53 protein-coding genes, 1 tRNA gene and 1 riboswitch (2 of these 55 only partly in view) are annotated in these 55,599 nt (G+C 72.2%); of the genes, 26 read left to right on the top strand and 28 right to left on the bottom strand.

Features of this window, described 5'->3' with window-relative positions; all coding sequences use genetic code 11:
* On the top strand, positions 1-126 hold the 3' end of the coding sequence (gene murQ / locus ACFZDL_RS17875) for an N-acetylmuramic acid 6-phosphate etherase (RefSeq protein WP_353588645.1). The gene continues 810 nt to the left of window position 1, outside the view; 126 of the gene's 936 nt are visible here — the last part of the coding sequence; its start codon lies off the left edge, out of view; the stop codon is at positions 124-126.
* A gap of 112 nt (positions 127-238) precedes the next feature.
* Here murQ and groL read toward each other — a convergent pair whose 3' ends face one another.
* From groL to thrC, 4 genes are all read right to left on the bottom strand, one after another.
* Complete coding sequence (gene groL, locus ACFZDL_RS17870) at positions 239-1,864, bottom strand: chaperonin GroEL (RefSeq protein ID WP_353588647.1); 1,626 nt, start codon at positions 1,862-1,864, stop codon at positions 239-241.
* Between the two features lie 338 nt (positions 1,865-2,202).
* Positions 2,203-2,409, bottom strand: coding sequence for a cold-shock protein (locus ACFZDL_RS17865; RefSeq protein WP_009716982.1), 207 nt, complete (start codon positions 2,407-2,409; stop codon positions 2,203-2,205).
* 444 nt (positions 2,410-2,853) lie between these two features.
* Positions 2,854-3,132, bottom strand: a complete 279-nt coding sequence (locus ACFZDL_RS17860; protein ID WP_319689322.1) for a MoaD/ThiS family protein — start codon at positions 3,130-3,132, stop codon at positions 2,854-2,856.
* A gap of 89 nt (positions 3,133-3,221) precedes the next feature.
* Complete coding sequence (gene thrC, locus ACFZDL_RS17855) at positions 3,222-4,508, bottom strand: threonine synthase (RefSeq protein WP_353588649.1); 1,287 nt, start codon at positions 4,506-4,508, stop codon at positions 3,222-3,224.
* A 17-nt stretch (positions 4,509-4,525) separates the two neighbouring features.
* A riboswitch (SAM riboswitch) is annotated at positions 4,526-4,671 on the bottom strand.
* A gap of 170 nt (positions 4,672-4,841) precedes the next feature.
* On the opposite strand from thrC, the gene ACFZDL_RS17850 reads away from it, so the two are divergent.
* Entirely contained in the window at positions 4,842-5,816 is a 975-nt protein-coding gene (locus ACFZDL_RS17850; RefSeq protein WP_353588962.1) for a glucosyl-3-phosphoglycerate synthase, read from the top strand.
* Positions 5,817-5,899: 83 nt separating this feature from the next.
* Complete coding sequence (locus tag ACFZDL_RS17845; protein WP_353588651.1) at positions 5,900-7,360, top strand: trehalose-6-phosphate synthase; 1,461 nt, start codon at positions 5,900-5,902, stop codon at positions 7,358-7,360.
* Between the two features lie 34 nt (positions 7,361-7,394).
* Here ACFZDL_RS17845 and otsB read toward each other — a convergent pair whose 3' ends face one another.
* The 3 genes from otsB to ACFZDL_RS17830 form a co-directional block, all read right to left on the bottom strand.
* Positions 7,395-8,237: a trehalose-phosphatase gene (gene otsB, locus ACFZDL_RS17840; RefSeq protein WP_353588653.1), complete on the bottom strand. Its 843-nt coding sequence runs from the start codon at positions 8,235-8,237 to the stop codon at positions 7,395-7,397.
* A 54-nt stretch (positions 8,238-8,291) separates the two neighbouring features.
* Positions 8,292-8,510, bottom strand: coding sequence for a DUF3263 domain-containing protein (locus ACFZDL_RS17835; protein ID WP_353588964.1), 219 nt, complete (start codon positions 8,508-8,510; stop codon positions 8,292-8,294).
* A gap of 131 nt (positions 8,511-8,641) precedes the next feature.
* Positions 8,642-9,922, bottom strand: a complete 1,281-nt coding sequence (locus ACFZDL_RS17830; protein ID WP_353588654.1) for an extracellular solute-binding protein — start codon at positions 9,920-9,922, stop codon at positions 8,642-8,644.
* 211 nt (positions 9,923-10,133) lie between these two features.
* Here ACFZDL_RS17830 and ACFZDL_RS17825 point away from each other — a divergent pair, with 211 nt between their 5' ends.
* The 3 genes from ACFZDL_RS17825 to ACFZDL_RS17815 all read left to right on the top strand — a co-directional run bounded on the left by ACFZDL_RS17825 (position 10,134) and on the right by ACFZDL_RS17815 (position 13,339).
* On the top strand, positions 10,134-11,066 hold the full coding sequence (locus tag ACFZDL_RS17825) for an ROK family protein (RefSeq protein WP_353588655.1): 933 nt from the start codon (positions 10,134-10,136) through the stop codon (positions 11,064-11,066).
* Positions 11,066-12,289, top strand: a complete 1,224-nt coding sequence (nagA, locus tag ACFZDL_RS17820; RefSeq protein WP_353588657.1) for an N-acetylglucosamine-6-phosphate deacetylase — start codon at positions 11,066-11,068, stop codon at positions 12,287-12,289. Before ACFZDL_RS17825 ends, nagA begins: the two co-directional genes overlap by 1 nt.
* Positions 12,290-12,409: 120 nt before the next feature.
* Entirely contained in the window at positions 12,410-13,339 is a 930-nt protein-coding gene (locus ACFZDL_RS17815) for a 1-phosphofructokinase family hexose kinase (RefSeq protein ID WP_353588658.1), read from the top strand.
* A 35-nt stretch (positions 13,340-13,374) separates the two neighbouring features.
* On the opposite strand, the gene ACFZDL_RS17810 is transcribed toward ACFZDL_RS17815, so the two are convergent.
* Together ACFZDL_RS17810 and cdgB are read right to left on the bottom strand one after the other, a co-directional pair.
* Positions 13,375-14,382, bottom strand: coding sequence for a CBM35 domain-containing protein (locus ACFZDL_RS17810; protein ID WP_353588660.1), 1,008 nt, complete (start codon positions 14,380-14,382; stop codon positions 13,375-13,377).
* Positions 14,383-14,580: 198 nt separating this feature from the next.
* Positions 14,581-16,257: a diguanylate cyclase CdgB gene (gene cdgB / locus ACFZDL_RS17805; RefSeq protein WP_353588662.1), complete on the bottom strand. Its 1,677-nt coding sequence runs from the start codon at positions 16,255-16,257 to the stop codon at positions 14,581-14,583.
* 418 nt (positions 16,258-16,675) lie between these two features.
* Here cdgB and ACFZDL_RS17800 point away from each other — a divergent pair, with 418 nt between their 5' ends.
* A complete protein-coding gene (locus tag ACFZDL_RS17800; RefSeq protein ID WP_353588664.1) occupies positions 16,676-17,176 on the top strand; it encodes a flavin reductase family protein in 501 nt (166 codons plus the stop codon).
* 75 nt (positions 17,177-17,251) lie between these two features.
* Positions 17,252-17,608 (top strand): arsenate reductase family protein, encoded by a 357-nt coding sequence (locus ACFZDL_RS17795; RefSeq protein ID WP_353588666.1) that lies wholly within the window; start codon positions 17,252-17,254, stop codon positions 17,606-17,608.
* A gap of 69 nt (positions 17,609-17,677) precedes the next feature.
* On the opposite strand, the gene arfB is transcribed toward ACFZDL_RS17795, so the two are convergent.
* Positions 17,678-18,106: an alternative ribosome rescue aminoacyl-tRNA hydrolase ArfB gene (gene arfB, locus ACFZDL_RS17790; protein WP_353588667.1), complete on the bottom strand. Its 429-nt coding sequence runs from the start codon at positions 18,104-18,106 to the stop codon at positions 17,678-17,680.
* 202 nt (positions 18,107-18,308) lie between these two features.
* On the opposite strand from arfB, the gene ACFZDL_RS17785 reads away from it, so the two are divergent.
* Positions 18,309-18,884 (top strand): TerD family protein, encoded by a 576-nt coding sequence (locus ACFZDL_RS17785; RefSeq protein WP_353588669.1) that lies wholly within the window; start codon positions 18,309-18,311, stop codon positions 18,882-18,884.
* 65 nt (positions 18,885-18,949) lie between these two features.
* Here ACFZDL_RS17785 and ACFZDL_RS17780 read toward each other — a convergent pair whose 3' ends face one another.
* The gene (locus ACFZDL_RS17780; protein ID WP_353588671.1) at positions 18,950-19,597 is read right to left on the bottom strand and encodes a response regulator transcription factor; all 648 of its coding nucleotides are present in this window, start codon (positions 19,595-19,597) and stop codon (positions 18,950-18,952) included.
* The gene (locus tag ACFZDL_RS17775) at positions 19,582-20,805 is read right to left on the bottom strand and encodes a sensor domain-containing protein (RefSeq protein ID WP_353588673.1); all 1,224 of its coding nucleotides are present in this window, start codon (positions 20,803-20,805) and stop codon (positions 19,582-19,584) included. The genes ACFZDL_RS17780 and ACFZDL_RS17775 overlap by 16 nt, the downstream gene beginning before the upstream one ends.
* Positions 20,806-20,914: 109 nt before the next feature.
* Between ACFZDL_RS17775 and ACFZDL_RS17770 the strand changes: the two genes are divergently transcribed.
* Positions 20,915-21,682: an ABC transporter ATP-binding protein gene (locus tag ACFZDL_RS17770; protein ID WP_353588675.1), complete on the top strand. Its 768-nt coding sequence runs from the start codon at positions 20,915-20,917 to the stop codon at positions 21,680-21,682.
* A complete protein-coding gene (locus tag ACFZDL_RS17765) occupies positions 21,682-24,063 on the top strand; it encodes an ABC transporter permease (protein ID WP_353588677.1) in 2,382 nt (793 codons plus the stop codon). The genes ACFZDL_RS17770 and ACFZDL_RS17765 overlap by 1 nt, the downstream gene beginning before the upstream one ends.
* A gap of 88 nt (positions 24,064-24,151) precedes the next feature.
* On the opposite strand, the gene ACFZDL_RS17760 is transcribed toward ACFZDL_RS17765, so the two are convergent.
* Entirely contained in the window at positions 24,152-24,874 is a 723-nt protein-coding gene (locus ACFZDL_RS17760) for an SDR family oxidoreductase (protein ID WP_353588679.1), read from the bottom strand.
* An 84-nt stretch (positions 24,875-24,958) separates the two neighbouring features.
* Between ACFZDL_RS17760 and ACFZDL_RS17755 the strand changes: the two genes are divergently transcribed.
* A complete protein-coding gene (locus ACFZDL_RS17755) occupies positions 24,959-25,588 on the top strand; it encodes a TetR/AcrR family transcriptional regulator (protein WP_353588681.1) in 630 nt (209 codons plus the stop codon).
* Between the two features lie 18 nt (positions 25,589-25,606).
* Here the strand turns inward: ACFZDL_RS17755 and ACFZDL_RS17750 are convergent, their stop codons facing one another.
* Positions 25,607-26,311, bottom strand: a complete 705-nt coding sequence (locus tag ACFZDL_RS17750) for an SDR family oxidoreductase (protein WP_353588966.1) — start codon at positions 26,309-26,311, stop codon at positions 25,607-25,609.
* A 323-nt stretch (positions 26,312-26,634) separates the two neighbouring features.
* On the opposite strand from ACFZDL_RS17750, the gene ACFZDL_RS17745 reads away from it, so the two are divergent.
* The 5 genes from ACFZDL_RS17745 to ACFZDL_RS17725 all read left to right on the top strand — a co-directional run bounded on the left by ACFZDL_RS17745 (position 26,635) and on the right by ACFZDL_RS17725 (position 31,943).
* Positions 26,635-27,549: a helix-turn-helix transcriptional regulator gene (locus ACFZDL_RS17745; protein ID WP_353588683.1), complete on the top strand. Its 915-nt coding sequence runs from the start codon at positions 26,635-26,637 to the stop codon at positions 27,547-27,549.
* 292 nt (positions 27,550-27,841) lie between these two features.
* Positions 27,842-29,455 carry a M4 family metallopeptidase gene (locus ACFZDL_RS17740; RefSeq protein WP_353588685.1) on the top strand — a complete coding sequence of 538 codons (1,614 nt, stop codon included), beginning with the start codon at positions 27,842-27,844 and terminating at the stop codon, positions 29,453-29,455.
* Between the two features lie 119 nt (positions 29,456-29,574).
* Positions 29,575-30,660 carry an S-(hydroxymethyl)mycothiol dehydrogenase gene (locus tag ACFZDL_RS17735; RefSeq protein ID WP_353588687.1) on the top strand — a complete coding sequence of 362 codons (1,086 nt, stop codon included), beginning with the start codon at positions 29,575-29,577 and terminating at the stop codon, positions 30,658-30,660.
* A complete protein-coding gene (locus ACFZDL_RS17730; RefSeq protein WP_353588689.1) occupies positions 30,660-31,298 on the top strand; it encodes an MBL fold metallo-hydrolase in 639 nt (212 codons plus the stop codon). The genes ACFZDL_RS17735 and ACFZDL_RS17730 overlap by 1 nt, the downstream gene beginning before the upstream one ends.
* Positions 31,299-31,445: 147 nt before the next feature.
* Complete coding sequence (locus ACFZDL_RS17725; protein ID WP_353588691.1) at positions 31,446-31,943, top strand: hypothetical protein; 498 nt, start codon at positions 31,446-31,448, stop codon at positions 31,941-31,943.
* On the opposite strand, the gene ACFZDL_RS17720 is transcribed toward ACFZDL_RS17725, so the two are convergent.
* Positions 31,928-32,665, bottom strand: a complete 738-nt coding sequence (locus ACFZDL_RS17720; protein WP_353588693.1) for a pentapeptide repeat-containing protein — start codon at positions 32,663-32,665, stop codon at positions 31,928-31,930. The two genes, ACFZDL_RS17725 and ACFZDL_RS17720, sit on opposite strands and share 16 nt — an antisense overlap.
* Positions 32,666-32,817: 152 nt before the next feature.
* On the opposite strand from ACFZDL_RS17720, the gene ACFZDL_RS17715 reads away from it, so the two are divergent.
* Both ACFZDL_RS17715 and ACFZDL_RS17710 read left to right on the top strand, forming a co-directional pair.
* Entirely contained in the window at positions 32,818-33,993 is a 1,176-nt protein-coding gene (locus tag ACFZDL_RS17715) for an NAD(P)-binding protein (protein ID WP_353588695.1), read from the top strand.
* Positions 33,994-34,094: 101 nt separating this feature from the next.
* On the top strand, positions 34,095-35,105 hold the full coding sequence (locus ACFZDL_RS17710; protein ID WP_353588697.1) for a zinc-binding dehydrogenase: 1,011 nt from the start codon (positions 34,095-34,097) through the stop codon (positions 35,103-35,105).
* Positions 35,106-35,218: 113 nt separating this feature from the next.
* Here the strand turns inward: ACFZDL_RS17710 and ACFZDL_RS17705 are convergent, their stop codons facing one another.
* From ACFZDL_RS17705 to ACFZDL_RS17685, 5 genes are all read right to left on the bottom strand, one after another.
* Positions 35,219-36,355 carry an aminopeptidase P family protein gene (locus ACFZDL_RS17705; protein ID WP_353588699.1) on the bottom strand — a complete coding sequence of 379 codons (1,137 nt, stop codon included), beginning with the start codon at positions 36,353-36,355 and terminating at the stop codon, positions 35,219-35,221.
* Positions 36,356-36,446: 91 nt separating this feature from the next.
* On the bottom strand, positions 36,447-37,202 hold the full coding sequence (locus ACFZDL_RS17700; RefSeq protein ID WP_353588968.1) for an IclR family transcriptional regulator C-terminal domain-containing protein: 756 nt from the start codon (positions 37,200-37,202) through the stop codon (positions 36,447-36,449).
* A 275-nt stretch (positions 37,203-37,477) separates the two neighbouring features.
* Positions 37,478-38,431 (bottom strand): LuxR family transcriptional regulator, encoded by a 954-nt coding sequence (locus ACFZDL_RS17695; RefSeq protein ID WP_353588701.1) that lies wholly within the window; start codon positions 38,429-38,431, stop codon positions 37,478-37,480.
* Position 38,432: 1 nt separating this feature from the next.
* Positions 38,433-39,173 (bottom strand): hypothetical protein, encoded by a 741-nt coding sequence (locus ACFZDL_RS17690; protein WP_353588703.1) that lies wholly within the window; start codon positions 39,171-39,173, stop codon positions 38,433-38,435.
* A 614-nt stretch (positions 39,174-39,787) separates the two neighbouring features.
* Positions 39,788-39,860 (bottom strand) — tRNA-Thr (locus ACFZDL_RS17685).
* 198 nt (positions 39,861-40,058) lie between these two features.
* On the opposite strand from ACFZDL_RS17685, the gene ACFZDL_RS17680 reads away from it, so the two are divergent.
* The 3 genes from ACFZDL_RS17680 (at position 40,059) to ACFZDL_RS17670 (ending at position 42,757) form a co-directional block, all read left to right on the top strand.
* On the top strand, positions 40,059-41,195 hold the full coding sequence (locus ACFZDL_RS17680) for a sn-glycerol-3-phosphate ABC transporter ATP-binding protein UgpC (RefSeq protein WP_353588705.1): 1,137 nt from the start codon (positions 40,059-40,061) through the stop codon (positions 41,193-41,195).
* Positions 41,196-41,498: 303 nt separating this feature from the next.
* A complete protein-coding gene (locus ACFZDL_RS17675; RefSeq protein WP_353588707.1) occupies positions 41,499-41,918 on the top strand; it encodes a hypothetical protein in 420 nt (139 codons plus the stop codon).
* Between the two features lie 44 nt (positions 41,919-41,962).
* Positions 41,963-42,757, top strand: coding sequence for a nucleotidyltransferase family protein (locus ACFZDL_RS17670; RefSeq protein ID WP_353588709.1), 795 nt, complete (start codon positions 41,963-41,965; stop codon positions 42,755-42,757).
* A 188-nt stretch (positions 42,758-42,945) separates the two neighbouring features.
* On the opposite strand, the gene ACFZDL_RS17665 is transcribed toward ACFZDL_RS17670, so the two are convergent.
* From ACFZDL_RS17665 to ACFZDL_RS17640, 6 genes are all read right to left on the bottom strand, one after another.
* Complete coding sequence (locus tag ACFZDL_RS17665) at positions 42,946-44,478, bottom strand: DoxX family membrane protein (protein WP_353588970.1); 1,533 nt, start codon at positions 44,476-44,478, stop codon at positions 42,946-42,948.
* Positions 44,479-44,720: 242 nt separating this feature from the next.
* Positions 44,721-45,674 carry a 23S rRNA (guanosine(2251)-2'-O)-methyltransferase RlmB gene (gene rlmB, locus ACFZDL_RS17660; RefSeq protein ID WP_353588711.1) on the bottom strand — a complete coding sequence of 318 codons (954 nt, stop codon included), beginning with the start codon at positions 45,672-45,674 and terminating at the stop codon, positions 44,721-44,723.
* A gap of 170 nt (positions 45,675-45,844) precedes the next feature.
* Positions 45,845-47,245: a cysteine--tRNA ligase gene (gene cysS / locus ACFZDL_RS17655; protein WP_353588714.1), complete on the bottom strand. Its 1,401-nt coding sequence runs from the start codon at positions 47,243-47,245 to the stop codon at positions 45,845-45,847.
* Positions 47,246-47,438: 193 nt separating this feature from the next.
* Positions 47,439-47,921: a 2-C-methyl-D-erythritol 2,4-cyclodiphosphate synthase gene (gene ispF / locus ACFZDL_RS17650; RefSeq protein ID WP_353588972.1), complete on the bottom strand. Its 483-nt coding sequence runs from the start codon at positions 47,919-47,921 to the stop codon at positions 47,439-47,441.
* 55 nt (positions 47,922-47,976) lie between these two features.
* Positions 47,977-48,768, bottom strand: a complete 792-nt coding sequence (gene ispD / locus ACFZDL_RS17645; RefSeq protein WP_353588716.1) for a 2-C-methyl-D-erythritol 4-phosphate cytidylyltransferase — start codon at positions 48,766-48,768, stop codon at positions 47,977-47,979.
* Between the two features lie 249 nt (positions 48,769-49,017).
* A complete protein-coding gene (locus ACFZDL_RS17640) occupies positions 49,018-49,500 on the bottom strand; it encodes a CarD family transcriptional regulator (RefSeq protein ID WP_009716930.1) in 483 nt (160 codons plus the stop codon).
* A gap of 625 nt (positions 49,501-50,125) precedes the next feature.
* Between ACFZDL_RS17640 and ACFZDL_RS17635 the strand changes: the two genes are divergently transcribed.
* A complete protein-coding gene (locus ACFZDL_RS17635; RefSeq protein WP_353588719.1) occupies positions 50,126-50,827 on the top strand; it encodes a DUF461 domain-containing protein in 702 nt (233 codons plus the stop codon).
* A gap of 110 nt (positions 50,828-50,937) precedes the next feature.
* Here the strand turns inward: ACFZDL_RS17635 and ACFZDL_RS17630 are convergent, their stop codons facing one another.
* Together ACFZDL_RS17630 and ACFZDL_RS17625 are read right to left on the bottom strand one after the other, a co-directional pair.
* Positions 50,938-51,618 carry a response regulator transcription factor gene (locus ACFZDL_RS17630; protein ID WP_037960596.1) on the bottom strand — a complete coding sequence of 227 codons (681 nt, stop codon included), beginning with the start codon at positions 51,616-51,618 and terminating at the stop codon, positions 50,938-50,940.
* A complete protein-coding gene (locus tag ACFZDL_RS17625; protein WP_353588721.1) occupies positions 51,615-52,904 on the bottom strand; it encodes an ATP-binding protein in 1,290 nt (429 codons plus the stop codon). The genes ACFZDL_RS17630 and ACFZDL_RS17625 overlap by 4 nt, the downstream gene beginning before the upstream one ends.
* 211 nt (positions 52,905-53,115) lie before the next feature.
* Here ACFZDL_RS17625 and phoU point away from each other — a divergent pair, with 211 nt between their 5' ends.
* The 3 genes from phoU to ACFZDL_RS17610 form a co-directional block, all read left to right on the top strand.
* The gene (phoU, locus tag ACFZDL_RS17620; protein WP_353588724.1) at positions 53,116-53,793 is read left to right on the top strand and encodes a phosphate signaling complex protein PhoU; all 678 of its coding nucleotides are present in this window, start codon (positions 53,116-53,118) and stop codon (positions 53,791-53,793) included.
* A gap of 169 nt (positions 53,794-53,962) precedes the next feature.
* On the top strand, positions 53,963-54,121 hold the full coding sequence (locus tag ACFZDL_RS17615) for a hypothetical protein (RefSeq protein ID WP_353588726.1): 159 nt from the start codon (positions 53,963-53,965) through the stop codon (positions 54,119-54,121).
* 141 nt (positions 54,122-54,262) lie between these two features.
* Positions 54,263-55,599 carry the 5' portion of a histidine kinase gene (locus ACFZDL_RS17610; RefSeq protein WP_353588728.1) on the top strand. The gene runs 739 nt beyond the window's last position, so 1,337 of the gene's 2,076 nt are visible here — the first part of the coding sequence; it begins with the start codon at positions 54,263-54,265; the stop codon falls past the right edge of the window.

The raw sequence follows: 55,599 nt of genomic DNA, 5'->3' as shown, positions 1-55,599 counted from the left end.
GGCGACGGTGAGACGAAGCACGCCATCCTGGCCATCCTCGGCGGGGTGGACGCGCCCACCGCCGCCCGGCTGCTGAGCGAGTCGAACGGCCATCTGCGGGCCGCCCTGGAGGCCGCGCGGGCGTAAGAACCAGGCGCACAGGTGCGGTGAAACGCCGTCGGGGCGGCACCCTGGGAGAGGGTGCCGCCCCGACGTACCCGATGTTCCGGGCGGACAGCCGATCGACTCAAGGAGTCGATCAGAAGTCCATGTCACCGCCCGGCATGCCGCCCGGAGCGCCCGCCGCGGCGGCCTTCTCCGGCTTGTCGGCGATGACGGCCTCGGTGGTCAGGAACAGCGCGGCGATCGACGCGGCGTTCTGCAGCGCGGAGCGCGTGACCTTGGCCGGGTCGATGATGCCCTCGGCGATCAGGTCGACGTACTCGCCGGTCGCGGCGTTCAGGCCGTGGCCCGGGGTGAGGTTGCGGACCTTCTCCACCACGACGCCGCCCTCGAGGCCGGCGTTGACCGCGATCTGCTTGAGCGGGGCCTCGAGCGCCAGGCGCACGGCCTGGGCGCCGGTGGCCTCGTCGCCGTCCAGCTCCAGCTTCTCGAAGACCGAGACGGTCTGCAGCAGGGCCACGCCACCACCGGCGACGATGCCCTCCTCCACGGCGGCCTTGGCGTTGCGCACCGCGTCCTCGATGCGGTGCTTGCGCTCCTTGAGCTCGACCTCGGTGGCGGCACCGGCCTTGATGACGGCCACGCCGCCGGCCAGCTTGGCCAGGCGCTCCTGCAGCTTCTCGCGGTCGTAGTCCGAGTCCGAGGACTCGATCTCGGCGCGGATCTGGTTGACGCGGCCCTGCACCTGGTCGGTGTCGCCGGCGCCGTCCACGATGGTGGTCTCGTCCTTGGTGACGGTCACCTTGCGGGCACGGCCGAGCAGGTCGACGCCCGCGTTCTCCAGCTTGAGGCCGACCTCCTCGGAGATGACGGTGCCACCGGTGAGGATGGCGATGTCGCCGAGCATGGCCTTGCGGCGGTCACCGAAGCCCGGGGCCTTGACGGCGACGGACTTGAAGGTGCCACGGATCTTGTTGACGACCAGGGTCGCCAGGGCCTCGCCCTCGATGTCCTCGGCGATGATCAGCAGCGGCTTGCCCGACTGCATGACCTTCTCCAGCAGCGGGAGAAGGTCCTTCACGCTGCTGATCTTCGAGTTGACGATCAGGATGTACGGGTCGTCGAGCGACGCCTCCATACGCTCCATGTCGGTGGCGAAGTACGGGGAGATGTAGCCCTTGTCGAAGCGCATGCCCTCGGTGAGCTCGAGCTCGAGCCCGAAGGTCTGCGACTCCTCGACGGTGATGACACCTTCCTTGCCGACCTTGTCCATCGCCTCGGCGATGAGCTCGCCGATCTGGGTGTCGGCGGCGGAGATGGAGGCGGTGGAGGCGATCTGCTCCTTGGTCTCCACGTCCTTGGCCTGCTCGAGCAGCTGGGCGGAGACGGCCTCGACGGCCTTCTCGATGCCGCGCTTGAGGGCCATCGGGTTGGCGCCCGCGGCAACGTTCCGCAGGCCCTCCTTGACCAGCGCCTGGGCGAGGACGGTCGCGGTCGTCGTGCCGTCACCGGCGACGTCGTCCGTCTTCTTCGCGACCTCCTTGACCAGCTCGGCGCCGATCTTCTCGTACGCGTCCTCGAGCTCGATCTCCTTGGCGATGGACACACCATCGTTGGTGATCGTGGGGGCGCCCCACTTCTTCTCGAGGACGACGTTGCGACCCTTGGGGCCGAGGGTGACCTTGACGGCGTCGGCGAGCTGGTTCATCCCGCGCTCGAGGCCGCGCCGCGCCTCCTCGTCGAACGCGATGATCTTGGCCATGTGAAGTGGTCCTCCCAAGACGGGGTGGATTGCTCCGGACCGCGCCTGGCGCCCGCGACGGACGGTCTGCCTGCCCTGCGGTTCCTTGCCCCGCACGGCCGGACGGACCTCACCGACCCGATCCTTCTGTCACTCTCACTCTCAGAGTGCTAACGCCAATGATTAGCACTCGACCCCTGAGAGTGCAAGCGCCCGAAGGGCTACGAGAGAAGACTCGCTGGTCATGGAGGTGGAACGAGCTGCGGCGGTGATCGTCTGCGGCCACGTCAAAGGGCCCGCTCCCCCTGGGGGTACGGGCCCTCTGAACAGTCCAGTCAGCTGCTTCGCGTCGGCGCGCTTCAGCCAACAGCCACGCGGACCATGTCCGCCTGCGGCCCCTTCTGACCCTGCGAGATCTCGAACTCGACCCGCTGGCCTTCCTCGAGGGTGCGGTAACCGTCCATCTGGATCGCGCTGTAGTGGACGAACACGTCCGCACCACCGTCGACCGCGATGAAGCCGTACCCCTTCTCCGCGTTGAACCACTTGACGGTGCCCTGAGCCATTCCTAACTCCCCTATTGCTGGCCCTTGCGCAGGACCGCACTCCGCGGACCCGGGTCAGACCTCACCCCCCGAGTCGAGGGGGGTGTGCGCCGGAACGCGTCGACCGCCGCTGAATGTATCTGTCCCACTGCCCTGTGCAACAGGTCAATCGGACGAGAATTCTGGCGACGGTCGAACGGTAATAAGCGGCGAATTCCAGCGAATCCGGGGCAAGCCGGGCCGGACATAGGGGATCAACCCGGCAATTCGCGCGCACACCTTGCGCACAAGTTGACGAGTTCTCATATGTGGTCGGCGCGGGGCCGACAGGAGGAGAACGGTTTAACTGTATCGCGGTTCCACACACGGAATCGCCCCGTCCGTTTCTATCAGGACGGGGCGATTCCGTTTAACCCGGGGTCGCGGATTCCGTTTAACCCGGGGTCAGCGCGGGTGATGACCGGCTCAGCAGCCGCCCGCGACCGCCGGAATGATCGAGACACCGGCGCCGTCCGGGGTCGCCGTCTCCAGGCCCTCCGCGAAGCGCACGTCGTCGTCGTTGACGTAGACGTTCACGAAACGGCGCAGCTTGCCGGTGTCGTCCAGGACGCGGGCCGCGATGCCCTGGTGGTTGCGGTCGAGGTCGGCCAGGACCTCGGCAAGGGTCGCCCCTTCGGCGCTGACCTCGGCCTGCCCGCCGGTGTAGGTGCGCAGGATGGTGGGGATCCGGACATTGACGCTCATGAGGGTTTCACCTTCTGTCGGAAGTGCTGCGGGAAGCGAGGGCGAATTCGAGGGGCGAATTCAAGCCAGCTGGTGTGAGCCGGGCCGGTTCAGGCCAGACCAGCCTCGCGGAACGCGTCGAGACTCGGGCGGATCACCGCCGTGGGCCCACTCGTCGGGGCGACCGCGTCGAGTGTCTTGAGGCCGTCTCCGGTGTTGAGCACGACGGTGGTGAGGGCGGGGTCCAGCACCCCGTTCTCGAGGAGCTTCTTCGTCACGCCCAGGGTCACCCCGCCCGCGGTCTCCGCGAAGATCCCCTCCGTACGGGCCAGCAGCTTGATCGCGTCGACGACCTGCTCGTCGTTCACGTCCTCCACCGCCCCGCCCGTACGGCGCGCGATGTCCAGCACATACGGCCCGTCCGCCGGGTTGCCGATCGCCAGCGACTTGGCGATGGTGTTCGGCTTCTGCGGCCGCACCACGTCATGGCCGGCCTTGAAGGCGGTGGAGACCGGGGAGCAGCCCTCGGCCTGGGCGCCGAAGATCTTGTACGGCTTGTCCTCGACCAGGCCGAGCGCGATGAGCTCCTTCAGCCCCTTGTCGATCTTGGTGAGCTGCGAACCGGACGCGATCGGGATGACGAGCTGGTCCGGCAGCCGCCAGCCGAGCTGTTCACAGATCTCGTACGCGAGGGTCTTGGACCCCTCCGCGTAGTACGGGCGCAGGTTGACGTTGACAAAGCCCCAGCCCTCGCCCGCCGGGTCGCCGATCAGCTCGCTGCAGAAGCGGTTGACGTCGTCGTACGTGCCCTCGATGGCGACCAGCTCACCGCCGTAGACCGCGGCCATGACGACCTTGCCCTGCTCCAGGTCGTGCGGGATGAAGGTGCACGAGCGCAGCCCGGCGCGGGCGGCCGCGGCGCCGACCGCGCCCGCGAGGTTGCCGGTGGAGGAGCAGGAGAGAGTGGTGAAGCCGAAGGCGCGGGCGGCCTCGACGGCCTGGGCGACCACGCGGTCCTTGAAGGAGTGCGTCGGGTTCCCGGAGTCGTCCTTGATGTGCAGCTCGCCGGTCACACCCAGCTCGCGGGCCAGGTTGTCGGCCTTCACCAGCTTGGTGAAGCCGGGGTTCAGATTGGGCTTGTCGGCCACGTCCGCCGGGACGGGCAGCAGCGGGGCGTAGCGCCAGATGTTGTTCGGCCCGGCCTCGATCCGCTTGCGCAGCCCCTCGGGGTCGCCGGTCGGCAGGTCGTACGCGACTTCGAGCGGTCCGAAACACTCCGCACAGGCGAAGATGGGGCCGAGGGGGAAGCGCTCACCGCACTCGCGACAGGACAGGGCGACGGCGGGGCCGAGCGAGACGGAAGAGGTGGTCGAGCTTTCAACAGCTTGCACAGCCATGGAGGCGAGGCCCTTTCTCCTCATCTTCCTCACGGCGCGTCTCGCCGCGAGCCGGAATTGGCACCTTCCCAAGCCGGGGCCCCGCTTCGGTGAAGAATCAGGACCGGCTGGAGGGTTGCCGGGGCTTCAACGGGCCGGATCCCTCTGCCCCTCTGGATGAGCGGTATGACGTCGGGCTGCCCCGGCGTGTTTGTCGCACCGGGACCCCCGATACAGGGCGGTCACGTGCGCTGTTCAAGACTGTAACCGAAGACCCGGATGGTTAAGACAGTCGTCCGAAGCGCGAGATGGATCACAGCTGACGTGTGCGGAGCACAACAGGGAGGCATGGCCGTGCTGGAAGAGGTGGAACGCTGGCTGGAGGAGCGGTCCTGGTCCGCCGACGACCGTCCGCTCGACCGGCTGCTGGCCGCCAAGCGCGCCACGGGCCGGACCGTGAGCGTCGTGCTGCCCGCCCTCAACGAGGAGGCGACGGTCGGCGAGATCGCCGCGACCATACGCCGTGAGCTGATGGGCCAGGCCGCGCCGCTGGTCGACGAGCTGGTGGTGGTGGACTCCGGGTCCACCGACCGCACCTCCGAGGTCGCCGCGGCGGCCGGGGCGAGGGTCGTGCACCGCGACTCCCTGCTGCCCGAGCTGCCGGCGCTGCCCGGCAAGGGCGAGGTGCTGTGGCGCTCGCTGCTGGCGACCAGCGGCGACATCATCTGCTTCATAGACGCCGACCTGCGGGAATTCGACGCCCGCTTCGTCTCCGGGGTCGTCGGCCCGCTGCTGACCGACCCGGACGTGCACCTGGTGAAGGGGATGTACGACCGGCCGCTCGGCCCCGGGCTCGGCGCACCCGCCTCCGGCGGGGCGGCCGGCCAGGGCGGGCGGGTCACCGAGCTGGTCGCCCGGCCGCTGCTCAATCTGCACTGGCCGCGGCTGGCCGGTTTCGTCCAGCCGCTCGGCGGCGAGTACGCGGCGCGCCGCTCGCTGCTCGAGCGGCTGCCCTTCCCCGTCGGATACGGGGTGGAGCTCGCCATTCTGATCGATTCGCTGCACACGGTCGGGCTCGACGGGCTCGCCCAGGTGGACCTCGGGGTGCGCAAACACCGCCACCAGGACCCGCAGGCGCTCGGCCGGATGGCAGCCACGATCTACCGCACGGCCCAGCTTCGGCTGGCCCGCGGGCATCTGGTGCGGCCGCGGCTGACCCAGTTCGACCGGGGCGAGGCCGGTTTCGTGGCGCGGACGAGCGATGTGGACACGGAGGAGCGGCCGCCGATGATCGAGATCCCGGAGTACGCGGAGCGGTGGGCGGCGTGACGCCCGGCCGCCCCGGTGCCGCTGTCCGGGGCAAGAGACCGTACACACGTTTGCGCGACTCGTGAGGTGGCTAGGTACGCGACATGGCCTCTGAGCACAGCGCTGCACAGGTCCTGGTCGCGTCCAACCGCGGCCCGGTCTCGTACACCCTGCGGGAGGACGGTTCGCTCGACGCCAGGCGCGGCGGCGGCGGGCTGGTCTCCGGTCTCAGTGCGATAGGGCCGGACGCCGGGGCCGTATGGGTCTGCGCGGCGCTCGGCGACGGCGACCGCGAGGCGGCCCGGCGCGCCGGGACCGGGCATCTGGACGCCGGCGACACCGGCGGGCAGCTGGTGCGGATGCTCGACATCGCGCCGGAGGTCTTCGACGCCGCGTACAACGGCATCGCGAACTCGGTGCTGTGGTTCGTCCACCACCTGCTCTACCAGACGCCGCTGGAGCCGGTCTTCGGCGCGGAGTTCCGCGCCCAGTGGGACGCCTACCAGGCGTACAACGCGGCCTTCGCGGACGCCCTCGCCCAGGAGGCCGCCGACGGCGCCGCCGTGCTGGTCCAGGACTACCACCTGGCGCTGGTGCCGGGGCTGCTCCGCGAGCGCCGGCCCGACCTGCGGATCGGCCACTTCTCGCACACCCCCTGGGCGCCCCCGGACTACTACCGGCTGCTGCCGGACGATGTGGCGGCGGGCGTGCTGCGCGGCATCCTCGGCGGTGACCGCGCCGCGTTCCTCACCGAGCGCTGGGCCCTGGCCTTCGCCGACTGCGCCGCGGCCGTGCTCGGCGCGGAGGTGGTGCGGGACGGCGCGCGGCTGTCCGTGCGCCTGGACGGGCGCGAGACCCGGCTGGGCGTGCACGGCCTGGGAGCGGACGCGGACTTCCTGCGGAAGCGGTCGCGGGCCGCGGACGTCGACGAGCGGCTGGCCGCCCTGCGCGAGCAGATCGGCCCCGGGCGCAGGACCGTCGTGCGGGTGGACCGCACCGAGCTGTCCAAGAACATCGTCCGCGGGCTGCTGGCCTACCGGCGGCTGCTGGAGACCCGCCCCGAGTGGCGGGGGCGCGTGGTGCACGTGGCCTTCGCCTACCCCTCCCGCCAGGACCTGGCCGTCTACCGCGACTACACGGAGCAGGTGCGGCGGGTCGCCGACGGGATCAACGCCGAGTACGGCACGGAGGGCTGGCAGCCGGTCGCCCTCCATGTGAAGGACGACTTCGCGCGCTCGCTCGCCGCCTACCGGCTGGCGGACGTGGCCCTGGTCAACCCGATCCGGGACGGGATGAACCTGGTCGCCAAGGAGGTGCCGGTGGTCTCCGAGCGGGGCTGCGCGCTGGTGCTGTCGCGGGAGGCCGGGGCGTACGCGGAGCTGGGCGACGACGCGCTGGTGGTCAACCCGTACGACATCGAGGCGACGGCGCGGGCGCTGCACGAGGCGCTGTCGATGGGGGACGGCGAGCGGGCGGAGCGTACGAAGCGGCTGGCGACCGCCGCGACCGCGCTGCCGCCCGCGCAGTGGTTCCTGGCGCAGCTGCGGGCGCTGACGGAGGGCTGACGCCCGCGCCCGAAGCCCACGGCTCGCGGCGGTCTCAGTCCCCGACCGCCTCGGCCAGGGCCGTCAGCAGGTCCACGATCCCCGCCGGGCCGTCGACCACCAGGTCGGCCCGCCGGGCCAGCTCGGTGACCTCGGTGGAGCCGCTGCACACCAGCAGCCCGGGCACCCCCCGCGCCCTGAGCTGTTCCACCGCCGCGAACGCGGCCAGGTCGCCCAGGTCGTCGCCCCCGTAGAGCACCGCCGAGGCCCCGGTCTCCCGTACGTACTCGGTGAGGGCGACGCCCTTGTCCATGCCCGGCGGGCGCAGTTCGAGCACCAGACGGCCGGGCTCGACGATCAGCCCGTGCCGCTCGGCGAGGAGGCGCAGCGGCTCGCGCAGCGCCTCGAAGGCGCCCTGCGGATCGGCGGCGCGGCGGGTGTGGACGGCGACGGCGCGCCCCTTCTCCTCCACGGTGGCGCCGCGCGCTTCGCCGACCGCGGCGGTCACGTCCGGGAGTTCGGCCCGGGCCGCCGCGACGCCCGGGTGCGGGGGCGGGGCGATGACCTCACCGCCGGCGGCGTCCCAGCGCTCGGCGCCGTAGTGGCCGAGGACCACCAGGTGGTCGAGGCCGGCGGGCCCGGCGAAGCCGCCGTACTCCACGGCGAGGGCGGCCGGACGGCCGGTGATCACCGCGACGGAGCGCAGCCGCGGGGCGAGCCGGGAGAGCGCGGGCGCGGCGCCGGGGTGGGCGCGCGCCTGGTCGGGGTCGGGGACGATGGGGGCGAGGGTGCCGTCGAAGTCGAGGGCGACGACGGACTCGCCGGGCCGCTGGAGGATCGCCGCGAGGCCGTCACGGCCGGCCGCTGTCGTGGGTACGGGAAGAGGGTGGCTGCCCATGCGGCCGACCCTATCGCCGCGGGGGCCGTCGGGGTGGGGTTGTGGGCGGTCCGGTCAGCGGCGCCCGCGCCGCGCCTCGCGCAGCCGGCGCAGGCGGTTGACGGTCACCGGGTCGTGGGCGAGGGCGCGGGGGTCGTCGAGGAGGGCGTTCAGGAGCTGGTAGTAGCGGGTCGGCGAGATGCCGAGCTGTTCGCGTATCGCGCGCTCCTTGGCGCCGGGCCCCGGCCAGCCACGCCGCTCCACGGCGAGCACGGCCCGGTCCCGCTCGGACAGCCCGGCCGCGCCGCCGGGGGGCCCGGCCGTCCCGTCGGAGGTCCCGGCCGCGCCGCCGGGGGTCCCGGCCGCGTGGTCCTCCGCGTCCCTGTCCCCCGCCTCGCCGTGCCGGTCCTGCTCGCCGTGCATCGCTAGCCCTTCGCGGTCTCCAGCGCGTCGGCCTGGCGCTGGATCTCACTGAGCACGCCCGCCGGGTCGCCGCCCTTGGCGACCGTCGAACCGAGCTTTTTCTTCAGGTCCGACTGGACCGACGCCCACGACGTCTTGTCCACCGGGTAGAACTGCGCCGTCCCCAGCTCGTCGAGGAACTTCCACAGCCGCTTGTACTTGCGGTCCCCGCGCATCGTCTCGGAGGCCTTGGTGGTCACCGGCAGCAGGTCGTACTGGGTGGTGAAGTCGAGCACGTTCTTCTCGGTGTAGAGGAAGTCCAGGAAGAGCCCGGCCTGCCGGCGGTTGCCGTTCTGCTTGAAGGCCATGACCCAGTCGGCGACGCCCATGGTGGCCCTGGACTTCCCGGTGCGGCCGGGCAGCGGCGCGGTGCCGTACTCGATGCCGTGGCCGTCCGCCTGCTGCATCAGGGTCGGGTGGCCGTTGAGCATGCCGACCTCGCCGCGCGTGAAGGCGTCGAAAATGTCCTGGCGGTTGGTGCGGCCCGGGTCGTCGGGGCCGGTGAGGCCCTCGCCGACCAGCTCGTCGCGCAGCCACTCGAGGGTCTTGATGTTCTGGGTCGAGTCGATGGTGTAGCTGCCGTTGCTGTCGGTGTAGCCGCCACCGCCGCCGAGCATCCACATCATGGCCTCGCCCTGCGACTCCTCGGGGCCGAGCGGCAGGCCGTAGGGGATCTTCACGCCGATCGACTTGAGCTTGGTCGCGGCGTCCTTCAGCTCGGCCCAGGTCTCCGGGACCGAGGCGACGCCGGCCTCGTCGAACAGCTTCTTGTTGTAGAAGAACAGCCGGGCGCTGGAGACGAAGGGCAGCCCGTACTGCACCCGCTTGACCTCGCCCGCCTGCACGATCGACTCGATGAACCCGGCCTGGGTGGGGATGGAGAGCATCTGGTCGGCGCGGTAGAGCTTGCCCGCGGCGGCGAAGTCGGCGTACGCGCCGATCTGCGCGATGTCCGGGGCCTCGCCGCGCTTGACCATGTCGGCGACGCTCTTGTCGATCTCGGTCCAGCTCAGGATCGTGACGTCGACCTTGATGTTCTCGTGCTGGGCCTCGAACTCCCTGGCCAGGTTGTCCCAGTACTTCTGGGAGCTGTTGGCCGCGCTGTCGCCGTAGTCGGCCGCCACCACCTTCAGGGTGACCTCGCCCGAGCCCGGGCTCTCGTTCCCACACGCGGTCAGCGCGGGCGATATCGCCGCCGTCACGGCCCCCGCCGCCGTCAGACCCAAGAACCGCCGACGCTGCACTGCTCTTCCCCACCCTCGTGGATTGACTGTCCTCCTGGCTGGTCCCAGGAGGGTCGAGCGAGTCTGCCCCGCATACCTCCACAGGGTCTACACCATACGGATATCGCTTCGGTATCGAACTTCATCTTTACGCGGACAACCGGAGCCTAGTCGACCGCGCGAACGGCGAGTGGACTAGACCTCTTACGGGGGATCGCGCGAGACTGTCCCCGTGAAACACGTCATCGCCCTCGATGTGGGCGGCACCGGCATGAAGGCCGCCCTCGTGGGGGCGGACGGCGCGCTCCTCCATGAGGACAGACGGCCCACGGGCCGGGAGCGCGGACCGGAAGCCGTCGTCGCCACGATCCTCGACTTCGCCGCCGAGCTGCGCGCCATCGGCGAGCGGCGCTACGGCGTCCCCGCCGCCGGGGCCGGGGTCGGCGTGCCCGGGGTCCTCGACGAGGACCGCGGCATCGCCGTCTTCGCCGCCAATCTCGGCTGGCGCGATGTGCCGCTGCGCGCCCTGCTGGCCGAACGGCTCGCCGGGACACCGGTCGCGCTGGCCCACGACGTACGCATGGGCGGGCTGGCCGAAGGACGGATAGGAGCGGGCGAAGGGGCCGACCGCTTCCTGTTCGTCTCGGTGGGCACCGGCATCGCGGGGGCCATCGGCATCCACGGACGCGTCGACCCCGGGGCCAACGGCTCCTCGGGCGAGATCGGCCACATCGTCGTCCGGCCGGGCGGCCCGGCGTGCGGATGCGGACAGCACGGCTGTCTGGAGACGCTGGCCTCCGCCGCCGCGGTGGGCCGCGCCTGGGCGCGGGCGAGCGGCGACCCGGACGCCGACGCCGCGGACTGCGCCAAGGCCGTCGAGTCCGGCGATCCGCGGGCGGTCGCGGTGTGGCAGGAGGCCGTGGGCGCGCTCGCCGACGGCCTGGTCACCGGGGTCACCCTGCTGGACCCCGGGGTGCTGATCGTCGGCGGGGGTCTGGCCGAGGCCGGGGAGACCCTGTTCGCGCCGCTGCGCACGGCGGTCGAGGAACGGATCACGTTCCAGAAGCTGCCCTCTATCGTCCCGGCGGCCCTCGGGGACACCGCCGGATGCCTGGGCGCGGGCCTGCTCGCCTGGGATCTACTCGCCACGGAGGTAAGCGCCTGATGGTCGGACGAACGGCTCCCACGGCTCGAACGGTTCTCACGGGCGCCCGCGTGGCGCTGCCGACCGGTGTCGTCGAGGACGGGCGGGTGACGGTCGAGGGCCGGCACATCGTCGAGGCGGGCGCGGGCGCGACGGCGGACGGCGGGACGGCGGCCGGCGGCGCGCAAGGCGGCCACGGCGCCGAGACCGCGCTCGATCTGACCGGCCACTGGATCGTCCCCGGCTTCGTCGACATGCATGTGCACGGCGGCGGGGGCGCGTCCTTCTCGGCCGGCACCCCCGAGGAAGCCCTCACCGTCGTCCATACGCACCGCCGCCACGGCACCACCACCCTGCTCGCCTCCACCGTCACCGGCGGCCTCGACGACCTCGCCCGGCAGGCCGCGGCGCTCTCCGAACTGGTCGAGCAGGGCGAGCTGGCCGGCGTGCACTTCGAGGGCCCCTTCATCTCCCCGCACCGCTGCGGCGCCCACCAGCCGTCGCTGCTGCGCCACCCGGACCCCGCCGACGTGCGCAAGCTGGTCGACGCCGCACACGGCACCGCGAAGATGATGACCCTGGCGCCCGAGCTCCCCGGCGGCCTGGACTCCGTACGACTGCTGGCCGACAGCGGCGTCATCGCGGCCGTCGGCCACACCGACGCGGCGTACGAGGCGGCGCTCGAGGCCGTCGAGGCGGGCGCGACCGTGGCGACCCACCTGTTCAACGCGATGCCGCCGCTGCTGCACCGCGAGCCGGGCCCGGTGGCCGCCCTGCTGGAGGACGAGCGGGTCACCGTCGAGCTGATCAACGACGGCACCCATCTGCACCCCGCCGCGCTGCGCCTCGCCTTCAGCCGCGCGGGCGCCGACCGGGTCGCCTTCATCACCGACGCCATGGGCGCGGCCGGCATGAGCGACGGGGTCTATCCGCTGGGCCCGATGGAGGTCGAGGTCACCGACGGGGTCGCGCGGATCAGCAGCGGCCCGACGGCCGGTTCGATCGCGGGCTCGACCCTGACCCTCGACCGCGCCTTCGCCCGGGCCGTGACCCTCGACGGGCTGAGCGTGCCCGAGGCCGTGCGGGCGCTGTCCGCCACCCCCGCGAGGGTCCTGGGCCTCGACGACCGGGTGGGCTCGCTGGAAGCGGGCAAGGACGCCGATCTGGTCGTGCTGGGCGAGGACTTCACGGTGGTGGGCGTGATGCGCCGGGGCGAGTGGGTGATCGATCCCGAAGTGGGCTGATTCGACACCTCGGTTGGGCGGGCCGGCCCCGGTGGGGGGCTGGGCCCGCCGCCGCCGTTTTGGCATGATCCTTCACAGCCGCACACACGCGGGAAGAACCGTGAAGAAGGGGATGCCAGGGTGATCCTGACGGTCACGCTCAACACCGCCCTGGACATCACCTACCAGGTGCCGCGGCTGCGCGCCCACACCACCCACCGCGTCACCGAGGTCACCGAGCGGCCCGGCGGCAAGGGCCTCAACGTCGCCCGGGTGCTGGCCGCCCTCGGCCACCGCACCGTCGTCACGGGCTTCGCCGGGGGCGTGACGGGGACGGTCCTGCGCGAACGGCTCGCCGAGCTCGGCGGCGGGGTGACGGACGCCCTGGTGCCGATCGCCGGTACGACCCGGCGCACCGTCGGCGTCGTCGACGCCGGCTCGGGCGACGCCACCCAGCTCAACGAGCCGGGCCCGATCGTCACCACGCCCGAGTGGGCCGCGTTCCTGAGCGCGTACGCCGAGCTGCTGCGCGAGGCGTCCGCGGTCGCGCTGTGCGGCAGCCTGCCGCCGGGCGTCCCCGTGGGGACGTACGCACGGCTCATCCGGGAGGCGCGCGCGGCGGGCGTGCCCGCACTGCTGGACACCAGCGGCGAACCGCTGCGCCGCGGCGTCGCCGCCCGCCCCGACATCGTCAAGCCGAACGCCGATGAGCTCGCCGGGCTCACCGGCTTCACCGAGCCGCTGCGCGCCGCACGCGACGCCCGGCGGCGCGGGGCGCGCGCGGTGGCCGCCTCGCTCGGCGCGGACGGCATGCTCGCGGTCACCGCCGAGGGCACCTGGCGGGCCGCCCCGCCGCGCCGCCTGGCGGGCAATCCGACGGGGGCGGGGGACTCCGCGGTGGCCGGACTGCTGTCCGGCCTGGTGGAGGGCGTCCCGTGGCCGCAGCGGCTGGCGCGCGCGGTGGCCCTGTCGGCGGCGGCGGTACGGGCCCCGGCGGCGGGCGAGTTCGACCGCGCCACCTACGAGGAGCTGCTGGGGCGGATCGAGGTCACCGAGGGCCCGGCGGCCTGAGCGGCCGCCGGGCCCCGCGCCGGACGGCGGCGCCGTCAGCCGTTCTTACCGGTGAGCCACAGCTGGTCGAGGATGACGTCGCACTTGTCGCCGGCCTCACAGGACACCTTGACGGTGTTGGCTCCCTCGTTGAGGTTGACGAGGGACCAGGTGCTCGTCCAGCTCTTCTCCCAGTCGCCCTTCTTCGCCGGGACGAAGGCCTCCATGTTCATCGGCCGGGTCGACCGCTCCCCGTTGACGGTGAGCGAGAGCGACTGGTCCTCGGCGGGCACGCTGTACCGCGCGTACACCCGGTACTGGCCCGCCTTGGCGACGTCCACGTTCCAGGTCACGGACGCGCCGGGGGCGTTCAGCCCGCCGACGTACTTACCGCCCTCGGCCTTGGCGCCGGGAATGTCCGTCGCGGGGGCGGCGGTGCCGTCCAGGCGCAGGCCCCATGCGTCCTCGCTGGGCAGCTCGGACGGATCCTTGGAGGCCCCGGAGGTCTTGCTGGGCTCGACACTCGCGGGCGCCGTGGGCGCGTTGGTCGGGTCGGCCTTGTCGTCCTTGTTGTCGTCGCCGTTCGTGATCATCGCGACGCCGATGCCGACCACGACCACGGCGACGACGGCGAGCGCGCCGATGAGCAGCCCCTTGTTGTTGGGGCCACGGCCGCGGCCGCCGCGCGAGGGCGCCGGCTGGCGGGGGCCGCCGCCGGGCAGGGTCTCGGGGGCGGCGTAGTGGGCGTTCTGCTGCCCGTAGCCCTGCTGCTGGCCCTGGCCGCCGTACGTCTGCTGGTTCGGGATCTGCTGGGTCTGCTGCTGGTACTGCTGCTGGGGCTGCTGCCCGTAGGTGCGCTCGCCGACCGCGCGGACGTGGTTGTACGAGGTGCGGGGGACCCCTGGCTGGCGCGGGGCGGCCGGGCCCGGGTAGCCGTAGCCGCCGGCCCGGGGGGCGGAGCCCGACTGGTCCGCCTGGCCGTTCTGGCCGCCGTCCGAGCGGTACAGATAGGCGAACGGGTCGTCATTCTCCGGCGTGTCCGAGCCGTTGTTGCCGGCCGTCATCCCTCTCGTCACTCCCCTGTGCATATGGCCAACGGCGCTCAGGTGCGTATGCGCCATGACAGCTCATATCAGGGCCGGGAAGGCCGCAACAGGGCATGCACTGTCCGGATGGCCAATATTCATGATCGATTCACCCTCGGCGGCAGTGCCGCATCGGGGCAGCCTACCGTGCCGAGGGCGACGCCCGTCCGTGGAGGCTCATCCGGCGCGGCGGCGGTCCTTGGCACGCGACCGCTTCTCGATGTACATCCGCTGGTCAGCCGAGTGCAGCACTTCCTCGGCCGTCATTCCGCAACTGGCCCAGCCGATACCGAAGCTGGCCCCGACCCGGACGGCCCGGCCGTCGACCCGGATCGGCGGGGTGATCGCGTTGCGCAGCCGGACGGCCAGGTCCTTGGCGTCGGCCCGGCCGAGGCCGTCCGCGAGGACCACGAACTCGTCGCCGCCGAGCCGGGCCACGGTGTCCCCCTCCCGCACCCCGGCGGCCAGCCGGCGGGCGACCTCGATGAGGACGGCGTCGCCCGCGTGGTGGCCGAACCGGTCGTTGATGGACTTGAAGCCGTCCAGGTCGCAGAAGAGAACGGCCAGCCCCTTGTGGCCGTCGTCGATGTCGTCGTCCTCCCGCGGCGCGATGGTGTGCACATGGGGCTCGTACGGGATGGAGCCGCCCGGCCGGTCGAACGCGCCCGGTCCGCCGAAGACCCCCGGCCCCTCGAACTCGTCGTAGCCGAGGGAGAGCCCGCCCTCCCCGGCGACGCCGGCCTCGGACCCCGACTCCCCGGGGCGCGGCGGCTTGTCGCACAGCCTGCTGCCGAGGCGGGCGCGCAGCTCGGCGCTGTTGGGCAGGCCGGTCAGCGAGTCATGGCTGGCGCGGTGGGCCAGTTGCAGCTCGTTCTGTTTGCGCTCCTCGATGTCCTCGACGTGGGTGAGCAGGAAGCGCGGGCCGTCGGCCGCGTCGGCGACCACGGAGTTGCGCAGGCTCACCCAGACGTAGCTGCCGTCCCGGCGGGCCAGCCGCAGCTCGGAGCGGCCGCCCTCGGCGGAGGTGCGCAGCAGGGTGCCGATGTCCTCGCGGTGGACCAGGTCGGAGAAGGAGTAGCGGCGCAGCGCGGAGGCCGGGCGGCCCAGCAGCCGGCACAGCGCGTCGTTGGCGCGCAGCAGCCGCCCGTGCTGATCGCCGCCCATCTCGGCGATCGCCATGCCGCTCGGCGCGTACTCGAAGGCCTGCCGGAAGCTCTCCTCGCTGGCGCGCAGGGCCTGCTGTTCCTGTTCCAGGCGCAGCAGCGCGCGCTGCATGTTGGCGCGCAGCCGGGCGTTGCCGATCGCGGTCGCGGCGTGGAAGGCGTACATCTGCAGGGCCTCGCGCCCCCATGCGCCGGGGCGGCGGCCATTGCGCGGCCGGTCGACGGATATGACGCCGATCAGCTCGCCGCCCGCGCCGCCCGCCGTGTACATCGGGGCGAACAGGCGGTCCATGGGATGCCATGCGTCGGGGAAGCCGGGCACGGGCCCGGGGGTGTGCCACTGCGGAATGTCGTCGCCGTCGAGCACCCACCCCTCGCTGTACGGGACGAAGTGCAGGGCGCCCCAGCGGTCGCCCATGGACAGCCGGCGCTCCCAGGCGGCGCGCGAGCCGACCCGGCCGGCCATCAGGGCCTCCGCCCCGGCGTCGCCCCCGACGGCCGCGACGACCAGATCGCCGTCCGGGCGGACCAGATTGACGGCCGAGAACTCGTAGCCGAGCCCGGCGACCACCCCGTCGGCCACGGTCTGCACGGTGTCGGCGAAGCTGCGGGCGGTGTTCAGATCGGCGATCACCTGGTGCAACAGCCGCAGGTTCGCAAGGCGGATGTACGACTCCGGCTCGGCCTCCATCGCTCTCTACTCCCCCGAGACCCTCGACAGCAACTTCTGGCTTCTTGTCGTCCTTCTTGTCGTCCGACTTGTCGTCCGATTGCCATGGCCACTGAATCACAGCGAGCTGCCCACTCGGTACACAGGGTCAACAATTACCGGCTGGTGTGAGTCATGTCACAGACAGTGTTCAAGCCTTGGAGACAGGCGTGGGAGCGCTCCTGTTTTTTGTGAATGCAAATCCTCAAACACCGTTCGGCCACTCATCCGAAGGCCGTGGACTGCCGCCCACGGCGTACGGCGGGTACGGCCCGCGACCTAGGACCGGTCTGGTCCCGGGGCCCGATGCGGGGCCCGCCGGGTCCGCGTTAGCGTTCATTACGTGCCGCACCCATCGAGTTCCGCCCCCGCGCAGCCCGCCATCCCCCATGCTGGTGGGGTGAGTGAGGACGAGTTCCGCGCCGCCCTGTCCCGACTCTCCACGGGCGTGGTACTGGTGACCGCCCACGACCCGGACGAGGGGCCGCGCGGCGAGGACGTCGGCATGACGGCCACCGCGTTTATGTCGGTGTCACTTGACCCGCCGCTTGTGATGGTGAGCGTTCGCAACGGCTCGCGGATGGACGACCTACTGGCCCGACAGCCCCTCTGGGCGGTATCGGTCCTGTCGGAAAGCCAGCGCCACATAGCGGGGCGATTCGCCATGAAGGGCCGCATCAGCGACAGACTGCTGTTCGAGGACATCCCCTACACGCGCGGTGAGGTCAGCGGCGCACCCCTCGTCGGCGGAGCGCTCGCGGTCGTCGAGAGCCGTACCGAGCAGCGGGTGACGGCGGGCGACCACACGCTGGTGGTGGGCCGGGTGCTGGCGGTGGGGACCCCGAGCGCGGACGGCGGCCCGCTGATGTACTTCCGGAGCCGCTACCGCACGCTGGGCTGACGCCCTCAGCGCCCGGTGCGGGCCCCTACCGGCTCCCTGTGGACGGCGCCCGCGGCTCGGGTAGCGTCCGGCCCCATGGAAATCTGGATCAACCCCGCCTGCTCCAAGTGCAGCTCCGCGCTGACCCTGCTGGACGCCGAGGGCGCCCAGTACACCGTGCGCCGCTATCTGGAAGCGCCGCCGACCGCCCAGGAGATCGAGGACGTCCTGCGCCGCCTCGGCCTGGAGCCCTGGGACATCACCCGCACCGGCGAGCCCGTCGCTGCCGAGCTGGGCCTGGCCGACTGGCCGCGCGAGGAGTCCGCCCGCGCCCGGTGGATCGAGGCACTGGCCGCCCACCCGATCCTGATCCAGCGGCCGATCATCACGGCGGACGACGGCACGGCGGTGGTGGGCCGCACCCCGGACGCGGTCCGCTCCGTCCTCCCGTAAGCCGACCGGACCCCGCCTGGCCCAGTCCAGCCCTGGCACTGCCTGGCCCCAGTCCAGCCCTGGCACTGCCTAGCCCCAGTCCCGCCCGGACCGCCCGCGCTTGGTCTCGCCGCGCTGCTTCTTCTCGCGCAGCCGCCGTTCGTTGATACCGCGTGGAATACGGGTCGGACGGCGCGGCTTGGGCGGCGGCGCGGTCGCCTCGGCCAGCAGCGACGCGAGCCGGACCGCCGCCGTCTCGCGGTTGCGCCACTGCGAGCGGTGCTCGGAGGCCCGTACGGTCACCACCCCGGCGACCAGCCGCCCCGCCAGCCGCTCCAGCGCGCGCTGCTTCCACACCGGCGGGAGCGCGTCGGTCGCGGCCAGGTCGAAGCGCAGCTCGACCTGGCTGTCGCTGGTGTTGACATGCTGCCCGCCCGGCCCGGACGACCTCGAGAAACGCCATATGAGCTCGGCCTCCGGCAGGGAGACCGAGCCACGGATGACATAGGGCCCGGACATGCCCCCAATGATCCCGCGCCGCCGCGGTACCGTCACCTGCTTTTGTCCGCGCCGGTGCGAGCGCGCACCACTCGGCGCTAAGGCTTGGCAAAGAAGGTAAAGGAACCTGGAACCGGTGGGCGGCTGACCGCGTTGAGGTGGGTGACGGTAGCTTCGTCCGGAGTACGAAGCCCCGAGGACTCGACCACGAAAGGGACTCCCCATGGCTGTAAGCCTGTCCAAGGGCGGCAACGTCTCGCTCACCAAGGAGGCACCGGGCCTGACCGCCGTCACGGTGGGCCTCGGCTGGGACGTCCGCACCACCACCGGCACCGACTTCGACCTGGACGCGAGCGCCATCGCCGTGAACCCGAGCGGCAAGGTCTACTCGGACCAGCACTTCGTCTTCTTCAACAACAAGGCCACCCCGGACCAGTCCATCGTCCACACCGGTGACAACCTCACCGGCCAGGGCGAGGGCGACGACGAGCAGATCAACGTCAACCTCGCGGCCCTGCCCGCCGACGTCGAGAAGATCGTCTTCCCGGTCTCCATCTACGACGCCGAGTCCCGCAGCCAGAACTTCGGCCAGGTGCGGAACGCGTTCATCCGCATCATCAACCAGGCCGGCGGCACCGAGATCGCCCGCTACGACCTCAGCGAGGACGCGGCCACCGAGACCGCCATGGTCTTCGGCGAGCTCTACCGCCACGGCGCGGAGTGGAAGTTCCGCGCCGTCGGCCAGGGCTACGCCGCGGGCCTGTCGGGCATCGCCAAGGACTTCGGCGTCAACGTCTGACGGACTTGACGTGCAACGCCAAGGGCCGCCCTGTCAAAGGGGCGGCCCTCGGCGCGAGGCCGGTCTCACGCTCTGAGGAACGCCAGCACCGCCAGGACCCGGCGATGCCCGTCCGTGTCCACTGGCAGATCAAGCTTGTTGAAGATATTCCCGATGTGCTTGTTGACGGCGGCTTCGCTGATGAACAGCTGAGCCGCCAGGTTCGCGTTGGACCGGCCCTCCGCCATGAGGCTCAGGACTTCCTTCTCGCGAGCGCTCAGCCGCTCCAGAGGATCGTGACGGAGCCTGACGAGTTGATGGATCACCTCAGGGTCCACCACCGTCCCGCCGCCGGCCACCCGGTCCAGCGCCGCCATGAAGTCGGCGACCGCACCGACGCGTTCCTTCAACAGATAGCCCACCGCGGCGCCGCCGCACGAATCGAGCAACCGTACGGCATACGACCGCTCGACGTACTGGCTGAGCACCAGCACGGGCAGCCTGGGGTACGTCTCGCGCAGGGCCACAGCCGCCCGCAGTCCGTCGTCTCCTTCCCCCGGCGGCATCCGCACGTCCGTGATCACAAGATCGGGCCGGTCGTGGTGGACCGCCTCAAGGAGAGCGTCCGCGCTGCCCACCGCGGCAAGCGTCTCGTGGCCGAACCGCTGCAACAGGCTGACCAGCCCTTCACGCAACAGGACGGCGTCCTCCGCCACGATCACGCGAAGTGGCATGGAATCTCCACATGGAGCAAGGTCGGCCCCCCGGCCGGGCTGGAGACACGCATCCGGCCCCGCAACGCGGTGAGCCGGTCCGCGAGACCGGTCAGGCCGCTGCCGGCGCTCGGCTCCGCTCCGCCGTGTCCATCGTCCGTGATCTCCAGAACCAGCACATCCGCATGGTATCGGCCGTGGATCTTGGCGCTCTTGGCGCCGCTGTGCCGCGCGATGTTCGTCATGGCCTCGTTGATCAGGTAGTACACATTGGTCTCGAGTTGCCGGGGAAGCCTTCCCGGCAACTGAAGATCGACGGTGACCGGGACGGGGAAACGGCTTGCGTGGTCCTGGACAGCGGCGACCAGGCCGTGGTCCGCGAGCACCGGGGGGTTGAGACCCCGGATGAGACCGCGCAACTCCTGGTGGGCAGCGGAAAGCTGCTCCTCGGCCGCGGTCAGCTGGGCGGCCAGCGGAGATCCCTCGGGGATGTCCAGGCGCATCAGACCGAGCGTCATCCCGAGCGACACCAGCCGTTGCTGCGCGCCATCGTGCAGATCGCGCTCGATGCGTACGCGCTCGGCGTCGAAGGAGTCGATGAGCCGCACGCGCGAGGCCTGAACCTCCCGCAGGGACTCCCCGAGTTCATCGTCCCGCGGGGCGAGGAAGGTCCGGGTGAGCGCGGCGCGCGCCCCCGCCCACGACGTCACCGTGTACGGCGAGGCCAGCAGCACGATGGTCCCGAAGACCGCCCACGGCCAGGTGCTCCGGTCCCCGAGCGCCTCGAATGTGAGCACGGGCAGACCGAAGGAGAAGGCGAGCACCAGCAGGTCCAGCCACCACAGCGCCGCCGCGGAGATGAGCGTGAACAGCAGCTCACGCCAGGTGGCCTGTTCGGTCAGCCGGGTCGACACCCAGGCGCGGAAGCCGGCTCCGTTCGCAGGCCGGTGCGGGTTCGGCATCTCGTCGAGGTCGACGAGGCGCAGCCGGTGCCGCTCGACCGTCGCCACGGTGTTCGAGGACAGCACAGCACCGACCAGCGGGGCCACACCGACCAGGACCACCAGCAGGACCAGCCCGGCCACGAGCCCTGTCACGAACACCGCCACGGCCGCCGCGCCGACCACGACACCGGTCGCCAAGTAGGCCAGTGAGCGCCATGGCCAGGTGGAGGTCAAGAAGCTCAGCGGGCGCTGAGCCATGGCCTGCCAGGCCGTTCTGGGATCCATGCGGCGACGCTATCCCGGACAGCTGTTCAACTGAGTAGAGCTAGCTCTACTTACGGACTACAGCGCGCATCAGTGCGGTGGCACGGACCGTCCCGATGAAATCGACGCCATGACCCCTACCAGGCAGGCATCCGCATCCGATGCGGTGCGGCTCCACACCGTCCGCAAGGTCCACGGCGCCGGCGATCGCTCCGTCACCGCGCTGGACGGCGTTTCCATCGGCTTTCCCCGTGAGACCTTCACGGCCATCATGGGGCCGTCCGGCTCCGGGAAGTCCACGCTGCTGCAGTGTGCGGCCGGCCTGGACCGGCCCACCGAGGGCCGGGTCATGGTGGCCGGTATCGACATCGGCGGGCTGAACGAGCGGCAGCGCACCGAATTCCGACGCCACCACATCGGCTTCGTGTTCCAGTCCTTCAACCTGGTCGAATCACTGACCGCGGCGCAGAACGTCGAGCTGCCGTCGCGTTTCGCCGGGCGCCGGGTCAACCGCGGGCAGGTCGCCGAGGCGCTCGCCGCGGTCGGGCTGTCAAAGCGGGCGGGACACCGCCCCAGTGAGCTGTCCGGCGGCCAGCAGCAGCGGGTCGCGCTCGCCCGCGCGCTCGTCACCCGGCCGGACGTGCTGTTCGCGGACGAGCCCACCGGGGCGCTGGACACCGTCACCTCGCGCGAGGTGCTGCGCATGATGCGCATGCTGGTCGACCAGGAGGGCCAGACCACCCTCATGGTCACCCACGACCCCATGGCCGCGGCGGTCGCCGACGCGGTCGTCTTCCTCAAGGACGGCCGCATCACGGACCGGATCACCCTCAGCCGCGGCTCCGACAGCCACAACGCCACCTCGATCGCCGCCCACATGGCCGGTCTGGAGGCGTGATGCTGGTCTTCGCCAACGTCCGTGAGCGCTGGAGCAGTTTCCTGGCGGCCTTCGCCGCGGTGCTGGTCGGCGTCGCGCTCATCACCACGACCCTGATCATCTACGACTCCTCCCTCCCCAAGGTCCAGTCCCGGCTGGCGGGCGCCCCCATGCTCGCGATCCCCGACCAGGCGGCCGATGAGGACGGCAGCCCGAAGGACCGGGTGCCGTGGAGCAAGAGCGAGGCACAGCCGCTCATCGAGGGGCTGCGCGAGGTGCCCGGCGTGGCCTCCGTGGTCGTGGACCGCTCGTTCTACGCGCAGGCCTTCCGCGGTGAGCGGCCGGTGGCGGACGAGGGCGCCCTGGAGGCGGGGCACGGCTGGTCGAGCGCGCGCCTCGCGCCGTACGAGCTCGTCTCGGGACGGGCGCCTGACGCGGCCGACGAGGTCGTGGTGGACCGGTCGCTCGGAGTGTCCGAGGGCAGCACCCTCACGGTGAACATCACCGCCGGCCGCGCCAGGTTCCATGTGGTCGGCACCGTCGACGGACCGGGCTACTACTTCACCGACGACTTCGCCGCGCGGCAGGAGCCCGGGGTCGGCGCCCTCGCGATCCTCACCGGCAAGGGCGCGTCCGTCGGCGCCGTCAAGGAGAAGGCCGCCGACGTCGTCGGCGACCAGGGCGCCGTGGTCACCGGTGACGGCCGCGCGGCGCTCCAGCCGGAGTACGTGGAGCACAAGCGGTTCCTCGGCACCCAGCTCATCACCGCCCTGGCGACCCTCACCCTGTTCACCACCGTCTTCGTCGTCGCATCCATGCTCGCCCTGGCGACCGGGCTGCGGCGGCGGGAGATCGGCCTGCTGCGAATGATCGGCGCGACCCCCCAGCAGGTGCGCCGGATGATCCTGGGCGAGGCGGGCGTCATCGGCCTGCTGGGCTCGCTGGCCGGCTGCCTGGCCGGCATCGGCGCCGCGCCGCTGCTGCGTGACATCCTCAAGGGGCTCGAGGTCACGCCTCCGGAACTCACCCTGCGGGTGGCGATGTGGCCGCTGTTCACGGCCGCGGCCATCGGTATCGGCGTCAGCGTCCTGGGGGCCTGGTCAGCCGGCCGGATGGCTGCCAAGGTCACGCCGATCGAGGCGCTGCTCGACAGCGGGGCGAACAGCCAGGCCATGAGCCGTGCGCGCTGGATCGGCGGCCTGACCGTGCTGGGCACCGGCGTGGCGTTCGCCATCGCGACAGCCTCGGTCGCTGCCGACAGCCGTATCAGCATGGCGATCTGCGCGACGATGGTGCTCATCGTGGCGGCGGCGCTGCTCGCACCGGTGCTCGTCGGCCCCATCGGCCGGGCCCTCACCTCGCCGTTCGAGCGGTCCCGCTCGGCCGCCCCACTGCTCGTGCGGGCGGAGCTGCGCGCAGGCGCGCGCCGGGCGGCCTCCCTCGCCGCCCCGGTGATCGCCGCCGTCGGCTTCGCCGTCCTGCTCAGCGGCATGGTGGAGACCATGCGCGTGGCGTACCCGGCGGGCGACGCGGTCAAGCTCGAGGGACAGACGATCGTGACGCCGGACGGGACACCGGGCAACACCGACGAAGTGGTCGCCGCCAACCCCGCGGGCAAGGCCGCGCTGCCCACCCGCGCCTTCGTCCGCGACAAGGACGGCGATCTCACCGTCATCGACGCGCTCGGCTCACGTGACGCGCGCTGGGACAAGCCGGGCCAGGCGGTGCTCGGCGAGCGGATGGCGGCCTTCCTCGGCGTGACGGCCGGTGACCGGCACAAGGTGCGCTTCGCCGACGGGACCACGGTGACGCTGCGCATCGCCCAGGTCCTGGCGGACGACCCCGCCCGCGGCGACTTCGTCGTGGCCCGCGCACTGGTGCGCGAGCACGACCCTGCCGCGCTCACCGACGACATCTTCGTCCCGGCCACGTCGCGGCCCGCCACCGCCGTCCCCGGCACGGCCGTCCACGATGCGATGCGGTACGCGCTCGACGACTACAACACCGACGCGAAGCTGACCGACAGCCTCGCCACCATGCTCATCGTCATCGCCGTCGGCTACAGCGGCATCGCCGTGGCCAACAGCATGGCCATGGCCGCGCACAGCCGGCGCCGCGACTTCTCCGTGATGAAGTCGGCCGGCGGCACGGTGCGGCAGCTCCTGATGTTCTCCGTCGCCGAGACCGCCCTCGTCACCACCGTCGGCGCGGCCCTCGGCGTCCTGGTGACCCTGGGCCCGCTGGCCGGCATGGCGTCCGGACTGTCCCAGGCGACCTCCACCGACGTCGGCTTGCACCTGAACCTGTCCACGGTCGCCTGGGTGATCGTCGGCTCCCTCGTGCTGGCGATCGCGGCGAGCGTGGTCGTCACGTGGCGAACGATGCGGCGGGACACGGCATAGGACGGCGTGGCGGCGCCGCGCGCAGCTCGTCCTGTGCGCGTTCGGCGGCGAGGGGTTGGGGCCCGCTCCAACCCCCAGGGCACCAGGGTCACAGCGCCGCCGCGTTGAGCCGCAGGCCGCCGTCGACCGCCAGGACCGTGCCGGTGGTGTAGCTGTTGCCGATCAGATAGCCGATGGCGTCGGCGATGTCCTCCGCCGCGCCCACGCGGCCGGCCGGAGTGGCCTTGGCGTAGGTGTCGAAGGCCTGCTGCCGCGCCTCGGCGGGCATCCAGTCCCACCACGGGGTGGCGATGACCCCCGGGGACACCGCGTTGACCCGCACCGGCGCGAGCTCCACGGCCAGCACCGGAACCATCGCCTCGACGGCGGCGTTGACCGCCGCCAGCCCCGCCGTCCCGGGCAGCGAGGCGCCGGACGACCCCGCGGTGATGAAGGTCAGCGAGCCCTCGGGGGCGAGCACATCGAGCGCCGCCTGCGCGGCGACCGTCTGGGCGACGAGCTTGCCCTCGACCGCCGTGCGCAGTTCGTCGACCGCCAGGTCCTTGAAGGGGCCGCCCGCGGAGGCGCCGGTGGCGGTGATCACGACGTGGTCGACCTTGCCGAGGCCGGCGAAGAAGGCACGCATCGCCGCCTCGTCGCGCGCGTCCACGGACTGGCCGGTGGCGGCCCCGCCCAGCTTCTCCACGGCGGCCGCCAGGCGGTCCGCGTCCCGCCCGGTGATCACGACCTCACGGCCCTGGGCCAACTGCCGCTCGGCCGCGGCCAGCCCGATGCCCGACGTACCGCCGATGATCACGATTCGTTCCGTCATTGCCTGCTTCTCCTCAGCCCTATTACGAGACACGATGACTCGTTAAATTTAATTCGAGGCACGGTGTCTTGTAAAGTGCGTTCCATGACGGGCACCCCGGCGCGCGGCAGACCGCGCAGTGAGCAGGCGCGGCGGGCCGTCCTGGCCGCGGCGCTGGAGCTGTGCCAGCGCGACGGTTTCCAGCCGCTGACCATCAAGGGGATCGCCGAGGCGGCCGGGGTCGGGCGGCAGACGGTCTACCGCTGGTGGCCGACGAAGGAGGCCGTACTGCTGGAGGCCTTGCGCGACCTGACCGAGCGCGAGGCCCCGACCCTCCTCCCGGACACCGGCGACCCGCTGCGCGACCTGGAGACCTTCCTCGTCGCCGCGTACACCATGACCGCGCGGCTGACCGGCCAGGCCGTGGCCGGGCTGATGGCCGAGGCCCAGCGCGACCCCGAGCTCGCCGACCGGCTGCAGGCCGGGCTACTGGCGCAGCGCCGCCGGGCGCTGCGCGAGGTGCTGGAGCGGGCGGTACGGCAAGGAATGCTGAGCGAGGACGCGACCTCGCTCGACCTCGCGGTCGACCTGGCCTTCGGGGTGATGTGGTACCGGCTGATGAGCCGGCACGCACCCGTGAACGCCGAGCTCGCCCACGAGGTGTCGGCCGCGCTGCGCCGGCTGCTCGCCCCGCCGGGCGGGGGCGGTGTGCCTGGCGGGGACGGCGCCGGGTAGAGCGCCCGGCGGCGGACGTCACGCCTGGCGCGTGGGCAGCACGATCACCTGGCGCAGGTTCACATGCGCCGGGCGGCTGGTGACATACGCGATCAGGTCGGCGATGTCCTCGGAGGACAGCCCTCCGAGAGCAGTGAACATGTCGTCCAGCTGGCTGGTCGCCGCCGCGTTGTCGACGTGGCTGCCGAGCTCGCTCTCGGTCAGCCCCGGCTCGATGTTGGTGACGCGCACGTTCCGCGGGCCGAGTTCGGTGCGCAGCGAGGCCGAGAGCTGGGTGAGCGCGGCCTTCGTCGCCGAGTACACCGCGTAGGTGGGGAACGGCACATGCGCCCCGATGGAGGAGATGTTGACGAGGTCGGCGGGCCTGCCGTCCGCCGCCGCGGCGAGCAGGTCCTGGGTGAAGGCGCCCACGACGCGCAGCGCTCCGGTGAGGTTGGTGTCCACCATGCGGGTCCACTCGTCCGTCCGGCCGGCGTCGATCGGGTTCGGCAGCATCACCCCGGCGCCGTTGACCACCAGGTCCACCGGGCCGAAGACGTCGTGGACCCGGGCGGCACCGGCCGCGACCGCGGCCTCGTCGGTCACATCGACCGGGACCGCGAGGGCCTGTCCGCCCTCGGCGGCGATCTCCCCGGCCAGCTCCTCCAGCCGGTCGGCGCGCCGCGCCCACAGCGCCACCCGGGCGCCCCGGGCGGCGAGCAGCCGTGCGGTCGCCGCGCCCATACCGCTGGCGGCCCCGGTGACGACGGCGGTGCGCCCGGCGAGGTCGCCGGTGTTCGCGGCGGTGTTCGCGGCGGTGTCAGCGGTCGTGTTCGCGGTCGTGTTCGCGGCGGCGTCTGCGTGGTTCATCTCGCGTGCTCCTGATGTGTCGTGCAGCGGTGTCGTGCGGTGGTGTCGTGCAGCGGTTCCCGCGGTGGTTCATGTGGTGCGGGAACCCCCGGCACGTCCCCAAGACTGCGGCCGCCGCGCCGCCGTACCCAGGGTGATGCTTTTCCTGGGTCTGCCAGTACCAGGTTGGGCGCGGAGGGCTCGCCTACCCTCAGGGCATGCACGATGACGCTCTCGGTGACTTCCTGCGCTCACGCCGCGCCCGTATACGCCCCGAAGAGGTGGGGCTGATCTCCCATGGGCGCCGGCGGGTGCCGGGGTTGCGCCGGGAGGAGGTGGCCCAGCTGGCGGGGGTCAGCGTGGACTACTACGTCCGGCTGGAGCAGGGCCGCGGCTCGAACGTGTCCGACGCGGTGCTCGACGCCGTCGCGCGGGTGCTGCGGCTGACCGAGGCCGAGCACAGCCATCTGCGGGATCTGGCCAGACCCAAGCGGAGCCTGGGCCGGGGCCGCGGGGCGGCGCGGGAGGGCGGCGGGCGGGCGCTGCGTACGGGGGTGCGCACCCTGATGGACACCATGACGGGCACGCCCGCCTTCGTCCTGGGGCGGCGGATGGACATCCTGGCGTGGAACGCCCTCGCGGACGCGGTGTCGGGCTTCTCCGCGATGGCCGAGGGTGAGCGCAACGCCGCCCGGCACACGTTCCTGGACCCGGCGGCCCGGGAGTTCTACGCCGACTGGGCCACGGTGGCCGCGGAGACGGTGGCCTATCTGCGGCTGGACGCGGGACGGCACCCGGACGACCCGTTGATGGCATCGCTGATCGGTGAACTGGCCATGAAGAACGAGACATTCCGCCGGCTCTGGGCCGACCACCCGGTCAAGGAGAAGACACACGGGGTCAAGCGCATGCGCCATCCGGTCGTGGGCGATCTGGAGCTGGGATACGAAACCCTGGCGCTGCCCGGCGATCCGGACCAGCTCCTGGTCGCGTACACGGCGGTGCCGGGCTCGGCCGCCGCGGAGAAGCTGGCGGTGCTCGCGAGCTGGGCGGCCAGCCAGGGCGGGGCCGATGGGGCGGCCGGGGGCGGCCGCGCGAAAGGTGACAAGCCCTCATCTTCCAGGCGCGGTTGAGCGGCGGAAAGCTGACCGGAATCGCCCCTGAATAGACAACGCAAAGTCAAATTCTTGTTTCACACCTGTCCGAACAGATCGTTCGATGACAATCTCTGCTCGGTCACCGCGCATGTCAGATGCACGTCAGATCCACCTCGGATGACGTGAGCCGGCTGCGCGCCAGGTGCCGGCACCACCGAAGCACGTACCACTCACGCACCACTCCTCGCACCACCGGGCGACCCACCCACGGCCGCCCGCACCCCCTACACAGGGCCGCGACCCGGCGGCCCCAAGGCAAGGAGACCGAGTGAGATCCCTCGCTTCCGCCACCCGTAAGAAGACCATCCGCACCGCGGCCCTCGTCGCCTCCGCCGCGATGGTCGTGATCGGCGTACAGTCCGGTCCGGCCAGCGCCCAGGCCGAGCGCAGCCGTGAAGCCGGCGCGACGGCGCTGCCGCTCTCCGCCCAGGAGCGCGCGTCCGCGATCAAGGCCGCGCAGGCCGACGCCTCCGCCCAGGCCGAGTTCCTCGGGCTCGGGGCCCAGGAGAAGCTCCTGGTGCGGGACGTCATCAAGGACGCGGACGGCACCGTGCACACCCGCTACGAGCGTACGTACGCCGGGCTGCCGGTCCTCGGCGGCGACCTGGTCGTCCATGAGAAGACCAGTGGCGCGCGCAGCGTGACCAAGGCGACCTCGGCCACGATATCCGTGCCGACCACCTCCGCGGAGGTACCGTCCGCCGACGCCAAGAAGGCCGCCCTCAAGGCGGCCACCACCGACGACAAGGCCGGCAAGTCGCCGCGCAAGGTCATCTGGGCGGCGACCGGGAAGCCGGTCCTGGCCTGGGAGACCGTCGTCACCGGTGTGCAGAAGGACGGCACCCCGAGCGAGCTGCACATCATCACCGACGCGGCCACCGGCAAGAAGCTGTTCAGCGAGGAGGCCGTCGAGACCGGCACCGGCACCAGCAAGTACAGCGGCACGGTGACGCTCGGCACCACCAAGAGCGGCAGCACCTACAGCCTCACCGACGGCACCCGCGGCAACCACAAGACCTACGACCTGAACCAGGGCTCGTCGGGCACCGGCACCCTGTTCACCGACGCCGACGACGTGTGGGGCGGCGGCCGCCAGACCGCCGGCGTCGACGCGCACTACGGCGCCGCGGAGACCTGGGACTTCTACAAGGAGGTGCTGGGCCGCAACGGCATCAAGAACAACGGCGTCGGCTCGTACTCCCGGGTCCACTACGGCAACAACTACGTCAACGCCTTCTGGCAGGACTCCTGCTTCTGCATGACCTACGGTGACGGCTCCGGCAACGCCAACGCGCTCACCTCGCTCGACGTGGCCGGCCACGAGATGACCCACGGCGTGACCGCGGCCACCGCCAAGCTGAACTACAGCGGCGAGTCCGGCGGCCTCAACGAGGCCACCTCCGACATCTTCGCCTCCGCCGTCGAGTTCTACTCCGGCAACTCCGCCGACGTCGGTGACTACCTGATCGGCGAGAAGATCAACATCAACGGCGACGGCACCCCGCTGCGCTACCAGGACAAGCCCAGCAAGGACGGGGCGTCCCGGGACTACTGGTCCTCGACGCTCGGCAACATCGACGTGCACTACTCCTCCGGGCCCGCCAACCACTTCTTCTACCTGCTGTCCGAGGGCAGCGGCGCGAAGACCATCAACGGCGTGAGCTACAACAGCCCGACGTACGACGGCTCCACGGTCACCGGCATCGGCCGGGACAAGGCCATCAAGATCTGGTACAAGGCCCTGACCACGTACCTGACCTCCACCTCCAAGTACGCGCAGGCCCGCACCGCCACGCTCAGCGCGGCGACCGACCTGTACGGGGCGAGCAGCGCCGAGTACAAGGCCGTCGCGGCCGCCTGGACCGCGATCAACGTGAAGTGATCATGGAATAGGCCCGCAGGCGGAAACGGGCCGCACCGCGACCCGGTGCGGCCCGTTTCCCGTCCCCGCCGCTGCCGGCGCTGCTGTCCCCGCCGCTGCTCGCCACTTACGCTGCTGCCATGACTCAACACGTACGCGGTGTCATCGCCCCGGGCAAAGGCGAGCAGGTCAGGATCGAGACGATCGTGGTGCCGGACCCCGGGCCCGGCGAGGCGGTGGTGCAGGTGCGGGCGTGCGGTGTGTGCCACACCGACCTGCACTACCGGGAGGGCGGCATCAACGACGAGTTCCCCTTCCTGCTCGGCCACGAGGCGGCCGGTGTCGTGGAGTCGGTCGGGGAGGGCGTCACCGAGGTGGCCCCCGGCGACTTCGTGATCCTCAACTGGCGTGCGGTGTGCGGCCAGTGCCGGGCCTGTCTGCGCGGCCGCCCCTGGTACTGCTTCAACACCCACAACGCCCGGCAGAAAATGACCCTCACCGACGGCACCGAGCTGTCCCCGGCCCTGGGCATCGGCGCGTTCGCCGAGAAGACCCTGGTGGCGGCCGGGCAGTGCACCAAGGTCGACCCGGCCGCATCGCCCGCGGCGGCGGGGCTGCTGGGCTGCGGAGTGATGGCGGGCCTCGGCGCCGCGATCAACACCGGCGCGGTGGGGCGCGGCGACTCGGTCGCCGTCATCGGCTGCGGCGGCGTCGGCGGCGCGGCGATCGCCGGGGCCCGGCTGGCCGGAGCCTCGAAGATCATCGCGGTGGACCTGGACGACCGGAAGCTGGAGACGGCCCGCGGCCTGGGCGCCACCCACACCGTCAACGGCACGCGGGCCGACGTCGTCGCGGCCGTCCAGGAGCTGACCGGCGGTTTCGGCGCCGATGTCGTGATCGACGCGGTCGGCCGGCCGGAGACCTACCGCCAGGCCTTCTACGCCCGCGACCTGGCCGGCACCGTGGTGCTGGTCGGTGTGCCCACCCCGGAGATGAAGCTGGAGCTGCCGCTCCTGGACGTCTTCGGGCGCGGCGGCGCGCTCAAGTCCTCCTGGTACGGGGACTGCCTGCCCTCCCGCGACTTCCCGATGCTGATCGACCTGTATCTGCAGGGGCGGCTCGACCTCGACGCGTTTGTCAGCGAGACGATCGGGCTCGACGATGTCGAGGAGGCGTTCGCGAAGATGCACCGCGGCGAGGTGCTGCGCTCGGTGGTGACGCTCTGATGACTCCGCCACCCGTGCGCATCGACCGGCTGGTCACCTCCGGCACCTTCTCCCTGGACGGCGGCACCTGGGAGGTGGACAACAACGTCTGGCTGGTCGGCGACGACAGCGAGGTGTACGTCATCGACGCCGCCCATGACGCGGACGCGATCCTGGATGCGGTCGGGGGGCGGCGGCTGCTCGGCATCCTGTGCACCCACGGCCACGACGACCACATCGACGCGGCCCCGGAGGTCGCCGACCGCACCGGCGCGCCGATCCTGCTGCACCCGGACGACGAGGTGCTGTGGCGGATGCGCCACCCCGACCGCAAGGCGGACCGGGCGCTGGCCGACGGGGATGTCCTCACCGTCGCCGGCACCGAGCTGCGGGTGCTGCACACCCCCGGCCACTCCCCGGGCGCGGTCTGCCTCCACGCCCCCGCGCTGACCACGGTCTTCTCCGGGGACACGCTCTTCCAGGGCGGCCCCGGGGCGACCGGACGCTCGTACTCGTCCTTCCCGACGATCATCGAGTCCATCCGGGAGCGGCTGCTGTCGCTGCCGCCGGAGACCGTCGTACGCACCGGTCACGGCGATCCGACCACCATCGGCGACGAGGCCCCGCACCTGGAGGAGTGGATCGCCCGGGGCCACTGAGCGCGCCCCGGGCCGCCCGCCCCTCCGGCCCACGCCGCCCGCCCTCGGCCCGCGCCCCGCAGCGCCCCGCGCCGTCCGCCCGCGCCGTCCCGCCCGGAGGAGACGGCGCGGGGCGCGGGCCGCGGCCGCCGTGACACCATCGGCCCTGTGATCGACCTCGGCTACTCCCTCTCCCGCCGCTTCCCCGACCCCCCGCAGACGGACTACCGCACCGCGGATGTACACACCCTGCGCCACGACCTGTTCTGCGGCGATGTCTACCTCGCCGACACGGAAGCGGACCGCGAGCTGTCCACAGCCTGGGGATGGGTGCCCGTGCTCGACTTCGCCTGGGCACTGTGCGACATCGTGGAACGGCTCGACCGCGACCCGCTCGGCAGCCGCTCCGCGCGCCCCGTCCACGCCGAGCTGGACTTCACCGAGTCGACCGACCGGATGCTCTTCGAACGGCGCTTCGGCTGGGTGGACATCACGGCCGACTGGGCGGAGGCCGAGGAGCCGCCGCTCACCTTCAACCACACCGCGCTGCGCCGGGAGGCCCGCGACTTCCTGCACGATCTGATCGCGGACCTCACCGATATGCACGAGGGGCTGGCCGACAACCCGGCGGTGTGGGAGCTGCAGGCCCGCTACCCCCGCGTCTGATCCCCGGTCCGGACCGCCTCCTCCACCCGTATGCCCAGCCGGGCCGCGAGCGCCGGGGCCAGGTCGAGCAGCTGCGGCGGGCTGATCACCGCGCCCGCCAGATGCTCCACACCGCGCGCGATGTCCAGCTCCGTGACCGCGCGCAGATCCACGTCCGTCATCCGCGCCTGGGTGAAGTCCGCCCCGCGCAGCGCGCAGTCCACGAACTCCACCCGCTCCAGCACCGCCCCGCCGAAGTCCGCCTCCGCGAGCACACACCCCTCGAAGACGACGTCCGTGAGCCGGGCCGTCCGCAGATTCAGATAGTCGATCTTCCCGCCGCGGACCAGCACCCGCTCCAGCACCGCCCCGTGCAGCTGGACCCCGCCCAGCCGGGCGTCCAGCAGCTCCACATCCCGCAGCCGCGCCTCCGAGACATCGGCGCCCACGCCCCGCACGCCCTCCAGCACACAGTCGAGGAACCTGGCCCGGGACAGCTTGGCCTCGTCGAACCCGCAGCGGCGGAACCCGCAGTCCAGGAAGCGGGCGCCACCCGCCCGCTGCCCGGCGAAGTCCAAGTCGGAGAAGTCCAGTCCGTCGTAGTCCCCCTCCGGCTCCAGCTCCCCGCCCTCGTGAGGACTCAGCTCGGGCAGAACCACCTCCGGCCGCCGCGCCGCCCGCACCGCGCCCGCCGCCCCGCTCCTGCCGCGCCCCGCCATGCCCGCTCCGTCCCGTCCGCTCATCCGTGACCCGCCCGCCGGGGCCCACTCTCTTCCTCACCCCATCGTGACCCACACCACTGACAGCGGCCCGATGTCACACCTCGCCCCGCCGCGTCGTCGTACCCGTGAAGCGCGATCCGACCCGGGTCGCAGTTCGGGAAGGAGTACTGCCCATGCGCGGTATCACCGTCATCGGCGGCGGCCTGGCCGGCCTCACCGCGGCCATCGCCGCAGCCGAGGCCGGAGCGGTGGTGACCCTGTACGAGGCCCACCACTCGCTCGGCGGCCGCGCCCGCACCGCCCCCGCCCCGTACAGCGTCAACGAAGGCCCGCACGCCTTCTACGCGGGCGGGCCGCACTGGTCATGGCTGAAGAAGCGCGGGCTGCTCGGCCCGCTCGCACCCCTCCCGCCCCTGGAGGCGGCCCGGCTGCGCTTCCACCGCGGCGGCCGGCTGCGCCGCGTGCCGCCGGCCGCCATGCTCAGGCTGCTGATGGCCAAGCGCGCTCCGGTCGACGCCGACTTCACCACCTGGGCGACGAGCGTCGCCGGCGCGGCCGGGGCCCGCGCTGCCGCCAACTACGTCGGCGTCGCCACCTTCCACCACGCCCCGGGGCAGCTGTCCGCCGCCTTCGTCCAGGAGCGGTTCCGGCGCTCCGCCAAGGTGCCGCCGGAGGCCCGGTACGTGCGCGGCGGCTGGGGCGCGGTCGTCGAGCGGATGGCCGACCACGCCTGGAAGCTCGGCGTACGGCTCGAGACCGGCTCCCGCGTGGACGCGCTGCCCACCGACCGGGGCCCGGTGATCGTCGCGACCTCGCTGTCCGCCGCCAGCGCGCTCCTCGGCGACGCCTCGCTCGCCTGGGACAGCGGCCGTACGGTCCTGCTCGACCTGGCCGTACGCACCCGGCGCGGCGACGCGTTCGCCGTCTCCGACCTCGACTCCCCCGGCTGGCTCGAACGGTTCACGGCCCAGGACCCCTCGCTGACCCCGCCCGGCGAGCAGCTGCTCCAGGGCCAGGTGCCCATCGGCCCGGACGAGCCCAGGGCCGCCGGCGTCGCCCGCGCCGAACACCTGCTGGACCTGGGCTTCCCGGGCTGGCGCGAGCGTACGGTCTTCCGCCGGGTGGCCCTGGCGGCCGGGCGTACGGGGGCGGTGGACGCGCCCGGCACCACCTGGCGTGACCGGCCGGCGGTCCGCCGGGGCGACGGGGTGTACCTGGCGGGCGACCAGGTGGCCGCGCCGGGGGTGCTCTGCGAGGTGTCGTTCAACAGCGCGCTCACCGCGGCCACGCTCGCGCTCGGCGGGCGGGTCGGGGACGTCCCGGCCGCCGTGTCGGGCGCGGCCCGGTGATCGCCGTCACGTCCGGGCAGGGCTCAACGCCCCTTGACCTGAAGTTTGGTTGAGGTTGGAGGGTGACCGTACGAAAGCCCGACCAGCCCAGGGAGAGCCCCATGTACGCCATCCGCCTGCACGCCTTCGGCCCCGCCGAGAATTTGACCTACGAGAAGACCGACGATCCGGTGCCGGGCCCCGGCGAGGTGCGGATCGCGGTCGCCGCGGCCGGGGTCCATCTGCTCGACACCGCCCTGCGCGCGGGCCAGACCACCGCCGTGCACTCCGCGCCGGAACTGCCGACCATCCCCGGCCGCGAGGTCGCGGGCACGGTCGAGGCGCTGGGCGAGGGCACCGACCCGGCGTGGCTCGGCAAGCGCGTGGTCGCCCACCTCGGGATGGTGCCCGGCGGCTACGCCGAACTGGCCGTGGTCGCCGCCGAAAAGCTCCACGAGGTGCCCGCGGACCTGGACGAGGCGCAGGCCGTCGCCATGATCGGCACCGGCAGGACCGCGATGGGAATCCTGCAGTTCGCCGATCTGACCGCCGACGACGTCGCGGTCGTCACCTCGGCGGCGGGCGGGATCGGCCAGCTCCTGGTGCAGTACGCGCGGCACGCGGGCGCCACGGTCGTCGGGCTGGCGGGCGGCCCCGAGAAGGTGGCGCGGGTGCGCGGGCTGGGCGCGGACATCGCCGTCGACTACACGGCCCCGGACTGGCCGGAGCAGGTCCGCGCGGCCCTCGGCGGCCGGGCCGCGACCGTGCTGTTCGACGGCGTGGGCGGGGACCCCGGCCGCGCGGGCGTGGACCTGCTCGGGCCCGGCGGCCGTCACCTCGTCTTCGGCTGGTCCTCGGGCGGGCTGCTCACCGGCGGTGGCGGCCCGCTGGAGTTCGGCGAGGAGGAGCTGACGGCCCGCGGCATCACCTCCCAGGTCGTGCTCGGCCCGCCGATGCTGGCGAAGGCCGGCGGGCCGGACCCGATCCGCACGCTGGAGGAGCGCTCCATGGCCGAGGCCGCGGCCGGCCGTCTCGTCCCGGGGGTGCAGCGCTTCCCCCTCGCCGAGGCGGCGGCCGCCCACCGGGCCCTGGAGACGCGCGCCACGACGGGCAAGGTCGTGCTGGTGCCGTAACCCTCCCGGCGCCGCGATCCGGCGCCGCCCCCAGACCGGGCCTCCGGGGCCGGTGCCGCTGCACGAGGGGAGAGCGGCACCGGCCCCGGCGGGCCCTATCCGGTAACCACCCCTCAGGCCACGACCCGCAGCTCCCGCGCCGTGTTGTTGAGCCGACGCCCGCCCGTCTCCGTGCAGGTCACGATGTCCTCGATGCGCACCCCGAACCGCCCCGGCAGATAGATCCCCGGCTCGATCGAGAAACACATGCCCGGCACCAGCGGCAGCTGCTCGCCCTCCGCCATATAGGGCGGCTCATGCGTCGTGACGCCGATGCCGTGGCCGGTGCGGTGGATGAAGTACTCGCCGTAGCCCGCCTCGTTGATCACCTGGCGCGCCACCCGGTCGATGTCCTGGCAGGCCGCCCCCGGCCGGACCGCCTCGAACGCCGCCTGCTGCGCCTCGCGCACGATCTCGTGGACCTTGCGCTCCTCCTTCGTGGGCTCGCCGACGTGCACCGTACGCGTGGTGTCGGAGCCGTAGCCGTCCTTGAGGCCGCCGAAGTCCAGCACCACCATGTCGCCCTCCTCGATCACCCGCTCTCCGGCCTCGTGGTGCGGGTTGGCGCCGTTGGGCCCCGAGCCCACGACCGTGAAGTCGACCTGACTGTGGCCGTGGCGCAGCAGCAGCGCGCTGAGGTCGGCGGCGATGTCGCGCTCGCGCCGCCCGGCGAAGCGGACCTGCACGATCTCCTCGTACGCCGCGTCGGCGGCCGCCCCCGCGGATGCGAGCCGCCGCACCTCGTGGGTGTCCTTGACCGCGCGCAGCATGGGCAGCGCCTCGCCCATCGCGGAGTAGGAGGTGTCCGGGAGGACGCGCTGGAGGCCGAGCAGATGGACGGCCCAGGTCTCGTCGGAGATCCCGTAGCGGCCGCGCGGCGGCAGCATGTCCGCGGCCGTGCGGTACGGGTCGCCGCCGTCGGTCCAGCCGGTCACCTCGGTCGCCCCCACGCCGGTCGCGGCCAGCGCGTCCGGCCGCTCCAGCAGGGGCACCAGCAGCCGGGGCGTCTGCCCGGGGACGAGCAGCAGGGCGGTGAGGCGCTCGGTCTCCGCCGGGGGGCGGTAACCGCACAGGTGGACCATGTCCGGGCCGGGGGTGACCACCAGCCCGGCCAGCCCTGCGTCGGCGGCGGTGCGGGCCGCCCGGGACATCCGGGCGGTGTAGTCCTCGAGGGTCATGGGGGCGAGCTGTTGCTCAGCAGGCGTCGGCATGCGCACAGCATCCCGCAGGGGTGGCCGCCCCGCGACAGGGGGCAGCCCCGGCGTCAGGGGGCGGCCCCGCGACAGGGGACGGCCCCCGACCTCAGCGCTGGAAACCGCTGCCGAGCCGTACCGCCGCGTCGATCACCGCGCTGCCGTAGACCCGGCCCGGGGTGTTGGACATCCGCCCGATGGGCCCGGAGATCGACAGCGCGGCGACCACCCGGCCGCCGGGGCCGCGCACCGGGGCCGCCACGGCGGCTATCCCGTGCTCCCGCCCGCCGACGCTCTGGGCCCAGCCCTGGCGCCGTACGCCGGAGAGCGTGGCGGCGGTGAACTGGGCGCCGCGCAGCCCCTCGTACAGGTCCTCGGGCCGCTCCCAGGCTAGCAGCACCTGGGAGACGGGGCCGGCGTTCATCGGCAGGGCGGCGCCGACCGGCACCCGGTCCTGCGCGACCGGATTGCCGGCCACCGCGGCCTCGGCGACGCAGATACGCATGTATCCGCGGCGCCGGTAGAGCCGGGCGCTGGCGCCGGTCACATCGCGCAGCTCGCTCAGCACGGGCTCCGCCGTCGTCGCCAGGTGGTCCCGACAGGCCTCCAGGGCCATCAGTCCGAGCCTCGGCCCCAGGATGAACCGGCCCTGTGCGTCCCGGGCGAGCAGCCGCAGCCGCTCCAGGGCGAGCACCAGCCGGTGCACGGTGGGGCGTTTGAGGCCGGTGGCGGAGACCAGCCTGGCCAGGGAGGCCGGGCCCGCTTCCAGGACACCGAGCAGAAGCGAGGCCTTGTCGAGCACCCCGACCCCGCTCAGCAGGTGCTCCGAAGAGGAACGGTCCGCTGATATCCGCTCCGGGGTCATCCTTTCCGGGGCGGTGGGGGCGACCGGGGCGGCCGGGGCCGTCGTTCCCCGCGTCGTCTGCCGGTGACTCGTCAGCGGTTTTTCGGGAGTTGAAATAGCCATAAGAGTGCCTCCTTGTCGGGCCGGTCACTCCCATGCGCCAGGACCGTCCGCAACTACGGCTTTCGTCAGGTCAGTTCATCATGTCTAGCCGGACGCCCAGAGCACCCGCAACGCGCCTACAGGAAGCTGCCAGCACCTCAACCGGCCACGGTCACCGCCCCCGCGCCACCGGCTCAGCGCCGGTGGCGCGGAGGGTCCCGCGGCGGGTCCCGCGGGGCGTCGCCGGGTGGTGTGACCGGCAGTAACCCCAGCTCGGCGGCGCGCACCCCGGCCTGGAACCGAGAGCTCGCGCCGAGCAGCGCCATGATCTCCGCGACATAGCGGCGGTATGTGCGCACCGAGACCGACAGTTCACGCGCGGCCACCTCGTCGGTGACACCGAGCCTGAGCCACTCCAGGATCGGCCGCACCATCTCCATCCGTGGGTGGTCACCGAAGTCGACCCGCTCGTTCACCACCACCGCGTTGCGCCAGATGCCGTCGAAGAGGGTCTGCAGGGTCTCGATGACCCCCGGGTCGCGGATGGCCGAGGCCCGGCGGCCGACCGCGGAGTCGGCGCACACCAGCGCGGCGCGGCCGTCGACGATGAACGCGGCGAGCAGCGGAATCCGGGCGACCCGGACCTCCAGGTGGCGCCGGCCCCCGGCGTGCCGCCGGACGAAATTCCAGTCGAGCGAGTTCTGGGCGCACAGAACACGTGTTCTCACGTCCTCGCCGCCGGAGCGGAGCCATTCGCTCAGTACGGAATGCAGCGCACCGACATGCGCGGCCTCCGCCGCGAGCACCACATCGACATTCCCGCCGGCCTCGCGGATCAGCTCTTCCGCGGCCGTTCGGATTTCTTCCTCATCCGTTCTCACCGCTGCGATCCAGGAGTCCCCCTGCGGTCGCGCGGCGCCCTGGCCGGCCGCGGATTCGGCCACCCCGGATTCACCCGAACCGGATTCACCGGAACCGGATTCACCGGAACCGGATTGACCGGCCCCGGAATCGCCGACGACGGATTCTGCGGCCGCGGCTGACGCGGCGACCGTGGATTCTATGAACGCGCGAACCGCCAGGAGTTCCTGGGCGATGGCCTGCTCGGCCCGCTCGCTTTCGGCGTCGCCCTCCTCGTGCCCGGTCACGTCAGTCGACGTCCGACAACAGCCCCAGTTCGACGGCGCGCACCCCGGCCTGGAAGCGGGAGTTGGCCCCGACGTCACGCATGATCGCCGCGACATGGCGGCGGTAGGTGCGCAGCGAGACCCTGATCTGGCGCGCCGCCACATCGTCCGTGTGCCCCTCGCGCAGGCGCTCCAGGATCATCCGTACCGAGTCCGAGCGCAGCCTGTCGGCCAGGCGCTGGTGCTCGTCAAGCGGCATCGCGCTGCCCCAGGCCCCGGCGAACATCAGGTCCAGCGCGCGGACCGAGGCGGGGTCGGTGTTGAAGGTCGCGTACCGGCCGCCGCACTCGCCGCCCGACCGGCCGAAGGCGGCCCTGCCGTCGGCGATCACGGTCCCCTGCAGATCGACGTCGGCGACCCGGACCTCATAGCCCAGCGGGCCGCGCCGCGCGGCGGCGAGGATGCCGAGCGGGGCCAGGACCTGCGGGGTGCACAGCACGCGCACGGTGACCCCGGTGCCCGCGACGGCGGTGAACCGGTTCATCAGCGGAAGGACCGGTTTGGCCCGCTCGAAGGTGCCGGGCACGATCAGACTGATGCTGTGCCGGGCGCGCGACAGGAGCTGCCCGATGGCCTGTCTGACGGCGGGGCCGTCCGTGGCCAGCACCATCGGCGGGGACTGGACCGGGACGCCGAGTACGGCCGCCGCCGGCTCTTCCTTCGTATTGGACATGGACAGTTTGGACATGGACAGTTCAGCCATGACTCCCCCATGCGGCACACGACCCGTCCGTCGCATACCCGTCGGTTGCTGCCGACCGTCCCAGGTCACCAAGAACGGCCGCGATGGCGATCGGCGGTCGCCCCGTAATTGAATCCTGAATGACACAGCCGCCGACCAGAATCACGAACTTCCGCATCACGAACTTCCGCGCCACCGTTACCCACTGGTTCTCAACCCGCGAACAGCCCTTCTTCCCCGCAGCTGAGAAGCCCTTGTCCAGTAGGTGGATAGTGACCGGAAAGGCCGCACAAGCCCCTGCGGCGCGAGATTAGTTCGCCCTCCGCAAGCCAGTCAACGCACTACAGTTCGTAAAGATCAAGTAAAATCGCCCACTTTTGTGCCGCTTCTGCTTAACGCCACGGCGCGGCAGCCGTGGGATTGTCAACAAGCTGCACTCCGACCCGGAAACTCCGCCCCAGGTGACCCCGCTCCGAACGCGCAGCGCACTCGGAGCGCGACGGTGGGCGATCACGCGGGGGCGCGGCTGGCAATTTGTTGACAGCCTCGACGGCAACCCGGCGGGACGGGGGTGGGTGTGAAGGGCGAGACGAACGGCCCTCCGTGGTCCGCCACGAAGGGCCGTGCGCTCGCGGAGCCGACTGTCGGGCTCGAACCGACGACCTTCGCTTTACAAGAGCGGTGCTCTACCAGCTGAGCTAAGTCGGCGCGTCCCCAGCAGTGTACCCACGCCGAGGGGGTGATCCGTTCGAAATCCTCCCCGTCGTCCAAACTTTGGTCCGCACAGGTAGAGACAGGAAGCCCCACCCCGAGTTAAGGTCACGGCCAGTCCGCACGAGTGGACTAGACCCCTGCCTTTACTCGGATCGTCCGGCACGTTCCTGCCGGTGAAGGGACCAGATCAGCATGGCTACGGTCACGTACGACAAGGCGACCCGGATCTACCCGGGCACCGAAAAGCCCGCCGTCGATCAGCTCGAGATCGACATCGCGGACGGCGAGTTCCTCGTTCTCGTCGGCCCCTCCGGCTGCGGCAAGTCCACCTCCCTGCGGATGCTCGCCGGCCTCGAGGACGTCAACGGCGGCGCGATCCGGATCGGCGAGCGCGATGTCACCCACCTTCCCCCGAAGGACCGGGACATCGCGATGGTGTTCCAGAACTACGCGCTGTACCCGCACATGACCGTGGCCCAGAACATGGGCTTCGCGCTGAAGATCGCCGGCGTCAACAAGACGGAGATCCGGCAGAAGGTCGAGGAAGCGGCCAAGATCCTGGACCTCACCGAGTACCTGGACCGCAAGCCCAAGGCGCTCTCCGGTGGTCAGCGGCAGCGTGTCGCGATGGGCCGCGCGATCGTGCGTGAGCCGCAGGTCTTCCTCATGGACGAGCCGCTGTCCAACCTGGACGCCAAGCTCCGTGTGCAGACCCGTACCCAGATCGCGAGCCTGCAGCGCCGCCTGGGCATCACCACCGTGTACGTCACCCACGACCAGGTCGAGGCCATGACCATGGGCGACCGGGTGGCCGTGCTCAAGGACGGGCTGCTGCAGCAGGTCGACTCGCCGCGCAACATGTACGACAAGCCGGCCAACCTCTTCGTCGCGGGCTTCATCGGCTCCCCGGCGATGAACCTGATCGAGGTGCCGATCACCGACGGCGGCGTGAAGTTCGGCAACAGCGTCGTCCCGGTCAGCCGCGAAGCGCTCAGCGCGGCGGCGGACAAGGGCGACCGCACGGTCACCGTCGGTGTCCGCCCCGAGCACTTCGACGTGGTCGAGGAGGGCGGCGCCGCCGCCAAGGCCCTGACCAAGGAGAGCAAGGACGCCCCGGCCGGCCTCGCCGTCTCCGTGAACGTCGTCGAGGAGACGGGCGCCGACGGCTACGTCTACGGCACCGTCGAGGTCGGCGGCGAGACGAAGGACCTCGTCGTCCGCGTCAACAGCCGCTCCGTCCCGGAGAAGGGCTCCACGCTCCACGTCGTCCCGCGTCCGGGCGAGACCCACGTCTTCTCGACGTCCACGGGCGAGCGACTCAGCGACTGACCGCCTGAGCGCGCGATCATCTGATTGACTCCAGGGCGCCGCCCGTCCGCCTCCGCGCGGACGGGCGGCGCCTGTTGCTGTATCGACAAATACCCCGACAGATAAATACCCCGCCAGATCGGACATTTCACCCCAACCCGTCAAGGCCCGCCCCACCCTCTGACGTATCGGGTCCCCCGAAACGGTGACTAAATGTCGCCAAATCATCGCTCCTCGCTACGATCGCCGCGTACCGCAGTCCCCTACGCACCGACCGTCCGCATACCGACCGTCGAGCACGGCCACGAACCGCGAGGAACGTCCTTGAACACCGCAGCACGCCGCATCGGCAGAACTCTCGCCCTCGTCCTCCCCGTCGTCCTCGTCCTCTCCGGGACGCTCGCCGTCACCCGCGTCCCGTGGGCCTCCCCGACGTCCGAGTCGCAGATCCTCACCGCCTCCTCCGACAAGGCCTCCACCCGCGCCGCCCACCGCGCCCCGCACGAGGCGCTGCGCGACCGGCTGCTCGCCGAACTCCAGGAGAAGGACCCGGGCGTGGCCCTCACCCACCTCCAAGTCGCCACCTCCGAGCGGCCCTCGCTGGCCAGGCACTGCGTCTCCATCGCCCGCGCGCTCGGCCGCGCCGCGGTCGCCAAGTACGGCGGTGCGGACCGCGCCCAGGCCTACTCCCGCCCGGTCTGCGACACCTCGTACGCGACCGGCGTGGCCCGGGCCCGCCGCTGACGCGGCTCGCCGCCCCCCTCACGGCACCGCATATCGTGCGGCCCATGACAGATGACGCCCGCACCGCGGCGCGGCACCCACTGCCCGCGCGCCCCACACAAGCCGTCGTCCTGGCCGGAGGCCAGGGCTCGCGGCTGCGCCCGTACACCGACGACCGCCCCAAGCCCATGGTCGAGATCCCCGGCACCGGCACCCCGATCATCGGCCACCAGCTCGCCTGGCTGGCCGCCGAGGGTGTCACCGACGCCGTCGTCTCCTGCGGTCACCTCGCGGCGGTGCTCCAGGACTGGCTGGAGTCGGCGGACCTGCCGCTGCGGGTGACGACGGTCGTCGAGAAGGAGCCGCTCGGCCGCGGCGGCGGTCTCAAGTTCGCCGCGGCGTCGCTCCCCCACCCCGACCGGTCCTGGTACGCCACCAACGGCGACATCTGGACCCGCTTCTCGCTCCGCGACATGGCCGACTTCCACCGCGAGCGCGACGCGGTCGCCACGCTCGCCCTGGCCCGCCCGCGCATCCCCTGGGGCGCGGTGGAGACCGACGAGTTCGGCCACGTCCTCGACTTCATCGAGGCGCCGCCGTCGCCGTACCTCATCAACGCCGGCGTCTACGTCTTCTCCGCCGACTTCACCGCGCTGCTCCCCGACCGCGGGGACCACGAGCGCACCACCTTCCCCCGGCTCGCCCGCGAGCGCCGCCTGGCCGGGTTCCCGCTGCCCCACGGGGCGTACTGGCGCGCCATCGACACGGCCAAGGACCTGACCGAGGCCGCCAAGGAGCTGGCCGCCGGATCGCCGTCGCACGGCACGCTGGGGCAGGCCCCCGCCGCGCGGCGCGCCTGAGCGCCGCCTCACGCGTGGTGATGCTCCGGGCCGCGGCCCGGGCACCGCGGTCGGCCCCCACGTCCCTGTAGCCGTGCGCGGATGAGGGGCGACGCGCCTCGGCCGCGACCCGGCCGCCGCGCCCGGACAGCGGTCGACCCGGCCCGGGCACTGCCCGGGCCGGGTCGGGGCGTCAGCCGGCCGGCGCGTCAGCCGAGGAGGCCGCCGAGGGCGCCGCCCTCCTGGGGGGCCTCGGTGTAGCCGTACGAATCGCCGGACGTGCCGCCGCTGCCCCCGGCCACCTCGGGCCAGGTCTCGCCCTCGCCGATGCCGAGACCGCCCCGGCCGCTCCGCCCGCCCGCCGACGACGGCCCTTCCGTGGTCTGCGGGACGGCCGGCCGCCGCGGCTGCCCGGGGGCGGCCTGCCGCCCGCTGGGGGACGGGGTGGGGCGGCGGGCCGGGGCCGAGGCGCTGGGCGAACCCGCCGAGGAGGCCGCCGACGGGGCGGTCGGGCTGGTCAGCGAGGAGCGCGGAGAGGGCGCTCCGCCCGTGCCGAGGGGGCCGCGGGTGGCGCCGCTGGGGCTCTGGTCGGCCCGCCGGGGCAGCGGCGAACCGGGCAGGTTGTTCGTCGGGACATCGCTCGGCTCCGGTGCGCGCACCGTCTCCGAGGCCCGTACAGCGCCGCCGAGCAGCGAACCGAACAGCAGCGTCATCCCGATCACGATCATCGCCATGAAGCCGCCCCGGCGCAGCACCCGCCGCCGCAGCGCCCACAGCCCGACCCGCGGCCCGAGCCGCCGCCACGCCTCGCCCGCGAGCCGGGCGTCCGTCGAGTAGACCGGGGCGCCCGCGATGATCAGCGGGCTCCAGGCGGCGAGATAGATGATGTCCGGCGCGTCGTACACCGGTACGGTCCGCCAGCTCACGGTCAGGATCAGCGCGGCCGACAGCGCCGCGCCGAAGAAGGCCGCCAGGCGCTGCCACAGCCCCAGCACCGTGAGCACCCCGACCACGACCTGCAGGAAGGCCACCGTCAGACCGGCGCCCACCGGATGCCCGAGCGCGAAGTCGCGCAACGGCTCGGCGATCGGCCAGGGGTGCAGCGAACGCAGCCAGGTGACCATCGAGCCGCGCTCGCCGCCGTCGAAGTAGACCGGGTCGGAGAGCTTGCCCATGCCGGCGTAGATGGAGATGAGCCCGAGGAAGACGCGCAGCGGGAGCAGCACCACGCCCAGGTTCATCCGGCGGCCGGGGTAGTAGGCGTGCCGTACGGAATCGGCGTGGCGGCGCGGGCGCGGGACCTCGGCACCGCCGCCCCGGGCGGCTCGTCTTTCGGCTGCCCGGTTCTCATCCGCCCGCGGCGGCAGGGATTCGGCGTACGGGCTGCGGCGCGGGCCGACGACCGTGGGCGGGCCGTCGTCGAGGGTGAGCCGCGGCAGCACCTGTGTGGCGGCCGCGTCCTCGCCACCGTCCCGGGCACCGGAGGCGCCGGCAGCGCCTCCGTCCGCCAGTCCCGCCCCCGCGTACCGCACGGCCTGCAGCAGCCGGGTGGCCGCCGCGTCGCCGCCGGGCCGGGTGCGGCCGCTCCAGACCACGGGCGGGCGGCGCCGGGCGGCGGCCGGGACGCGGGCGAGCCGCGTGGTGTCCGCCAGCGCGTCGCTCACCACCGGTGCGGCGAGCTGCACCCGGAAGCTCGCGGGATTGACGGTGACCTGTGCCGGATCGCTCGGCACCTTGGCCATGGTCAGCCGTGGCTCGTCGTCAAAACCCGGTGCGCGTCCCCCCAAGGGCGTGCGGGGTGTTCTGGTCTCCACGCTCAACTAACCGAGTGACGCGCGGATAGGACACTGCCGTGACCGCCCCGGAATGTCCGAGGCCCGTCAAGCCATGATCATGTGGGGCCGGGCAGGCCACCTGATCAGCTCAGCCCGGCGCCGGACCACTCAGCCTCTCAGCCCCGGTGCGGGCCCGGGACCCGGACCGCTCAGCCCCGGTGCCTGACCGCCTCGTACAGCACGACGCCCGTCGCGACGCCCGCGTTGAGCGATTCGGCGCCGCCGGGCATCGGGATGCGCACCAGGACGTCACAGGTCTCGGCGACCAGCCGGGACAGCCCCTTGCCCTCGCTGCCGGCCACGATCACCACCGGGCCGTCCAGCACCTCGGCGTTCTGCACCTCGGTCTCGCCGTCGGCGGCCAGCCCGACCACCATCAGGCCCGCCTTCTTGTACGCCTCCAGCGCACGGGTGAGGTTGGTCGCCCGCGCCACCGGCGTACGCGCCGCGGTGCCCGCCGAGGTCTTCCACGCCCCCGCCGTCATCCCGGCCGCGCGCCGCTCCGGCACCACCACGCCATGGCCGCCGAACGCCGAAACCGAGCGCACCACCGCGCCCAGGTTGCGCGGGTCGGTGACCCCGTCGAGGGCGACGATCAGCGGGTCCTGGTCCTCGTCGGCCGCGGCCGCGAGCAGGTCCTCGGGGTGCGCGTACTCGTACGGCGGCACCTGGAGCACCAGCCCCTGGTGGTTGAGGCCGTTCGTCATCCGGTCGAGCTCGGGGCGCGGGGCCTCCATGAGGTGGATGCCGCCGCGGTCCGCCGCGAGCTTCAGCGCCTCGCGCACCCGGTCGTCGCTGTCGATGAACTGCTGGACGTACAGCGTGCTGGCCGGGACGCCCTCGCGCAGCGCCTCGACGACCGGGTTACGGCCCACCACCAGCTCGTTCGTGCCCTTGCCGCCGCCGCGCCGCGGGGCCGGGCGGCGGGCCGCCTGCTTGGCGCGCGCCTGGGCGACGCGCTGCTTGACGTGGCCCTTGCGCATCTCGGCGGGCGGGGTGGGGCCCTTGCCCTCCAGGGCGCGGCGCCGCTTGCCGCCGCTGCCGACCGTCGCACCCTTCTTGTTGGCGGTGCGGCGGTTCCTGCGCTGGCTGTTGCCGGCCATGGGGTTCACCTGTTTCTCGTCCGTGGCCGCCCGCCGGCCGCCCGGCCCTGGCGGGCCTCACGGCTTCGCGCGGCTGTGCCCCCGGGCCTGGTCCGGCGGCTGCCTGCTGGGTCATGTGGTGTGGGTGCGCCGGGGGCGCACCCACGTCGGTCGGGGCGGGGCCGCCGGGGTCAGCGCGAGCCGAGCTCCCAGCGCGGCCCGCTCGGGGTGTCCTCGATGACCAGCCCCGACTGCTGCAGCTGGTCGCGGATGGCGTCCGCCGTCGCGTAGTCCTTACGGGCCCGCGCGGCCTGCCGCTGCTCCAGGACCAGCCGTACGAGCGAGTCGACGACGCCGTGCAGGTCCTCACCCCGGTCGGGGCCGCCCGCCCAGTGCTCGTCGAGCGGGTCGAGGCCCAGCACACCGAGCATGGCGCGCACCTCGGCCAGCCGGGCGACGGCCGACTCCTTGTCGTCGGCGGTCAGGGCGGAGTTCCCCTGGCGGACGGTGGTGTGGACGATCGCGAGCGCCTGCGGGACGCCGAAGTCGTCGTCCATCGCCTCCGCGAACGCGGGCGGCACCTCGGGCGCGGGCGGGACGACCTTCCCCGCCTTCTCCGTGACGCGCTGCATGAAGCCCTCGATCCGCGCGAACGCGGACTCGGCCTCGCGCAGCGACTCCTCGCTGTACTCGATCATGGAGCGGTAGTGCGGGGTGCCGAGGTAGTAGCGCAGCACGATGGGGCGCCAGTGCTTGACCATCTCGGAGACCAGCACCGAATTGCCGAGCGACTTGCTCATCTTCTCGCCGCTCATGGTCACCCAGGCGTTGTGCGTCCAGTACGTGGCGAAGTCATCGCCGAACGCCTTGGCCTGCGCGATCTCGTTCTCGTGGTGCGGGAAGATCAGGTCGACGCCGCCGCCGTGGATGTCGAAGGCCGAGCCCAGGTACTTGTGGGCCATCGCCGAGCACTCCAGGTGCCAGCCGGGCCGGCCGCGCCCCCACGGGGTCTCCCAGTTCGGCTCGCCGGGCTTGGCGGCCTTCCACATGGCGAAGTCGCGCGGGTCACGCTTGCCGATCTCGCCCTCGCCGGAGGGCTGGCGCAGCCCGTCAAGCTCCTGGTTGGAGAGCTCCAGGTAGCCGGGGTACGAGCGCACGTCGAAGTAGACATTGCCCTCGGCGGCGTAGGCATGGCCCCGCTCGATCAGCCCCCGCATCATTTCGATCATCTCCGGCACATGGCCGGTGGCCCGGGGCTCATACGTCACGGGCAGGCAGCCGAGGATGTCGTACGCGGAGTTGAACGCGCGCTCGTTCTCATAGCCGATCGCCCACCAGGGGCGGTTCTGCTCCGCCGACTTCGCGATGATCTTGTCGTCGATGTCGGTGACGTTGCGGACGAAGGTCACCTCGTAGCCGCGGTAGGTGAACCAGCGGCGCATGATGTCGAAGTTGAGCCCCGACCTGATGTGCCCGATATGCGGGGCGGCCTGCACGGTCGCGCCACACAGGTAGATCGAGACACAGCCCGGCGTGAGCGGGTTGAAGTCACGGATCTGCCGGGCGCTGGTGTCGTACAGGCGAATAGTCACGCATCAAGGGTAGACGGAACGCGGCAGTGCCCCGCGACCCTATGACCACAGGGACACAGAAGCGTGACACTTGGGACGCTCCGGCCGCGGGTCCGCGCGGTGCGCCGGGCGCCGGGCGGAGGCCCGACACACCGTCACATCCGCTCCGGGTAACCGCGGGGCAAAGCGACCTTCCCCACCCCGCCGCGAACGGCTAGCCCACCCGCACCACCAGGGCCGTGGCGATCGCCGCGAGACCTTCCGCGCGGCCGGTGAGGCCCAGGCCGTCGGTGGTGGTGCCCGAGATCGCCACGGGCGCCCCGACCGCCGCCGAAAGCGCCTTCGTCGCCTCGTCCCGCCGCTTGCCGATCTTCGGGCGCACGCCGATCACCTGGATCGCCACATTCCCGATCTCGAACCCCGCGGCGCGGACGATCCGGGCGGCCTCGGCCAGCAGGGTGACCCCGGAGGCCCCGGCCCACTCGGGGCGGTCGGTGCCGAAGTGCGCGCCGAGATCGCCGACCCCGGCGGCGGAGAACAGCGCGTCACAGGCGGCGTGCGCGGCGACATCGCCGTCGGAGTGCCCGGCCAGGCCGTACCCTCCGTACTCTTCGCCTTCCCACAGCAGACCCGCGCACCACAGCTCGCGGCCCTTCTCGAAGGCGTGCACATCCGTGCCGATGCCCACGAGCGGCATCGCGGCGAGGGGCGCGCCCTGGACCTCGCCGCGGGCCCCGGAGGGCCCGGAGACCTCAAAAGCCATCGGTGGCCCTCCTCCGGGCGAGCACGGCCTCGGCCAGCACCAGATCCAGCGGCCGGGTCACCTTGAACGCCTCCTCGTGGCCGGGCACGACCACGACCTCGACCCCGAGCCGCTCCACCATCCCGGCGTCGTCCGTCGCGCCCTCGCCCTCCAGAGCGATCTTCTCGTGCGCCTCGACCAGCGTGGCCCGGTCGAAGCCCTGCGGGGTCTGCACGGCGCGCAGCAGCGCGCGGTCCGGGGTGCCGACCACCGGCTCGGGCTCCCCGGCCCGGTCGCCGGTGCGCGGCTCGACCTGCTTGACGGTGTCGGCCAGCGGCAGCGCCGGGACGACGGCGGGCGCCCCCTCCCGTACGGCGGTGACGACCGCGTCCACGGTGTCGACGGGGACCAGCGGGCGCGCCGCGTCATGGACCAGGACGCAGGTGATGTCCTCGGGCACGGCGGCCAGGCCGCGCCGGACGGACTCCTGGCGGGTCTCGCCGCCGGGCACCACCACCACATCGGTGGTACCGGTCAGCGGATAGGCGTCGAGCAGCCGGCGGACCTCATCGGCCCCGTCCGGCGGGGCGACCACGACGACCAGCGCGACGGAGCGGGACCGGGCCATGGCGCGCACCGCGTGCACCAGCATCGGCGTGCCGCTGAGCGGGCGCAGCGCCTTCGGCGCGCCGGGCCCCAGCCGCACCCCGCGGCCGGCCGCCGGGATGACGGCGGCGGTACGGGCGGGGCGGGCAGGGCTCTCGCTGCCGCCGGGATTCGCGGACTGCCCTGGGACGGACATTGAGTTGGCGTTCAGGTTTGCTTCCTCGACCGAAATGGGTATGGCCACAGCGTGCCGGGCGCGATGCCCCGACCAGCCCCTTCCGTGACGACTGGTCGGGCCAGCTGCCCGGGCCCGGCACACCAGTACCGTCGGCACGGAGTCGGCAGGATCTTTGAGGATCTTCGGCGACACCGGCATGCGCACATGCCGCAGCGCCCGGCGACAGACGCTAGGTCTGAGTCACTCGGGCACCGCGGCATCTATGTGTCAGGACGCGAGGACCTCGTCGAGCAGGGCCTCGGCCTTGTCCTCGTTGGTGCTCTCGGCGAGGGCGAGCTCGCTCACCAGGATCTGGCGCGCCTTGGCGAGCATGCGCTTCTCACCTGCGGAGAGTCCGCGCTCCCGCTCTCGGCGCCACAGGTCGCGCACCACTTCGGCGACCTTGATAACGTCGCCGGAGGCGAGCTTCTCGAGATTTGCCTTGTAGCGACGGGACCAGTTCGTCGGCTCTTCGGCGTATGGTGCGCGCAACACCTCGAAGACCCGGTCCAGCCCGTCCTGGCCGACCACATCACGCACACCGACGAACTCCGCATTGTCCGCCGGCACACGAACCGTCAGATCACCCTGAGCGACCTTCAGCACCAAGTAGGTCTTGTCCACGCCTTTGATCTGGCGAGTTTCGATGGCCTCGATCAGCGCGGCCCCGTGATGGGGATAGACCACGGTGTCGCCAACCTTGAACGTCATGTGACAGGTACCCCTTCCGTGGCTATCCAGGGTAACACGGGAACGCCTTCTTCTGAATGGCGTTTTCGCAGGTCAGGGCATATCTCGGGGCTTGACAACAGCGGGCGGAACGTGCTGGGCGGGGCCTGCGGAAGCGGGTATTCGCAGGTGAGAGTGGCTGCGCGGGCGCGGCGAAACCCGTACGCCACACCCCCCGACAGCCCCCCGCGAGTGACCATATGTCCCGTTTTGCCGGAGTCCGGTCGAAGGACTTCCGCTACTCCGTTCGGGCCTGGAGCGACTGATCCCATGGTCTTTCCCGAATTGATCACGCCAGAGTGGATCAGGGGTGGATCAAGAGTGGATCAAGAGTGTTGATCAATTCTCGGACGTCCACACATTCCTTACCGATAATCGCTCCTTCCACCACCGGACCAATATTCACCGCGCGCATCAGACAGGCACATCAGACACGCACGTCAGAAGTGGATCGGGGAAGCTGAAGATCGGATCGGCGGCGGCGCCGGTCGCGCGCCGGGCGGGCCGGGTGCGGCCCCGGGTGGGTCGGGTGCGGCCCCGGACGGGGGGATCGGTAACCTAAGCCCGCTGATCCAACTTTTACCTAGCCCTAGGAGATGCCGCCGCCGTGAGCAGCAGCCTTCGACGCGGCGCCCTCGCCGCCGCCGCCCTCGTGGTCTCGGTCGCCTCACTCTCCGCCTGCGCGGCCGGGGACGACGCGCAGACGCTGCAGGTCAAGCCGGACAACGCCGCGACGTCCGTCGGCGATATCAAGATCCAGAACGCCACCGTCGTGACCCAGCCGGACCGCAAGACCAAGGGCCCGGCCGTCATCACGGCGAAGATCTTCAACAACGGCGGGGACAACCAGACCCTCAAGGCCATCACCCTTCCCGGGACCAGCACCAAGGTGAAGGTGTCCCCGGCCAAGGGCAGGGGCGCGGTCGTCGTCCCGGCCGGCGGCTCGGTGCTCCTCGGCGGCAAGGGCAACCCCTCCGCGGTCATCGAGGACGGGCGCGAGGCCCCCAGGAACGGCGACGCGCAGCGGATCGTCTTCGACCTCAGCAAGACGGGCGATGTGCCGATCACGGCGTTCGTGGTCCCGGCGACGCACTACTTCGAGGAATGGGGCCCGTCGCAGATGCCGACCTCGACCCCGTCCACCACGGCGCCCACCACCCCGGCCGGCAAGCAGACCGACACCAAGAAGCCGGGCTCCCCGGCGTCCGGCAGCGCCACGGCGACCAACAAGCCGTCCGGCGCGGCGGAGGAGAGCGGCGCGCCGTCCAACGGCATCGCCTCCGGCGAACCGACGCCGACGGGCCACTGACCCGTCACCACCGACAGCAAGCGCCGCGAGGGCCCTGGAAGCGACTTCCAGGGCCCTCGCGGCGAAGCGGGGCAGCTAGGTGAAGCTCTCTACGGCGGCTTGCTAACGGCCTACGGCTCGAACTTGTAGCCCAGACCGCGCACCGTCACCAGATACCGCGGCGCCCCCGGGTCAGGCTCGATCTTCGCGCGCAGCCGCTTCACGTGGACGTCCAGCGTCTTCGTGTCGCCCACGTAGTCCGCGCCCCAGACGCGGTCGATCAGCTGCATCCGGGTCAGCACCCGGCCCGCGTTGCGCAGCAACATCTCCAGCAGGTCGAACTCCTTCAGCGGGAGGTCCACCTTGCCGCCGCCGACCGTGACCACGTGCCGGTCGACGTCCATCCGTACCGGCCCGGCCTCCAGCGCGGCCGGGGTGACCTCCTCCGGCTCGCCGCGGCGGCGCAATACGGCGCGGATGCGGGCCACCAGCTCGCGTGAGGAGAAGGGCTTGGTCACATAGTCGTCGGCTCCTATCTCCAGGCCGACGACCTTGTCGATCTCGCTGTCCTTGGCGGTCACCATGATCACCGGGACGTTGGAGCGGCCGCGCAGCTGACGGCACACCTCGGTGCCGGGGAGGCCCGGCAGCATCAGGTCGAGCAGCACCAGATCGGCGCCGTTGCGCTCGAACTCGTCGAGCCCCTCGGGTCCCGTTGTCGCGATCGCGACCTCGAATCCCTCCTTGCGGAGCATGTACGACAGCGCGTCGCTGAACGATTCCTCGTCCTCGACGACCAGAACTCGGGTCACGGAAGGACCTCCGGGGCAGAAAGGGGTTCACAGGAATTGGTCTCGTACGGCCGGTCCTGGTCCTCTCCATCGAGGTCAGCGTTGGTCTCGTACGGCTCGCGCGACGAGCGGTCGCGGTCTCGGTCGCGGTCGCGCACCGAGCCGGCTTCCGGCAGCCGCAGGGTGAAGGTGGAGCCCTGTCCCTCGGCGCTCCACACCGTGACCTCCCCGCCGTGCGAGGCGGCCACGTGCTTGACGATGGCGAGCCCGAGCCCGGTCCCGCCGGTCTGTCGCGAGCGGGCCGGGTCCACCCGGTAGAAGCGCTCGAAGATCCGCTCGCGGTCCTTCTCCGAGATGCCGATGCCCTGGTCGGTGACGGCGATCTCGATCTGATCGCCGCCGGTGGCGGGGATGCGGCGGGCCGCGATGCCGACGCGGGTGCGGGCCGGGCTGTAGTTGACCGCGTTCTCCACGAGGTTGCCGAGCGCGGCGGCCAGCTGGCCGCGGTTGCCCCAGACGTGCAGGTCGGCGGTGCCGCCGGTGGCCATGGTGATCTGTTTGGTGCCGGCCTGGTGGCGGCACCGGTCGATGGCCTCGGCGACCAGCTCGTCCACGCGGACCGGCTCCGCGTCCTCCAGCGGGTCGTCGTTCTGCACCCGGGACAGGTCGATGAGCTCCTGGACCAGGCTGGTCAGCCGGGTCGCCTCGATCTGCATCCGGCCGGCGAAGCGGGTGACGGCCTCGGGGTCGTCGGACGCGTCCATCACGGCTTCGGACAGCAGGGACAGCGCGCCGACGGGGGTCTTGAGCTCATGGCTGACGTTCGCGACGAAGTCGCGCCGTACGGCCTCGATCCGGCGGGCCTCGGTCAGGTCCTCCACCAGCAGCAGCACCAGACGGGAGCCCAGGGGGGCGACTCTGGCCGACACCGCGAGGGCCTCGCCGCGGCCCGTGCCGCGCCGGGGCAGGTCCAGCTCGATCTGGCGGATCTCGCCGTCCCGCCGGGTGTCGCGGGCCATCTGCATCATCGGCTCGACGGCCAGCTTCCCGCCGCGGACCAGCCCGAGCGCGTACGCCGCGGAGCTGGCCTTGACCACGGCGTCCGCCTCGTCGAGGACGACGGCCGAGGAGCGCAGGACGGAGAGGACGGTGTCCACGCCGGGCGGCAGCGCGGCGTCGGTGTGCAGCGAGGAGCGCGTAGGCTTCGCCTGTTCGCGTTCGCTCCAGCGGAACGCCAGCATGGCGATGACGCCGGTGCACAGCCCGGCGAGCGCCGCCAGTGCGGCGATCGCCGCGTTCACGTTCATGCGTCCAGGTTATGCGGGGCACGAGACAGCTCCACAGCCCCAGACGGGCGCCCTCGGGGAGACGTTTCCCAGAGTTCACCGGGGAGTCAGTAGCGGTTCACTCCGGATGCCGGAACCCGACGCGTTCCGGCCGGAACGTGGAAGCCTGGGGGGCGGCGAGTCACGAGTCCACCGAGAGTCAACAGCGGAAGACAGCGAGAGAGGGTCACTGATGCGGGACGCGTACCACGAGGAGCTCGATTCGATCGGGGACGGCCTCGTCGACATGGCCAGGCTGGTCGGCTCGGCCATCGGCCGGGCGACCACGGCGATTCTCGACGCTGACCTCAAGCTCGCCGAGAGCGTCATCGCCGCCGATGAGAAGGTCGACAACCTGCAGCGCGACCTGGAGGCGCGGGCGATCGCGCTGCTGGCCCGGCAGCAGCCGGTGGCCACGGATCTGCGGATAGTGGTGACCAGTCTGCGGATGAGCGCCGACCTGGAGCGGTCCGGCGACCTCGCCCAGCACGTCGCCAAGCTCGCCCGGCTGCGCTTCCCGGACTCGGCCGTTCCGCGTGACTTGAACGCGACCATCCTGGAGATGGGCCAGCTGGCGCAGCGGCTGATGGCCAAGGCCGCCGAGGTGATCATCACCAAGGACGTCGACCTCGCGCTCCAGCTGGAGGAGGACGACGACGCGATGGACCTCCTGCACCGCACCCTCTTCCAGCACCTGATGGACGACCGCTGGAAGCACGGCATAGAGACGGCCGTCGACGTGACACTGCTGGGCCGCTACTACGAGCGGTTCGCCGACCACGCGGTGTCGGTCGCCAAGCGCGTGGTGTACCTGGTCACCGGGGAGCACGCCGACGAGATCGCGCAGGCGGAGGCGGGCGAGGGGGCGTGAGGCCGTCCCGGCGCGCCCCTCGCGCGCCGGGTACGCGCCCGCCGTGCGGTTAAATCCGTGCATCCGCGCGCCGTCCATGCGCCGCTCCGGGCGGGGCGGGAGAACCGGACCATGGGCAGGAGGTGACCCCTCCTCCAGACCTCCCGAAGACCTCCCAAGGAGGCGACCCATGGCCGACTTCCCCGCTCCCATACCCGCCGACCCCACCCGGCCGGCCGCCGAACACCGCCCACAGCTGCCCGTCCTCGGCGCCTGCGGCTGCGGTTCCAGCTGCTCCTGCGGCTGCCAGTCCGGCGGCTCCTGCTCGTGCGGCGGCAGCTGCGGCTGACGCGTTCACCGCACGCTGGACACGCCAACGCACTGAACGCGCTGAAGGGCCTTCGACCGGCCTCCGGTCGAAGGCCCTTCGCGCATGTACGGATTAGGATCTTGGGCATCTGGGCGCGGTGCGGCTTGCGGGGGAGGTCTGGTGTCCGGTCCGGCGCGGGCTGTCACCGTCGTGGTGCTGGCCGCCTTCGCGACCGTCTTCCTCGTCGGCGGGTCGCTGCTGGCGCCCGTCGTGTTCGGCCTCCAACTGCTCCGTCTGTTCCATGTGCCGCCCGTGCCACGGCGGTGGCGCCCCGCGTGGCCATGGCTGCTCGCCGCGCAGACAGCCGCGTGCTACGCGGCGGTGTACGCCACGGGCGCCTCCGTCGGGATCCTGGGCTTCCTCGGCGGCTCGCTCCTGCTGACCCCGGCGTGGCCGCTGGCCGTTGTGGTCGCCGTCGGCGCGGTCCTCCGCGGGCCCGTGGACTCGGCCGTCAGCATGGTGCTCATGAGCCTGGTGATCTACGGACTCACCCGGCTCACGGAGCGGGCCGACCAGCTCCACGCCGCCCGGCTCGGCCTGGCGGCGGCCGCGGTCGCCGAGGAGAGGCTGCGGATCGCCGGCGAGCTGAGCGACGGTCTCGGCCGCGGGCTCGCCGAGATCACCACGGGGGTGCGGGCGGCCCTGGCGAAGCCGGAGCGGGCCGAGCGGCTGCTCGCCGACATCACCCGCTCGGCGCGCGACTGCCTCGCCGACGCCCGCCGCTCCGCGGCGTCCTACCGCTCCATGTCGCTGGCGCCCGAAGTGACGGCGGCGCGGGCCATGCTGACCGCGGCCGGGGTGCCGGTGGAGGTGCGCACCGGGCACGCCGAACCCCTCGGCCCCGCGGGCGCGCTGCTCGCGGGCGTGCTGCGCGCGGCCGTGACCGACATCGTCCGGCAGGGCGCGGCCACCGGCTGCCTGATCGAGACCGCCGCCGCGCACGGACGGATACGTTTGCGCGTCGTCAGCGACGGGCCGCGGACGGCGGATGACGAGAGCCTGGGCGATCTGCCCGGCCGGATCGCCGACGCGGGCGGCGCCCTGACGACCGGGCTGACCCGCGAAGGGCGGCACGTGGTGGAGGCCGCGCTCCCCGATGTGGCGCGACCCCGGGAGCCGGCCGACGACCGGCACGCCCGCGCGCTCTCCCTCACCCTGCTCGTCACCGTGCTGGTCGGCTTCTCGCTCAAGGCGCTGCTGATGGTGGACGGCGGCCAGGTGCTGCCCGCCGCCGCCTGTCTGGCCGTGGTGATCGCGCTTCAGGTCCGTTCGGTGCACGGACGGCACATGGTGGCGCTCGCGGTGATGGCGCTGTTCACGTACCTGCCGATCCTCGCGTTCGGCTACGTCTGGCTGGGGGTCGCCGGGTTCCTCGCGGGGCCGCTGCTGCTGGCGTTCCGCCGGTCCGTGGCCTGGCCGCTGGTCGGCGCTGTGACGGCGAGCGTCGCGCTCATCGG

This window comes from Streptomyces sp. NPDC007917, from assembly GCF_042959105.1.
Classification (GTDB): Bacteria; Actinomycetota; Actinomycetes; order Streptomycetales; family Streptomycetaceae; genus Streptomyces.
This window is presented reverse-complemented; position numbering and strand designations above follow the sequence as displayed.

Coding starts and splice junctions, on each gene's coding strand:
- groL (WP_353588647.1), bottom strand. CDS start 1,864: ATGGCCAAGATCATCGCGTTCGACGAGGAGGCGCGGCGCGGCCTCGAG.
- ACFZDL_RS17865 (WP_009716982.1), bottom strand. CDS start 2,409: ATGGCTCAGGGCACCGTCAAGTGGTTCAACGCGGAGAAGGGGTACGGC.
- ACFZDL_RS17860 (WP_319689322.1), bottom strand. CDS start 3,132: ATGAGCGTCAATGTCCGGATCCCCACCATCCTGCGCACCTACACCGGC.
- thrC (WP_353588649.1), bottom strand. CDS start 4,508: ATGGCTGTGCAAGCTGTTGAAAGCTCGACCACCTCTTCCGTCTCGCTC.
- ACFZDL_RS17845 (WP_353588651.1), top strand. CDS start 5,900: ATGGCCTCTGAGCACAGCGCTGCACAGGTCCTGGTCGCGTCCAACCGC.
- otsB (WP_353588653.1), bottom strand. CDS start 8,237: ATGGGCAGCCACCCTCTTCCCGTACCCACGACAGCGGCCGGCCGTGAC.
- nagA (WP_353588657.1), top strand. CDS start 11,066: ATGGTCGGACGAACGGCTCCCACGGCTCGAACGGTTCTCACGGGCGCC.
- ACFZDL_RS17810 (WP_353588660.1), bottom strand. CDS start 14,382: ATGACGGCCGGCAACAACGGCTCGGACACGCCGGAGAATGACGACCCG.
- cdgB (WP_353588662.1), bottom strand. CDS start 16,257: ATGGAGGCCGAGCCGGAGTCGTACATCCGCCTTGCGAACCTGCGGCTG.
- ACFZDL_RS17795 (WP_353588666.1), top strand. CDS start 17,252: ATGGAAATCTGGATCAACCCCGCCTGCTCCAAGTGCAGCTCCGCGCTG.
- arfB (WP_353588667.1), bottom strand. CDS start 18,106: ATGTCCGGGCCCTATGTCATCCGTGGCTCGGTCTCCCTGCCGGAGGCC.
- ACFZDL_RS17785 (WP_353588669.1), top strand. CDS start 18,309: ATGGCTGTAAGCCTGTCCAAGGGCGGCAACGTCTCGCTCACCAAGGAG.
- ACFZDL_RS17780 (WP_353588671.1), bottom strand. CDS start 19,597: ATGCCACTTCGCGTGATCGTGGCGGAGGACGCCGTCCTGTTGCGTGAA.
- ACFZDL_RS17775 (WP_353588673.1), bottom strand. CDS start 20,805: ATGGATCCCAGAACGGCCTGGCAGGCCATGGCTCAGCGCCCGCTGAGC.
- ACFZDL_RS17770 (WP_353588675.1), top strand. CDS start 20,915: ATGACCCCTACCAGGCAGGCATCCGCATCCGATGCGGTGCGGCTCCAC.
- ACFZDL_RS17765 (WP_353588677.1), top strand. CDS start 21,682: ATGCTGGTCTTCGCCAACGTCCGTGAGCGCTGGAGCAGTTTCCTGGCG.
- ACFZDL_RS17760 (WP_353588679.1), bottom strand. CDS start 24,874: ATGACGGAACGAATCGTGATCATCGGCGGTACGTCGGGCATCGGGCTG.
- ACFZDL_RS17755 (WP_353588681.1), top strand. CDS start 24,959: ATGACGGGCACCCCGGCGCGCGGCAGACCGCGCAGTGAGCAGGCGCGG.
- ACFZDL_RS17750 (WP_353588966.1), bottom strand. CDS start 26,311: ATGGGCGCGGCGACCGCACGGCTGCTCGCCGCCCGGGGCGCCCGGGTG.
- ACFZDL_RS17745 (WP_353588683.1), top strand. CDS start 26,635: ATGCACGATGACGCTCTCGGTGACTTCCTGCGCTCACGCCGCGCCCGT.
- ACFZDL_RS17735 (WP_353588687.1), top strand. CDS start 29,575: ATGACTCAACACGTACGCGGTGTCATCGCCCCGGGCAAAGGCGAGCAG.
- ACFZDL_RS17730 (WP_353588689.1), top strand. CDS start 30,660: ATGACTCCGCCACCCGTGCGCATCGACCGGCTGGTCACCTCCGGCACC.
- ACFZDL_RS17720 (WP_353588693.1), bottom strand. CDS start 32,665: ATGAGCGGACGGGACGGAGCGGGCATGGCGGGGCGCGGCAGGAGCGGG.
- ACFZDL_RS17715 (WP_353588695.1), top strand. CDS start 32,818: ATGCGCGGTATCACCGTCATCGGCGGCGGCCTGGCCGGCCTCACCGCG.
- ACFZDL_RS17710 (WP_353588697.1), top strand. CDS start 34,095: ATGTACGCCATCCGCCTGCACGCCTTCGGCCCCGCCGAGAATTTGACC.
- ACFZDL_RS17705 (WP_353588699.1), bottom strand. CDS start 36,355: ATGCCGACGCCTGCTGAGCAACAGCTCGCCCCCATGACCCTCGAGGAC.
- ACFZDL_RS17700 (WP_353588968.1), bottom strand. CDS start 37,202: ATGACCCCGGAGCGGATATCAGCGGACCGTTCCTCTTCGGAGCACCTG.
- ACFZDL_RS17690 (WP_353588703.1), bottom strand. CDS start 39,173: ATGGCTGAACTGTCCATGTCCAAACTGTCCATGTCCAATACGAAGGAA.
- ACFZDL_RS17680 (WP_353588705.1), top strand. CDS start 40,059: ATGGCTACGGTCACGTACGACAAGGCGACCCGGATCTACCCGGGCACC.
- ACFZDL_RS17670 (WP_353588709.1), top strand. CDS start 41,963: ATGACAGATGACGCCCGCACCGCGGCGCGGCACCCACTGCCCGCGCGC.
- ACFZDL_RS17665 (WP_353588970.1), bottom strand. CDS start 44,478: ATGGCCAAGGTGCCGAGCGATCCGGCACAGGTCACCGTCAATCCCGCG.
- rlmB (WP_353588711.1), bottom strand. CDS start 45,674: ATGGCCGGCAACAGCCAGCGCAGGAACCGCCGCACCGCCAACAAGAAG.
- ispF (WP_353588972.1), bottom strand. CDS start 47,921: ATGCCGCTCGTGGGCATCGGCACGGATGTGCACGCCTTCGAGAAGGGC.
- ispD (WP_353588716.1), bottom strand. CDS start 48,768: ATGTCCGTCCCAGGGCAGTCCGCGAATCCCGGCGGCAGCGAGAGCCCT.
- ACFZDL_RS17640 (WP_009716930.1), bottom strand. CDS start 49,500: ATGACGTTCAAGGTTGGCGACACCGTGGTCTATCCCCATCACGGGGCC.
- ACFZDL_RS17625 (WP_353588721.1), bottom strand. CDS start 52,904: ATGAACGTGAACGCGGCGATCGCCGCACTGGCGGCGCTCGCCGGGCTG.
- phoU (WP_353588724.1), top strand. CDS start 53,116: ATGCGGGACGCGTACCACGAGGAGCTCGATTCGATCGGGGACGGCCTC.
- ACFZDL_RS17615 (WP_353588726.1), top strand. CDS start 53,963: ATGGCCGACTTCCCCGCTCCCATACCCGCCGACCCCACCCGGCCGGCC.